This window comes from Blautia parvula (assembly GCF_020215665.1).
Classification (GTDB): Bacteria; Bacillota; Clostridia; order Lachnospirales; family Lachnospiraceae; genus Blautia; species Blautia celeris.
The window spans coordinates 6,069,216-6,126,886 of sequence record NZ_CP084061.1; the positions used below are offsets into that span (position 1 = coordinate 6,069,216).

Annotated in this window: 47 protein-coding genes and 1 pseudogene (2 of these 48 cut by a window edge); 42 read left to right on the plus strand and 6 right to left on the minus strand. The window is 45.0% G+C overall.

Going from position 1 to position 57,671, the window contains the following annotated elements:
• The 22 genes from LC508_RS27440 to LC508_RS27545 form a co-directional block, all read left to right on the plus strand.
• Positions 1-540, plus strand: the 3' portion of a protein-coding gene (locus LC508_RS27440) for a CaiB/BaiF CoA transferase family protein (RefSeq protein ID WP_103732337.1). The gene continues 666 nt to the left of window position 1, outside the view; only the last 540 of its 1,206 coding nucleotides appear in the window; the start codon falls outside the window, past its left edge; its stop codon occupies positions 538-540.
• Positions 541-557: 17 nt separating this feature from the next.
• Positions 558-1,028, plus strand: a complete 471-nt coding sequence (locus tag LC508_RS27445) for a biotin/lipoyl-containing protein (RefSeq protein WP_103732336.1) — start codon at positions 558-560, stop codon at positions 1,026-1,028.
• 11 nt (positions 1,029-1,039) lie between these two features.
• On the plus strand, positions 1,040-2,746 hold the full coding sequence (locus tag LC508_RS27450; RefSeq protein ID WP_103732335.1) for a class I adenylate-forming enzyme family protein: 1,707 nt from the start codon (positions 1,040-1,042) through the stop codon (positions 2,744-2,746).
• Complete coding sequence (locus tag LC508_RS27455; RefSeq protein WP_103732334.1) at positions 2,737-3,243, plus strand: 4Fe-4S dicluster domain-containing protein; 507 nt, start codon at positions 2,737-2,739, stop codon at positions 3,241-3,243. Before LC508_RS27450 ends, LC508_RS27455 begins: the two co-directional genes overlap by 10 nt.
• Before the next feature lie 10 nt (positions 3,244-3,253).
• Positions 3,254-5,332, plus strand: coding sequence for an aldehyde ferredoxin oxidoreductase N-terminal domain-containing protein (locus LC508_RS27460; protein WP_103732333.1), 2,079 nt, complete (start codon positions 3,254-3,256; stop codon positions 5,330-5,332).
• A complete protein-coding gene (locus LC508_RS27465; RefSeq protein WP_054353318.1) occupies positions 5,332-5,619 on the plus strand; it encodes a hypothetical protein in 288 nt (95 codons plus the stop codon). The genes LC508_RS27460 and LC508_RS27465 overlap by 1 nt, the downstream gene beginning before the upstream one ends.
• A 38-nt stretch (positions 5,620-5,657) precedes the next feature.
• The gene (locus LC508_RS27470; RefSeq protein WP_103732332.1) at positions 5,658-6,515 is read left to right on the plus strand and encodes an SDR family NAD(P)-dependent oxidoreductase; all 858 of its coding nucleotides are present in this window, start codon (positions 5,658-5,660) and stop codon (positions 6,513-6,515) included.
• 87 nt (positions 6,516-6,602) lie between these two features.
• Complete coding sequence (locus LC508_RS27475) at positions 6,603-7,808, plus strand: MFS transporter (RefSeq protein WP_146051721.1); 1,206 nt, start codon at positions 6,603-6,605, stop codon at positions 7,806-7,808.
• A gap of 236 nt (positions 7,809-8,044) precedes the next feature.
• Complete coding sequence (locus LC508_RS27480) at positions 8,045-9,004, plus strand: LysR family transcriptional regulator (protein ID WP_054353315.1); 960 nt, start codon at positions 8,045-8,047, stop codon at positions 9,002-9,004.
• The gene (locus LC508_RS27485) at positions 9,001-10,362 is read left to right on the plus strand and encodes an MmgE/PrpD family protein (protein WP_103732971.1); all 1,362 of its coding nucleotides are present in this window, start codon (positions 9,001-9,003) and stop codon (positions 10,360-10,362) included. Before LC508_RS27480 ends, LC508_RS27485 begins: the two co-directional genes overlap by 4 nt.
• 99 nt (positions 10,363-10,461) lie before the next feature.
• The gene (locus tag LC508_RS27490) at positions 10,462-11,253 is read left to right on the plus strand and encodes an N-acyl homoserine lactonase family protein (protein ID WP_225305276.1); all 792 of its coding nucleotides are present in this window, start codon (positions 10,462-10,464) and stop codon (positions 11,251-11,253) included.
• Positions 11,243-11,986 (plus strand): N-acyl homoserine lactonase family protein, encoded by a 744-nt coding sequence (locus LC508_RS27495; RefSeq protein WP_158587227.1) that lies wholly within the window; start codon positions 11,243-11,245, stop codon positions 11,984-11,986. Before LC508_RS27490 ends, LC508_RS27495 begins: the two co-directional genes overlap by 11 nt.
• Complete coding sequence (locus LC508_RS28830; protein WP_103732968.1) at positions 11,979-12,524, plus strand: DUF2284 domain-containing protein; 546 nt, start codon at positions 11,979-11,981, stop codon at positions 12,522-12,524. The genes LC508_RS27495 and LC508_RS28830 overlap by 8 nt, the downstream gene beginning before the upstream one ends.
• A 587-nt stretch (positions 12,525-13,111) precedes the next feature.
• Positions 13,112-14,227, plus strand: coding sequence for an RtcB family protein (locus LC508_RS27505; RefSeq protein WP_103733108.1), 1,116 nt, complete (start codon positions 13,112-13,114; stop codon positions 14,225-14,227).
• Between the two features lie 20 nt (positions 14,228-14,247).
• A complete protein-coding gene (locus LC508_RS27510; protein WP_103733109.1) occupies positions 14,248-14,433 on the plus strand; it encodes a hypothetical protein in 186 nt (61 codons plus the stop codon).
• 50 nt (positions 14,434-14,483) lie between these two features.
• Positions 14,484-15,545, plus strand: coding sequence for an AAA family ATPase (locus LC508_RS27515; protein WP_103733110.1), 1,062 nt, complete (start codon positions 14,484-14,486; stop codon positions 15,543-15,545).
• 21 nt (positions 15,546-15,566) lie between these two features.
• On the plus strand, positions 15,567-17,441 hold the full coding sequence (locus tag LC508_RS27520) for a vWA domain-containing protein (RefSeq protein ID WP_118593804.1): 1,875 nt from the start codon (positions 15,567-15,569) through the stop codon (positions 17,439-17,441).
• A gap of 47 nt (positions 17,442-17,488) precedes the next feature.
• Positions 17,489-17,962: a site-specific integrase gene (locus LC508_RS27525; RefSeq protein WP_118593803.1), complete on the plus strand. Its 474-nt coding sequence runs from the start codon at positions 17,489-17,491 to the stop codon at positions 17,960-17,962.
• 185 nt (positions 17,963-18,147) lie between these two features.
• Entirely contained in the window at positions 18,148-19,866 is a 1,719-nt protein-coding gene (locus LC508_RS27530; RefSeq protein WP_103733194.1) for a DUF4091 domain-containing protein, read from the plus strand.
• A 305-nt stretch (positions 19,867-20,171) separates the two neighbouring features.
• Complete coding sequence (locus LC508_RS27535; protein ID WP_225305277.1) at positions 20,172-20,384, plus strand: YjdF family protein; 213 nt, start codon at positions 20,172-20,174, stop codon at positions 20,382-20,384.
• Positions 20,385-20,553: 169 nt separating this feature from the next.
• Positions 20,554-20,745, plus strand: a complete 192-nt coding sequence (locus LC508_RS27540) for a hypothetical protein (protein ID WP_118593802.1) — start codon at positions 20,554-20,556, stop codon at positions 20,743-20,745.
• 103 nt (positions 20,746-20,848) lie between these two features.
• A complete protein-coding gene (locus LC508_RS27545) occupies positions 20,849-21,658 on the plus strand; it encodes a hypothetical protein (protein ID WP_118593801.1) in 810 nt (269 codons plus the stop codon).
• Positions 21,659-22,112: 454 nt separating this feature from the next.
• On the opposite strand, the pseudogene LC508_RS27550 reads toward LC508_RS27545, so the two are convergent.
• A pseudogene (locus tag LC508_RS27550) lies at positions 22,113-23,284 on the minus strand (IS256 family transposase).
• Positions 23,285-24,353: 1,069 nt separating this feature from the next.
• Between LC508_RS27550 and LC508_RS27555 the strand changes: the two are divergent.
• The 4 genes from LC508_RS27555 to LC508_RS27570 are packed head-to-tail and all read left to right on the plus strand — an operon-like array spanning position 24,354 to position 28,368.
• Positions 24,354-25,205 (plus strand): L-ribulose-5-phosphate 3-epimerase, encoded by an 852-nt coding sequence (locus LC508_RS27555; RefSeq protein ID WP_103732936.1) that lies wholly within the window; start codon positions 24,354-24,356, stop codon positions 25,203-25,205.
• A complete protein-coding gene (locus tag LC508_RS27560) occupies positions 25,202-26,254 on the plus strand; it encodes a hypothetical protein (RefSeq protein ID WP_054353298.1) in 1,053 nt (350 codons plus the stop codon). The genes LC508_RS27555 and LC508_RS27560 overlap by 4 nt, the downstream gene beginning before the upstream one ends.
• A gap of 26 nt (positions 26,255-26,280) precedes the next feature.
• A complete protein-coding gene (locus LC508_RS27565; RefSeq protein WP_103732935.1) occupies positions 26,281-27,741 on the plus strand; it encodes a xylulokinase in 1,461 nt (486 codons plus the stop codon).
• Between the two features lie 15 nt (positions 27,742-27,756).
• Complete coding sequence (locus LC508_RS27570; RefSeq protein WP_103732934.1) at positions 27,757-28,368, plus strand: YesL family protein; 612 nt, start codon at positions 27,757-27,759, stop codon at positions 28,366-28,368.
• A gap of 62 nt (positions 28,369-28,430) precedes the next feature.
• On the opposite strand, the gene LC508_RS27575 is transcribed toward LC508_RS27570, so the two are convergent.
• Complete coding sequence (locus LC508_RS27575; protein ID WP_118593800.1) at positions 28,431-29,222, minus strand: DeoR/GlpR family DNA-binding transcription regulator; 792 nt, start codon at positions 29,220-29,222, stop codon at positions 28,431-28,433.
• Between the two features lie 250 nt (positions 29,223-29,472).
• Here LC508_RS27575 and LC508_RS27580 point away from each other — a divergent pair, with 250 nt between their 5' ends.
• The 13 genes from LC508_RS27580 to LC508_RS27640 all read left to right on the plus strand — a co-directional run bounded on the left by LC508_RS27580 (position 29,473) and on the right by LC508_RS27640 (position 50,387).
• Positions 29,473-30,744, plus strand: coding sequence for an ABC transporter substrate-binding protein (locus tag LC508_RS27580; protein WP_103732383.1), 1,272 nt, complete (start codon positions 29,473-29,475; stop codon positions 30,742-30,744).
• 100 nt (positions 30,745-30,844) lie between these two features.
• A complete protein-coding gene (locus tag LC508_RS27585; RefSeq protein WP_054353325.1) occupies positions 30,845-31,747 on the plus strand; it encodes a carbohydrate ABC transporter permease in 903 nt (300 codons plus the stop codon).
• 12 nt (positions 31,748-31,759) lie between these two features.
• The gene (locus LC508_RS27590) at positions 31,760-32,596 is read left to right on the plus strand and encodes a carbohydrate ABC transporter permease (RefSeq protein ID WP_103732384.1); all 837 of its coding nucleotides are present in this window, start codon (positions 31,760-31,762) and stop codon (positions 32,594-32,596) included.
• A gap of 11 nt (positions 32,597-32,607) precedes the next feature.
• Positions 32,608-35,001 carry a glycoside hydrolase family 3 N-terminal domain-containing protein gene (locus LC508_RS27595; protein WP_103732385.1) on the plus strand — a complete coding sequence of 798 codons (2,394 nt, stop codon included), beginning with the start codon at positions 32,608-32,610 and terminating at the stop codon, positions 34,999-35,001.
• A 66-nt stretch (positions 35,002-35,067) separates the two neighbouring features.
• Positions 35,068-36,810, plus strand: coding sequence for a glycoside hydrolase family 3 protein (locus LC508_RS27600; protein WP_103732386.1), 1,743 nt, complete (start codon positions 35,068-35,070; stop codon positions 36,808-36,810).
• 49 nt (positions 36,811-36,859) lie between these two features.
• Positions 36,860-37,963, plus strand: coding sequence for an L-ascorbate 6-phosphate lactonase (gene ulaG / locus LC508_RS27605; protein ID WP_103732387.1), 1,104 nt, complete (start codon positions 36,860-36,862; stop codon positions 37,961-37,963).
• Position 37,964: 1 nt separating this feature from the next.
• Positions 37,965-38,798, plus strand: a complete 834-nt coding sequence (locus tag LC508_RS27610) for an HAD family hydrolase (protein WP_054353287.1) — start codon at positions 37,965-37,967, stop codon at positions 38,796-38,798.
• A 618-nt stretch (positions 38,799-39,416) separates the two neighbouring features.
• Complete coding sequence (locus tag LC508_RS27615; RefSeq protein WP_118593799.1) at positions 39,417-39,836, plus strand: YjdF family protein; 420 nt, start codon at positions 39,417-39,419, stop codon at positions 39,834-39,836.
• Between the two features lie 300 nt (positions 39,837-40,136).
• Positions 40,137-41,645, plus strand: a complete 1,509-nt coding sequence (locus LC508_RS27620) for a catalase (protein ID WP_033143771.1) — start codon at positions 40,137-40,139, stop codon at positions 41,643-41,645.
• Between the two features lie 226 nt (positions 41,646-41,871).
• Positions 41,872-45,318 (plus strand): pyruvate carboxylase, encoded by a 3,447-nt coding sequence (locus tag LC508_RS27625; protein WP_103731960.1) that lies wholly within the window; start codon positions 41,872-41,874, stop codon positions 45,316-45,318.
• Positions 45,319-45,569: 251 nt separating this feature from the next.
• Positions 45,570-48,104, plus strand: a complete 2,535-nt coding sequence (locus LC508_RS27630; protein WP_103731959.1) for a ribonucleoside-diphosphate reductase subunit alpha — start codon at positions 45,570-45,572, stop codon at positions 48,102-48,104.
• Positions 48,101-49,144 (plus strand): ribonucleotide-diphosphate reductase subunit beta, encoded by a 1,044-nt coding sequence (locus LC508_RS27635; protein WP_054353324.1) that lies wholly within the window; start codon positions 48,101-48,103, stop codon positions 49,142-49,144. The genes LC508_RS27630 and LC508_RS27635 overlap by 4 nt, the downstream gene beginning before the upstream one ends.
• Before the next feature lie 265 nt (positions 49,145-49,409).
• A complete protein-coding gene (locus LC508_RS27640) occupies positions 49,410-50,387 on the plus strand; it encodes an ROK family protein (protein ID WP_103731958.1) in 978 nt (325 codons plus the stop codon).
• A gap of 70 nt (positions 50,388-50,457) precedes the next feature.
• Here the strand turns inward: LC508_RS27640 and LC508_RS27645 are convergent, their stop codons facing one another.
• Positions 50,458-51,813, minus strand: a complete 1,356-nt coding sequence (locus tag LC508_RS27645; RefSeq protein WP_103731957.1) for an MATE family efflux transporter — start codon at positions 51,811-51,813, stop codon at positions 50,458-50,460.
• A complete protein-coding gene (locus tag LC508_RS27650; protein ID WP_103731956.1) occupies positions 51,814-52,239 on the minus strand; it encodes a MarR family winged helix-turn-helix transcriptional regulator in 426 nt (141 codons plus the stop codon). It lies immediately after the preceding gene.
• A 270-nt stretch (positions 52,240-52,509) separates the two neighbouring features.
• On the opposite strand from LC508_RS27650, the gene LC508_RS27655 reads away from it, so the two are divergent.
• Together LC508_RS27655 and LC508_RS27660 are read left to right on the plus strand one after the other, a co-directional pair.
• A complete protein-coding gene (locus tag LC508_RS27655) occupies positions 52,510-53,301 on the plus strand; it encodes a GNAT family N-acetyltransferase (RefSeq protein WP_054353285.1) in 792 nt (263 codons plus the stop codon).
• A 398-nt stretch (positions 53,302-53,699) separates the two neighbouring features.
• Positions 53,700-54,290, plus strand: a complete 591-nt coding sequence (locus LC508_RS27660) for a hypothetical protein (protein WP_103731955.1) — start codon at positions 53,700-53,702, stop codon at positions 54,288-54,290.
• 32 nt (positions 54,291-54,322) lie between these two features.
• Here the strand turns inward: LC508_RS27660 and LC508_RS27665 are convergent, their stop codons facing one another.
• Positions 54,323-55,162, minus strand: coding sequence for a LysR family transcriptional regulator (locus tag LC508_RS27665; protein WP_033144037.1), 840 nt, complete (start codon positions 55,160-55,162; stop codon positions 54,323-54,325).
• Positions 55,163-55,283: 121 nt separating this feature from the next.
• Here LC508_RS27665 and lysA point away from each other — a divergent pair, with 121 nt between their 5' ends.
• The gene (gene lysA, locus LC508_RS27670) at positions 55,284-56,534 is read left to right on the plus strand and encodes a diaminopimelate decarboxylase (RefSeq protein WP_054353282.1); all 1,251 of its coding nucleotides are present in this window, start codon (positions 55,284-55,286) and stop codon (positions 56,532-56,534) included.
• A gap of 230 nt (positions 56,535-56,764) precedes the next feature.
• Here lysA and LC508_RS27675 read toward each other — a convergent pair whose 3' ends face one another.
• Positions 56,765-57,671, minus strand: partial view of an IS110 family RNA-guided transposase gene (locus LC508_RS27675; RefSeq protein ID WP_054353837.1) — the 3' portion only. 299 nt of this gene lie beyond the right edge of the window; only the last 907 of its 1,206 coding nucleotides appear in the window; its start codon lies beyond the right edge, outside the window; its stop codon occupies positions 56,765-56,767.

Below are 57,671 nucleotides of genomic sequence, written 5' to 3' on the forward strand. Positions count from 1 at the left end.
AGACCTATTGGAAACCGCCATCCGTCTAACTCGATTGCAGAACCGGTAAGATGTAAGGACTCAGAATTTATTCTCCAGATGTTCGGCGATGAGATGCACAGACGTTTCTTTGCAGAGTTTGATATGCCGGATCTGACGAAAGATGAGCGCTTTAAGGATGGAGCATCCCGTGTGGCAAACAGAGATGTCTTGATTGATGAATATGTGAATCCGGCGCTAGCAAATTATACTATGGCAGAATGCCGTGAAAAGCTGACCCGTGCAAAATGCCCATTTGGTGAAATGAATACCATCGAGCAGCTGGTAGAGGACCCGCAGTTCAGACATCGTGAATGTATGATTCCGGTTACGGATTCAAAGAATGGTACATATCAGATTTATGGATCTCCGTTTAAGTTCAATAACTTTGACATGCCGAGGAAGACTTTTGCAGCACAAGCTGGTGAGCACAATGTAAGCGTACTCCGGGATGTGCTGGACATGAAGGATAATGAGATTAAAGACATTTTCGGCCGAATGGGTGTGAATGTGGATATTTAAGGAAGGAGGAGTTCTTAATGAACCAGGCGGTTGTACAGATTCCGCTGAATGGCCTGTTGGTATCAATAGCAGTCATTGTTTGCGTTATTATATATCTGAAATATAAATCATCCACACATGACAGGGGTGGAACTGCGCAGCAGGGACCCGTTCCTTTTTCCGAACCAAGACCATTTGCAGAGCCGATTCCGCCGGTACGGATGCCGGCAGCTCCAGTCGTGCCGGTGGCTGACAGAAAAATACGGCCGAGCCGTTATGTCTATGACCAGCAGTATTTCGAGCGTCATTATGCAATGCTTGAAGGCAGTGTGGATGAAGTACCGGCCAAGGTAGGCAGTGAGGTGAAAAAAGGTGATATTATACTGAAAATCAGGCATCAAGGGATAGAATGCGACCTGCGTGCATCGGCAGAAGGACGGGTCCGCGAAATAAATTGTAAGGCAGGAAGTTCTTTTCGGAGAGATGAACTTTTATATGTCATCCAGTAGGAGCGTATGTTATGATCGGAACAACGAAAGAACGTTTGATGGAACTAGACCGATTGTATCCGCATTGGGAAGAAGATACACTGTGGACCCGGTTTAAAAAAAATGCGATATATTTTCAAGACCATGTTTTTTTGATATACAAAGACCGTGAGTATACTTATGCTGAGTCGCTTCAGGAGGTTAACCGGCTTGCAAAGAGTTGTTATGCATGTGGTATGAGCGGGCAGCATGTTGCAATTTTGCTTTATAATTCTCCGGAGTTTGTATTTCTAACTTTTGCACTTGCTAAAATTGGTGCAGTAAAAGTGCCAATCAATATGAAACTGTCCATGGAAGAGAAGGCATATATCATACGGCAGTCTGATTGTCACTATGTAATTGGTCATGCCATTGATAAAATTCCTTTTAAATCGCTCTCTTCATTTGTGAAGTGTATAGTAATCTGTCATGGAGAAGAGCCGGATACACAGACGGAAAACAAAATAATTGAATGGTCACATTTCTTTGGTATGGGACAGGAGTTAGTTGATTCTCAATGTTTTGCAGTGTCAACTCCCGAATGCCTGTCTGATATTCTGTATACATCCGGAAGTACAACATTTCCTAAAGGGGTCATGTTAACGCATGATATACTGCTTCGCTCTTCTTTTGGAACATGCCGTACCAGGAGAATGGAGCTGGGGAGAAGGATATTCGTTCCGATTCCCTTATATCATATTTTTGCGTACAATGAGGGACTTTTGGCAGCCCTGTGGGTAGGTGGATGTATTGTTTTAGCCCATAAAAAGGCTGATGGTGAGTATATTTTAAATTTACTAGAGAGGAGCAGGGCTAACGATATTATCTGTGTACCAGTCATCATGATCCATCTTCTGGAGGCACTTGGTGAACAAAATGCAGAGTTTCCTTTTTTACATGCCGGATATTGGGCATCAACCTGTCCTGACTGGGTGTGGAATGCGGCCAAGGAAAAGCTGGGTATCAGCGATGTGACAACCGGTTATGGAATGACAGAGTGTGGTTCGACAACTACTATGTTTTCTCCAAATTGTACGACAGAAGAATTGATAGGATATCAAGGGTATAGGAAAGACTGCGGCTGTGCCGGAGATGGAGCGCCTGACGGGAAACTTTTGGAGATGCAGATTCGGGATGCAGAGACAGGAAATGAGATTTTGGTGGGACATACCGGCGAATTATATTGCCGTGGACTCACTGTGACAAAGGGATATTATAAAAACGATGAAGCGAATCAAAAGAGTTTTGATAAAGATGGTTGGTTTGCAACGGGAGATATCGGTAAAATGGATCTACGGGGGCGATTTACTTTTCAGGGAAGAAAAGATCACATGTATAAAATTAATGGTGAGAATGTGTCACCGCAGCATCTGAATTATGTGATCGGCAGTTGCCGGCAGGTGAAAGCGGTTGAAACTGTTGGGATTGAGAGTATGAGATATGGTGCGGTGGGCGTTGCCTTTATAGATTTGGAGAATGACACAAAAGAGTGCAGGAATGAAATTACTGACTATATTTTCAGACATCTGTCCAAGTTCCAGATACCAAAATACATTGTATGCGGAGACAGCAGTTCTTGGCCACGTACTTCTTGTGGAAAGATAGCACCTGGAGAATTGAAAAAAACAGCATTGATTTATGTGGAATGTTATGAAAAAAAGCATATGAAAAAAGGAGGAAAGGCTATTATATGGATATAAAGCAAGAAAAACCGTTGACGGAGAAGACGGAAAAGCCGCATCCTCTGAGCGCAATGCCAAAATCAAAGCATATTGTGGTAGATACAGAGGCATGCGGTGGATGCCTGACCTGTGAGTTTGCATGTTCTGCCCGGCATTTTGAGGGGGTATGCAATGCGGATTATTCCGCAATTCAGATTGGTGCGGATATGCTGGATTATCATTTTGATGCGGCTGTATGCCGGCAGTGCAGGTCTGCTTCTTGTGTGGCTGTATGTAAAAAAGGCGCTTTGAAATTTGATGAGCACACAGGGGCGAGATATGTGGATAAGGAATTATGCATAGGATGCGGACTTTGTGTAAAGGCCTGTCCGTTTTCAGATGAAAAAAATCCTTTGATCAGACGCGTGCGAATAGGAAAAAAGCAGGTGATTGTGAAATGTGATCTCTGTCATGGGTTTGAAGACGGTCCACTCTGTATCAAGATCTGTCCGAAACAGGCGGTTTCATTAAAATAGGAGGTTGGGTATGAGCAGGAAATTGGAATATGGATGGAACGGAAAGATGTTGCTGATCGATGTGGCGGCTCAAACCTCTGAAGTGCTGGATATATCAGAGTTGTGTGATGAATATATCGGATGCCGTGGGATTGCGGCTAAATTAGTTGAGGAATATGGACACCCGGGTGTAGGAGCTTATGATTATGACAATGATTTGATTTACATGGTCGGACCTTGCTGCGAGACTCCGGTGTTGGCCGGCAGCCGCGGATATTTCTTTGGTGTTGGACCGCAGTGCTACCCAGAACACTGGACACGCTCATCTATAGGCGGACGTGCAAATCTGGGTATGAAACAATGTGGGGTTGACGGTATTATCTTAAAACATAAATCAAAAGAACCTGTGGTGATTGAAGTTACGGATGACACGAAGGAACCGGTGCATTTTTATGATGGAACGCCTTACTGGGGAGCTCTTAGTGTGGATACCCAGAAGATGATGAAACAAAAATTTGGCCAGGAAACTGAGTCCTGTGTGATTGGGCCGGCAGGGGAGAACCTTGTGCGCTTTGCAGGTGTTTTCAGTGACCGCGATAACGCCGCAGCACAGGCAGGTTTTGGCGCGGTATTTGGAGACAAAAAGATTAAAGCAGTTGTATTTAACGGGCATCAGGGAACACGGGTACAAGATCTGGATACAATTCTGAAACTTAGGGAGGAATGCTTTGGATTGAAAGCTATTCCGAAGCAGAGGGATCCGCTTCCCGGCACGATGGGTATCGGTTCTGCTCCTACAGGAGCAAAAATAATAACGCAGGAGATTCTTGATAAAGGCGAGGCCTCTTATATTACCCAGAAGGGAAATGCCTGTGCTGGCTGTGGTATCCCATGCCATCTGGCCGGATATACCTTTGTACGCGGTTCAAAAGGCGCTTATCAGACGAACTGTGATACCACCAATAGTTCCAAATGTGTTGCGAAATTTGTCTATGGATGGGCTGCCCTTTGCCCCATGGAACTGGAATGGCTGGAAAAAGGGCTTGGAAGGAATTACCGTTGGCCCATGGATTTCCGTCGTGGTGCAGAATGTGCTTATATGATCAACAACTATGGTTTGAATTCCTGGGAAGTCGTGTCCTTGTTCATGTGGCTGACTGAACTGGAGTGTGCCGGTGTAGATATGGATAAATTGACAGGCGTGCATTGGGATGTGGACGATCCCACCTTGTTTCCTCGTATTATTGAAATGTATGTCTACAGACGCGGATTCGGCAATCAATTGGCAGAAGGAATGGCCAGATGCGGCGAAGAGATGGGCGGCATCTATCGCAAGTACAGCGATCATGCAGTACAGGGTATGTGTAACCATTCTCTCGGAACCGGCGGCTGGTTTGCGCTGAAATATCCATACTGGATATCCTGTGCACTGATGGCAGCAGTAGGGACAAGGGATCCCATGTCTGATCAGGGTCACAAATATCCGGATTTTTGCGGAAGAAGAGAACCATTTTTACGTCTGCCGGAGTTGGCGAAGGAGTATTATGGTGCAGATGGAACGATTGATCCGGACCCGGCATGGAAAGAGTCCATGGACGAGGAAACTTATCATGACATGGCTTATGCACAGAAAGAATATGTCTCCCGAACGATGGAGTTGTACGGAATTATCTTAGGATCCGGAGTATTTTGTGATACGGTCTATCCTCAGACGCTCGCTCCGAAGAGAGAAGACCGTGGATATAAAGGTGACTGGGAGATGATGGCGAAACTTCTTACTGCGGTCACTGGCGTGGAATACGATAATGAAAGTCTGTTTGCCCGTGCAGAGAAGATCTGGAACATGGAGCGCTGCTACAATGTTTTGGAAGTGGGAAGATGCAAGAAGGATGACATGCAGATCATCCATTGCCATGATGCAAGGGATGGAGATTGGACAACAGGGACCAAAATTGATCCGGTTCGTTTCGAAAAACTCCTTGACCGTTATTATAAGCTTGTAGGCTGGGATGAAAATGGAATCCCGACAAGAGAGAAATTATTAGAGTTAGGCCTTGATAAGTATAATGAGCGTATCAAGGAGATTCGGGCCAGAGGAGGGCATGCGTGATGAAAGAAAATATGGAGTTTTATGCCAGGTGCTCTTATTTCTGGCCAAAATTCCACGACGAGGGCGCAATCGTGTACAGCACGGTCGTGGAATGTGGATATAAGGAACCGTTAACCTGCAGAACCAGGGAAGAGGCAGATGCGATAATAAAAAAAATGAATGAAGATCGTCCTTGTCCTAAATGTCAAAAGATTCATAAATGGAAAGCTATGACGGAATTTGAAATTGGCCAGCAGGAAAATATGATTGCAAATATTATGAATAAAGATATTTCCAAACAGAGATAAAATTGTCAGATAGATAATATGTCAGGAGGAAAAGATATATGAGGACATGGTTGATCACAGGATGCTCCAGCGGAATGGGAGCAGGTATTGCAAAGGCTGTGCTCGCGAAGGGTGAGCAGGCGGTCATTACTGCGAGGAGCGCGGAAAAGATGAAAGAAATCTGTGATAAATATCCGGAGACTGCTTTGGGGATTGCATTGGATGTGTGTAGTCAGGAAAGCATTGATGCAGCATTTGATGCGGCGGTTGCCAAATTTGGTAAGATTGATGTTTTGGTCAATAATGCAGGCTATGGGTACCGTTCATCTGTGGAAGAGGGCGATAAGGAGGCTGTCTATGAGCTGTTTGAGACCAACACATTCGGACCTGTGGAATTGATAAAAAAAGTGCTTCCGGGAATGAGAGAAAGACGTAGTGGTGCGATAATTAACATCACTTCCATTGCAGCAGTACGTTCTGCAGTGGGCTCTGGCTATTATGCAGCAAGCAAGGCGGCTTTGGAGTATATCAGTGAGGGACTTTATAAAGAGGTAAGTCCACTTGGCATCAAGGTTATGATCGTGGAGCCGGGGGCTTTTAGGACCAGTTTTTATAAGGAGAACAACCTGAAGGGAAGTGAGCATAAGATCAGTGATTATGCAGAGACTGCATGGACAAGGGATCCGAAACTTGGATCACATAAGATTAACCAGCTTGGTGATCCGGATGCCATTGGTAACGTGTTAATAGAACTGCTTGACAGGGAGGATACTCCCCAGCGCTATGTGATGGGTTCTGATGCCTACAAAGCTGTAAGTGGTGCACTGAAAAATCGAATCATAGAGGTAGAGAAATATAAAGATTATAGTTTTCGTACTGATTTCAAGGAAGGAGAAGGCTCTACTCTAAATATCTAGTCTTTTACAGTAACTTCATAATATACAGGGTGCGGCAGCAGGATAACAAGCTTGCTGCCGTTTCTCAATATAATAGGGGAAAATTTTATGAAAAATGTATCTACAAGACGATATGTTTATCTGGTACTGAATTTTGTTATTTTGCTTCTATTGGGAATTGCCTACGCATGGTCAATATTTGTCGGTCCGTTGGAAAATGCTTATGGATGGACCAGAATGCAGACTTCACTGGCATTTACGATTCTCATGGTTGGTTTTTCCGGAGGAAGTCTCCTGGCAGGAATATTAGCGAAAAAAATCGGGTTTTCTAAAATATCCATGATTGCCTCCTTATTGGTTGGCGGAGGGCTTGTGGCAACTGCTTTTACCAGTAGTATTTCGGTGCTCTATGTGACCTATGGTGTGCTTGCAGGCCTTGGTATCGGTATGATCTATAACACTATTGTATCTGTAATTCCCCTATGGTTCCCGGATAAGAAAGGGATGGTCACGGGTCTTCTTCTGATGGGTTATGCGTTGTCCACTAGTATTTTAAGTCCCATATGCCAGTGGCTTCTGGTCTCTTTTGGACCAAAGACGACGTTCTTGACTTTTGGAATTTTGGATTTTGTAGTATTTCTACTTGGCAGCTTTTTTATGAAAGAACCGAATACAGCGGAACTTGTTGAACTGCCGGAGATACAGACGACAATTGCTGATCAGGAAATGAAAAATTATACTACCAGCGAAATGCTGCATTCTGTAAAATTTTATGTATATTTTCTGGGCGCGAATTTTTTGGTCATGTCTGCACTTGGATATTTGAATCATGTGGCTCCGGCTCTGCAAAGTGAGATGGGGATGTCAGCAGTGACGGCTGCTTATGTTGTAAGCGCTATGAGTTTATGTAACGGAGTTGCGAGACCTTTGGCCGGGCGGATGTTTGATAAGTTTAGTATCAGGTTTGTGCTTCGGGTTATTTGCCTTATTTATGCAGTATCCGCATCTCTGGCAGTGTTTGCGCTGAACAGTCATGCGACATGGCTTTTGGTTGTTGCGTCATGTTTGCTTCTATTTGGATATGGTTTTCAGGGGGCATCACTTCCGTGTGTGATTCGGAGATTTTATGGGAATGAATACTTCTCTATGAATTATTCTATTGTCAGTCTGGTAAGTCTGACAGCATCCTTTTGTCCAAGTTTCGTAGGAAAAATGCAGGTTCTGTCCGGTTCCTACTCTTTGGGGTTTGCAGTGATGGCTGTTTGCTGCGTAGCCTCGATTCCGCTGATGTTTATAGCGGGGATAGAAAAATAATATTATAAATAAGCCATACGCTTGGCTGGAGTGCATGGCTTATAGATAAGAAAAACGGGAGAACCTTTTCCCTTCTTATATATTGCCATACAAATTAGAATGTGTCTAGTGCGATAGATTTATAGAGATATTAAAAAACTAATTATTCATGTATACTTCTGTGGTAAAATGATTAAAAAAAGAAAACCTTAATAGTGGAATAAATTTTTTAAATCGTTATAGGAGAGAAGGGACATATGGATTATAATCAGATTCAGCGTTTTTTAATGATTGTAAAGCATTCAAATCTAAGTGGGGCAGCAAAGGAACTGTATATTTCACAACCGGCGCTCAGCTTGTCATTGGCTAATATGGAAAAAGAGTTAGGTATGCCGCTTTTCTATCGGGTGAAAAATCGTCTGGTCCTGACACCAGAGGGAGAGACTCTGCTGGAGAACTTTGAACATGTAAAAGATGCATTCGACCAATTGGAGGAGAAGAAAAAGAGTCTTCAGAAAGTGGAGGAACGCAGTATTCGTTTAGGATGCCTTGGTAATTCACTATTTTACGCAACAATGTTTATGGATAACTTTTTACAAGCGGATGGAATCACTATTGAAACAGTATGTGCTGACACAGAGACTACGGTAGAGATGCTGAAAAACGGACAGTTGGATTTTGTTATTACCTCACCGCCGTTGGAGGGCCGCGCGATTGGCAACATTAACTTGTATCGGGAAAATATTGTACTTGTAACTTCGCAGAACCATAGGTTATCTGAAAAGAGTGGTCTAATGCTGAAAGATTTGGAGCATGAAAAATTATTCGGTTTGTCCAGGCAGCATTATTTCAGGAAGTTGTGTGATCGTCTGTGTCGGGAAAAGGGTTATATGCTGGACTATCAGATGGAAATGAATATGCTGGACTATTATAGTGCAATAAAAAAACATCAGTATTTGGACGATTTTATTGCGTTTTGTGCAGAGGATAGTTTTGAATCATTGTATGGGGAAGGGTATGTCAGCCATCCAATCCTGGATTCAGACTTTACACATATGACGGTACTGTCCTTCATGGCAGAGAGAAAATTACACTTTCAATATGAGGATTTTGTTAATCATCTGATTCAGCAATATCCGCAGCAGAGAAAGTTGTATGAAAAAATTTATCGGTATATTGTAGCTGGTTATATCAATGAAAGTGGAAAAGAAGAATGAATATCTTAACTTTATTTGGTGAACGGATAGCAGAATTTGCGGTTACTGTCCCATCAAAAGGTCATAAGAGATTTTATATTGATGCGTTTCTGAATATCTATGGATGTTTATTGGGGGGAATAAAAAAGAATATCATAGATGTACTCGCGGGATTTTACAATCAGGATGCCGGAGGAACAGGAAGATATCATCCTATAGGGAGAAGAGAACGGATGTCCATTGCTTCCTGTGTGGCAGTGGATGCGTTGTCTATGGCAGATTTGGCATATGATGATATCCAGTATGGCACAACACTGCATCCCGCAGGTCCGGTGGCAGCGGCAATCTTGGGTTTGGCAAGAAGAATGCCGATAAGCGGCATACAGGCAATACAGGCGTTTCAAGTTGGAATGGAAGTTGAATGCAGGATGGCAGTCTGTATGCTGGGGGAGAAGGCAGGTGCTGAAAAGGGATGGTTTCCGACTGGCATCACGGGAGGAATTGGTGCGGCTTCAGCATGTGGCTATTTGTTTGGTTTTAATAAGGAACAGATGCAGACGGCGCAAGCCTTGGCAGCTGTACGCGCATGCGGAAATAGGGGGACCCACGGATCAAATGCGGCAATGTTAGTACATGCAATTGCTGCAGAATCTGGTTATACAGCTGCAGCATTGACAGCAAATGGATTTAACTGCAGCCCAAGTGCATTAACCGGGGAAAATGGTTTGATCCGGCAGCTTGCGCATACCCCAAATGTGGAAGAAGCGTTGGCAGGGCTGGGAGAAGTATATGTATGTGAGAGTACATCCTGCAAACCATATCAATATGGATTTATTGCCTTCGCGGTGATTGATTGTTGTGAGCAACTCAACAGGATTATTAGAGAGTGTGGGAGACAGCCTGCAAAGCTTACAGCATTTGTTTCCCCTGATGTATATTTGCTGGGAAGAGAGCCGGATCCGCAGGTTGTTGAGGCGGCAGCGGTTTCCCTGAAGTATCTTATACAAATGGCGGTTCTGACCCCTGAATATATTTATCGAGAACTGGGTACACATTTTTATCCGCGTGAATACGCAAACGGTGGACTTGAAGTAGAATTGGTTCAGGACTTACAGATGACAGATGAACAGGCAAGATTATATATAGAGTTTACGGATACAAGCACCTGTGAAGTTTTCTGCAGTGAGGCGCCCGGCTCACCGAAAAATCCAATGAGCACTCAGATGGTTAAAGAAAAATTCCTACGTCTTGCGATGTCCAGACTGGAAGAAAGAGATGCAGTACGGCTTATGACCCGGTTGGAAAATATTGATGAGGAGAATACGATTAAGTTTCTGATTCAGAAATGGTCCAGTGGGAAATTTGATCACCATATATAACTCTCTTTGATATTCAGATAAATATAACAAATTAGACAATGCAGCAGATACTTTTTATAATTTAATTAAAAGTATTTTAAATAGGAAAGAGGTAAGAATATGAAGAAATATACAATTTATCCACTTGCACTTTGTGAGCCCATGCCTGAGGCTGCTGCTGCTTTTTATTATAAGGATTACAAGGGTGCTCCAGTGATGTTTATTTATGGATGTTTTTGTCTGGAGGATAATGAGACAGGGGATTTGGTTATGGTAGATACCGGACTTGCATCACAGGAGGATATAACAAAATATAATTATCCGTTTCGTAGAATCGATGGAGCACCGAACTTGAAGAGCGTGATGGATGCAAAGGGGTTGGAACCACAGAAAGTAAAACATATCTTCTTTACACATTTACATCAGGATCATTGCTTTAACCTGGAGCTGTTTCCAAATGCAGTGATGTATGTACAAAAGATAGAGCTTCAGCATGCGGTAACACCGAATCCCATTGAAGCCAAATCGTATCAAAAATTTAAACTTCCCGGACTGCCTGCATGGGCAAAAGCATGGGGACAGATACAGACAATAGAAGGTGATAAAAAAGGTCTGGTCGATGGTATAGAGGTGATGTTTACGCCGGGACATACACCAGGAAGTATGTCCGTAATTGCCGATACTGAAACAGGAAAATACATTATGTGCGGAGATTTGTTTTATACAGTTGAACAATATGAAGAGGGAAGAATGAATGGAAACTTTACCAGCCTGGATGAATGGTATCACTCCAGAGATAAGGTGCTGAATTATGTAAAGGAGAACAATGCCCAAATTTTGATGGTCCATAATCCAGATACATATATGGTAGATGTTTACGGCAGCAGAAAAGGGGTACAATATGAATTATAAAATTTACCCGATTAATCAGGGGACCAGAATTATGGACATCCATGATGTAGTATATCGCCAGCCAGTAGGTGAAGACGTTTCTTTTGCATATGGTGCATTTTTACTGAAGGACGCCAAGGGAAAGTTGATTATGGTAGACAGTGGAGCTCCAAGTCTTTCAGAAGTCAGAGAAAAGGGATACCCCTTGCGAACCCCGGATGAAGATATTGATATGGTGGAGGAAGTGCGGAAACATGGTGTTGATCCGGCAGAAGTATCCATGATCATCTATACACATCTTCATTGGGATCATGCATGGAATACGAACAGTTTTCCAAATGCCACATTGATTGCACAGGCGGCGGAGATGGCAGCTGCTATCAACCCTATGAAAATTGGAAGAAAATCTTATGGGTTTATGGAGGAGAGCAATGGCCCAGAGTGGCTGCACTCGATTATGCGCTTTCAGGCTGTAAATGGAGATGTGGAAATACTTCCAGGTATTCGAGTCATAATGACACCCGGGCATACCATCGGAAGCCAGTCTGTACTGGTGGATACTGAAAAGGGTGTCTATATGCTGCCAGGTGATTGGATCATGTGTGACAGAAACCTGGATATGGAACTACCGGGAGGAAGCACGCCAGATGTTGCAGCTTGGTACCAGTCTTTGGAAAAGGTGAAAAAGCTGGAGTTTGCAGGAATTCTTCCTTGTCATGATCCAAAGACGTACACGGAAATGTATTATGGTTGATAAGAAAAGAAATGTAGAGGACTGGGTTCGGTTGGCAAAAGAGATTGGTTTTTCCCATGCGGGCCCACTGGATCCAAAAACATTAAAAACTGAAAATTGGGTTCGTGAGACTTGTTCGTCAGATAAATGCCATGCGTACGGACATAATTGGACCTGTCCGCCTGCATGCGGGACTCTGGAGGAATGCGGGGGGCAGATGGAACAATATGAGTATGGAATCCTGCTTCAGACAGTGGGCATTTTATCCCGGTCTATAGATTACAAGGCTTATATGAAAACGGAAGAGGAGCATAAGGTCTGCTTTCTGAAGTTTATAGAGAAAATCAAATCAGTTTATCCAGAGGCTCTTTGTCTTGGGGCAGGAGGATGTAGGATATGCGTGCACTGCGCCTATCCGGGGCCATGCCGTTTTCCGCGAAAGGCATGTTCCTCCATGGAAGCTTATGGATTATTTGTGACCCAAGTATGCCGTGATAACCATATGGACTACTATTATGGTCCACAGACAATTACATACACTGCATGTGTATTATTTTGAATGGTATGTTTTGGAACTCTTGTATGTTATAATACAGACAAGGGAAAAGAAATCAGAAAACACAGAAAATAATGTGTTGTATCAGGCAATATTATATATGCTGGGAGATGGAAGGTTGCCGAGTTATTACCTTTGTAGATTGATATTTTTTTACACCTAAATATTCATATGGATAAGCCCTGGCACATGCTGGGGCTTCTACTTTATTCAAAGCCTTATTTGAATTATTATATATTTGCCTAAAATTGTAAAATTTTTTATAGATACTATTGACAGAAACAATTCTGACAGATATATTATGTTTATGGCAAAGTACAGCCACTTAGAAACCAGTTGACTTGAAAATAAGAAAGGAGGACAACCATGACACAGAAAAACTTAACTACAACAATATCAACAGTAAACTACAGAGAGCGGATTGTCCTTGTGACGGATTCTGAAGCATAATTCAAAAAATCTAAAATATCATCTATCATTTGATATTTCTGGTTCTGTTTCAGTGTTTCATAAAGAAGATCATCCGGCATCTCTGTTTTGAGGTGCTTTTTGTATGCCTAAATACAAGGAGCATAAGAGAAAGGATTTTTATGAAAACAGTAAGCGGAGTCTATACTTCTGCAAAAATATTCACAGATACAATAGAAGACTATGCTCTGGCGCAGATACAGATGCTTTGTGACAATGAAGCGTTCAAAGAATGCCGGGTCAGGGTTATGCCGGATGTACATCCGGGAAAAGCAGGGACCATTGGTTTTACATCTACCATAGCAAAAAGGGTGCTCCCCAGTGTTGTTGGGATCGATATGGGATGCGGTATCACCATTGCCAGGCTGAAACAAAAAAAGGTGGAATTCCAAAGACTGGATAAGGTCATCCGGGAGAATGTCCCTGCAGGATTCCATATCAGGAAAAAGCTTCATAGATTCCACGAGATGCTCACACTCGGGGAATTGAGATGCAGGCATCATGTAAATGAAAAGAAAGCGGTCCATAGTCTGGGAACCCTGGGCGGCGGAAACCATTTCATAGAGCTTGACAAAGACGAAGAGGACGGTCTCTACGTTATCATCCATTCCGGCAGCCGGCACCTGGGGCAGGAGATCACAGAGCACTATCTGAGGACGGGACAGGAACAATTGAAAGAAAGAGGGCTGCAGGTTCCGTATGAGCTGACATGGCTGGAAGACACCCTTATGGAGGAATATATCGGTGATTTGTCAGTTGCAGTACAGTTTGCAGAGCTTAACCGGGCGGCGATCCTGGATGAACTGGTCAAAGGAATGAAATGGAAAGTGCTGGAAACATGGTCATCCGTTCATAACTATATTGACATATCCGGCGGGGAAAGGATCTTGAGAAAAGGTGCAGTATCCGCAAAGAGTGGAGAGAAAGTCGTGATCCCTGTCAATATGCGGGATGGGATCCTTTTGGGAACAGGACTGGGGAATGCAGACTGGAATGACTCCGCACCGCATGGTGCAGGGCGCATTATGAAGAGGGAAGATGTAAAGCAGCGTTTCACAGTCTCACAGTTTAAATCCGAAATGAAAGGTATTTACTGTACCTGCATAGATAAAGGGACGCTTGACGAAGCGCCATTTGCTTACAGGGGAATGGATGAGATCACGGAACGAGTCACAGACACGGTACGGATAGAGAAACTGATCCGGCCATTGTACTGCTATAAAGCAGGCAGTGAATGACAAGAGAAGAGGTGATAAGAATGGCAAAATACAGAGAAATGCCATGCAAATATTATATTGCTTTAGGACAGTGTAAAAAGGGCAGGGAGGCCTGCCATAAGACCTACTGTCAGCACTGCGGGAAATATGAACCGAGGGCAAGAGCCAGGTCTGTCAACAAAAAGAAACAATACAACGAAACACAGCGCAGTAAAATTTCTGCGTAACAGGGAGTCCTCTTCCATATGTGAATGACTCCTTTGGAAAGGACATATTTATGAATTTACCGATCACAGTCACGCAGAGTGACTTATCAGAGATATTATTAAATATAGCACCTGTAAGGCCTGTCTTTATCTGGGGCGCACCCGGCATCGGCAAGTCAGCTTTGGTACAACAATTTGCTGAAGAAGTAGGCCTTACATGTGTTTCATTACTGGGAAGCCAGCTTGCGCCGGAAGATATCATTGGTATCCCACAGATCCAGGAAGACGTGAGCACTTTTCTTCCTCCTAAAATGATCGCCAGAAAAGAACCTTATGTACTTTTTCTGGATGAACTAAACGCCTGCTCTCAGGAAGTGCAGAAAGCATTTTACAGCCTGATCCATGAAAAGAGGATCGGAGAATATCATCTTCCTGAAGGCAGCATTGTGATCGGAGCCGGAAACCGCACACAGGACTCTGCCATTGTGAAGACGGTGTCTTCTGCACTCATCAACAGAATGTTCCATGTACAGTTAAAAGCGGACCCCGCACAATGGCTGACCTGGGCGTATACAAACGGGATCCATCCCTGGGTAACGGATTACCTTGCTCAAAGACCGGATCATTTGTTTTCCGAACCTCCTAAAACGGAAGAACCGTATTCTACACCCCGTTCCTGGCACATGCTGAGTGATGCGTTAAAAGAATATGATGCAGGAAAAAAAGCAATACCGGAAAATATGCTCCGCATGATCACATATGGATGTATTTCAGCAAGTCACGCAGGAATGTTTCTCGCATTTACGAAACAGTTGGGAAATCAGCATCTTCTTATGGATATCATCAAAGGGGAAGCCAAATGGCCTTCCAAACCGGAGGAACGGGATGTATTATATTTCCTTGCACAGTCTTTTCGTGCAAAACTGCTTCATGAGCTTCCCGCCAATAAGCAGAATCTGGGAAAAGAAAAACAGTATTTTGCCCACAGGGCAAAGGCGCTCATAAAAGAACTCTCGTTGCTCAACCATGAGATCGCTCAGATGGTCGTATCCGCTGACGAAGGAAAAGTTCTTCCAGAATGGTTCATGATCGAGGTCATAAGAGACCTGCCAAGACTTATCGTGGATAAATAGCGGGAGCGGGGGTGATAATAAATGTCTGATCCAAAGAAGAAAAAGAAAAGATCACAAAAAGAAATAAATCTTGAAAATTTAGAAGCCGGTATCAGGATCATCAGAGATCATACCCTCTTTGGCACATTGAGTTACAGGATCCAATATATAAAAAGCCCCTTTTTAGGTAAAGGCTCTTATTGCTGCGTTGATTCACAAGAAAGGATTTATGTAAATGAAAAGGAGTATCTGCCGCCAAGAGGATGGGCATACGCCATCGCTCACTGTATCCTCCACCCGGCGTTCGGTCATTTTGATGCGGAGCACATGCCTGGATTTGATATGATCCAGCCTGACGGGACTAAGATCAGGAAAGTGGAATGCATCCCTGAGCTATGGAATATGGCCTGTGATATCTATGTGACAAAATTTTTATATGATATCAAATTCAGTTCGCCCATCCATGCCGACCCTCTTGCACATTTTCCCAGCGGGTTGAACGAAGAGATTAAAATATATCAGTATTTATTAGAAAATGATCCTGTTTCAAGGAAGAACATTTATAGTACGGCTTCCTTGGGAAAGATGGATATGGTCGGTCTGGAACGTCCTGTTACATATGACAAAAGTAAAAATGAATATAATGGATTTGCGGCGGCCTTTGCCTATGAGTTAGCACGGTCTGTATCAAAAGCAGTCAGCAGTGCCGGCGGTCATACGATCCTGGACCCGGGAGCATCTTCCCATGCCATGACTGCGGCAAAATGGTTTGTGGATCATTATCCCCTTCTGGGCGGGATTGCGGCACACTTTAAGATCATAGAAGATTACCGTTACTGCCAGAAAAATGAAATACAGATAGCCGCCATTGACGTATCCCTGGGGGAACTGTACGTGAATCCTACCATGCACTTTTCAACAGACGAATGGAAATTTATTCTGGCCCATGAGTATCTCCATGCCGGACTGCAGCATCATAGCCGCTGCCAGGGACGGAATCCCTACCTTTGGAATGTTGCCTGTGATTTTGTCATCAATGGATGGCTGCATGATATGCAGATCGGTTCCATGCCCGCGGATGGATTGTTATATGATGAATCCTTAAATGGACTATCTGCAGAGACTGTCTATGACATGATCGTAAGGGATATGAAAAAATATACAAAGCTGAACACCTTCAGAGGATACGGCAAAGGCGATATGATCGGAAGCAGCCGCGCTAAACCCAGTGATACATCCTCTATGGATCTGGATGAATTCTGCAGGAGTGCCCTCCAACAAGGTCTTACTTATCAGGAAGAACATAACCGCGGATTTATCCCGGCAGGTCTGATCGAAGAAATACGTGCATTATCCATGCCGTCAATCCCGTGGGATGTGGAACTGGCTAACTGGTTTCAGGTATATTTTGCGCCTCTGGAAAAGTACCGCACGTATGCAAGACCAAGCAGACGCCAGGCATCCACTCCTGCTATCCCGAGGCCGCGTTATCAGACGCATGATATTCCCACTGACAGCCGTACCTTCGGAGTGGTAGTTGATACTTCCGGTTCTATGTCCGCAAAACAGATCGGGATGGCATTGGGATCGATCGCGAGTTATTCGGCTGCTCATGATGTTCCCTTCGCAAGAGTAGTCTTCTGCGATGCCGCTGCCTATGATGCCGGTTATCTGTCACCAGAAGATATTGCCGGGCGGATCCAGGTGAAAGGCAGAGGCGGGACTATATTGCAGCCGGGTATCAGCTTATTGGAAAATGCTCCTGATTTTCCAAAAGATGGGCCGATACTCATCATTACAGATGGACAGATTGAAAACAAAGTCACAATCACACACGAACACGCATGGCTCCTGCCGAAAGGCGGGTATGGGCTGCCGTTTCGCAGTAAAGCGCCTGTATTTCGTTTTACGGAATAAAGAGGGAAGAATAGTTGGACAGTTAGGGTATTGTAAAGGTTTTGAATATGTTAAGGATAGTGGAGCAACGGTCAGGATCCGTTGCTCCTATTTTGAGACTTTTCTTCATAGTCTCGTTTAAAGATTTTTTGTTTACAACAAAGTTTAATACACCTGTTATTGAACAAACTTTTATTGATGCCATAGACCGGATCATTGATGAGATTAATTCCGTTCGTGATATTTTTGATGAATTTGAACGTATCACACCACATTGCTTTAGGCATACATTCGTCACAAGATGTATAGAAAGTGGCATGAAACCTAAAGTGTTGCAAAAAATTTGGGGACACGCTACTTTACAGATGACAATGGATTTATACGCTCATGTTTTACCACAAATGGAAATTGACAAAATTGAACTACTAGAAAATGAAATGAAAAAAATGGATGACATGGACATGCAAATCGCTAATGAGCGTTACGAAGCCAGAAGAAAACAAAAAGGCAAAGTCATAGAACTTTCAACGATAACGGGATAATGGTGTCAGATTGGTGTCAAATTCTGTTTTATTGGTGTCACAAAGGCATAAAACCCAATAGAATCAAGGGGGTGTAGACAATCAATTGTGGGAAATGATATTATTATTACGTGTACCAGATCACACCGTACGATTTGGACGGGACACCATTCTGATTATGCGAATGCCATTTTGAAAGGAGAAGTATGCCAGAGTTTGAATTTTATTTGACCGGCAGTCTGGAAAAAATATTTCCGGATACTGAGCCAAAGGCAATGGGCGAGGCACACAGAATCTCAATTCTGAGAGGAGAAGTGCCTGCGGTACAGATTGCCTACAGGAGAAAATGCGGTGGGGAGAACCTTCCATATAAATACCGTTTTCAATGTAAAGTGACAGGAATACCGGCTAGCGCGCGTTTCCGTGATGTGGAGTTGGTACCATCCGCCTTTCCCTGTTATGAGGTTACGGATGAGAATTATCTGACAACCCGGCCGGGGCTGTTTCCGGACCTGCTGAAACCCAAAAAAGAGAATATTATCACGCCAATGCCCGGGCAGTTTCGGGCATTGTGGATTGATTTTCCGGATACAAAAACGCTGGATGCCGGGGTATATCAGGCGGCGGTTGAGCTGACCATGCTGCCGGAAGTATACATGGGAGATGGTACACTTAAAAAGCCGGAACACATGGAATGTGAAAGAGCGGTGTTTCCTTTTGAGCTGGAAGTGGCGGAGGCGCAGTGGAGACCGCAGTCTCTCATACATACAGAGTGGTTTCATGCTGACTGCCTGGCAGATTTCTATCGGACGGAAGTATTCAGCGAAATGCACTGGAAAGTCATAGAAAAGCAGATTGCCCTTGCAGGGAGAGAGCTGGGGGTCAATATGATCTTGACGCCTGTGTTTACACCGCCCCTGGACACTGCGATTGGAGGAGAGCGCACAACGGTTCAATTGGTTGAGGCAGAATTGAAAGAGGACGGTTATCTTTTTGATTTTACAAAGCTGAAAAGGTGGTGTGATATCTGCAGACGGTCAGGGATTGAGAATCTTGAGATTGCCCATCTCTTCACCCAGTGGGGGGCAAAGGCGACGCCGAAGATATATGTCACAGAGAATGGCCTTAAGACACAGAAATTCGGGTGGCATGTACCGGCTGTGAGCAGAGAATACAGAAGATTTCTGGAAGCCTTTCTTCCGGCGCTTCAGGAGAATCTGGAAGCGTTTGGGTTTGACAGAGAGCATGTTTATTTTCATATCTCTGACGAACCGTCAAGGGAGAATCTGGACAGTTATATACAGGCTAAGGCAGCAGTGGAGGACCTGTTGAAAGGGTGGAAGGTGATGGATGCCCTGAGTGATTACGTGTTCTATGAAAAAGGGATCGTGGAAAATCCAATTCCCTCCAATGACCATATCCAGGCTTTTATAGATCACGGGGTGGAGCACCTCTGGGTATATTACTGCTGTGCGCAGAATAATAAAGTGCCAAACCGCTTTTTTGCCATGCCAAGTGCCAGAAACCGGATTATGGGTGTGCTGATGTATCTGTATAGGATAGAGGGTTTTTTGCACTGGGGATATAACTTTTATAATTCTATGTTTTCCATAGAGCATATCGATCCCTTTTTTGACACGCATGCAGGTTTTGCGTTTCCATCCGGAGACCCATTTCTGGTGTATCCCGGCGCGGACGGGGAACCATGGTCTTCCATCCGGGCAGAGGTACAGCGGGAGGGACTTGACGATATGCGTGCTTTGGAGGAACTGGAAAAAAGAGTTGGCAGGGAGAGGGTAGTGGAAATTATATATGAGGGTGTAGAAGGAAAGATCACGTTTGAGAACTATCCGCAGGATGCGGAGTATCTTTACAGACTGAGGAATAAAGTGGCAGCAGAGATGAAAAGGGCTGTGGGAAAATAAAGAGATGGGCTTCCGGGGAAATCGACCCGGGAGCCTTTTTACATATCACAAAACAGAAAGATGGCAGCTGGCAGGGTAGAACATTCTCCTCAAATGCGCTATAATATATATACAAAGATAAAAACACAACGTGCGGCAGGGCCATACAGACCCGGTAGGTAGTCCGGGCGCAGACCGGATGTGCAGATATTCCGGTCTGTAAGTAACCTTCCTCCTTAGGTCGTCCCTTCTTTGCAGGACATGTGCAGTGGTATTCGGATGGATAACCCTCACAGTCCATAAAAACATTTCAAGGAGGAACGATTATGGACAGGATCTCGATAACGGTGAAGGTGTTTTTTCAGGACCCTTTTTGGATTGGCCTGTGTGAGAGAACGGACAGAAGAGGATGTTCCGTGTGCAAGATCACATTCGGACCGGAGCCAAAAGAGTATGAGGTACAGGAATTTATCAGTCAGTACTGGTATCGTCTGAGTTTCAGTCCGGCTGTTGCTGAAACTGAAATGAGGTGTAAGTAGCTTGTTAGAAGAGGAGTATATTGTAAATCGTATAAAAGTTCTCTGTGAGAAGAAGGAGATGTCTATGTATGCTTTATCGAAAAAACGGATATAAGCCAGTCATCTTTATCTAACCTGATAGACAGGAGTAGTACACCTACTTTTTGTGTATTGTTGGAAAGGCAAGGAAATGAAGAAGGGCGTTATATTTTTATTTGTATTTATGCTTGCGGGCTGTTCGCCATATCATAACGAAAATAATTTGATAGAGGATGGGGCTGTACTGGAGGAGCAGACCGAATTAGCTGTCGGTAATTTCTTAAACCGTAATCGGGATGGTCTGGAGTTTGATGTTTTCTGCATGTTAGAGGATGACCATTGAAGTAATAGTGGACGGGCGGGAACTGGTTTGATTTGAAGGGAGGGTGATTCTGATATGGAATTACCTTATTGTTTGTCATTAAAAAAGAATAGGGGGATTGGAAATGGATGAATATAACAAAAATAAATTGCACCAAAATATTATAATAGCAATTATAGGAGGATTGTTATTAGCAATAGCATATTTTAATAAAGGTAAAGTAACCAATAGGGAGTTTTTTTACGAAGTATTGTTAAACATTTCATTTATTCTCTTAACATTAGTTGTTGTAAATGTTATATGGGGAGTGCTTGGCGGAGAGCCAACTGAAAAAATGATTAATACATTGGTGAATTTTAATCCACTGATTAAGCATAGTAAAGAAGCTGGGTTGACTGATTTTTATTCTACGACTGGAAAAGTGCCCCAGGAAGAACAAATTAATTTTCTTAAAAGTGCCAAACGAAATGTAGATATAATGGGCTATTGTTTAGGTTTGATTATATTGGCTCATAGCTATGAAAATACTTTGGAATATTTACTGAAAAAGGGAATAAATATACGTATTCTATTTATGGATGAAAATCATAAAAATTTAGAAGCTATTGTTGATACAAATATAAAAAATCATAGTTATGAAAGTATAAGAAGTGACATAAGGACCAATGAACAATTATATATTTCATTGCAAAAAAAGGCGGAGAAGAATAACTATAAAGGAAAATTACAATATGTAAAGGTTACTAAAGGGATGATATTGAGCCATATTGATAGAGTCGATAATAAAATGATGGTAACACCATATATGTATACATATAATTCACAAGATGATCCATTACTCAAAATTAATGGAAAAGACACACCATTATTTAAAATGTATGAGCATGAATTTACAGAATTGTGGAATGAAAATTGCAATAATATAAGGGGGTGAAATCCCATAGAGTTTCTGGTTTGATGATTTGAAGGATTGAACTGACCTGTGGATATATCACCTAGGAGTTTTTGGGACAGCATCGCCTTCAAAGATAATGTAAACACCCCGGGGTACATCTGTCAGGTGTTTGGACATCACCTTTTTGGTCAAAAGGAAATCATATTTCCGGAGACAGAAATCATCGCTTAAATTCCTTATAATGATGGTATGCATTAAAAATGTAAATTCATTGTAAGGAGGCCACGACTATGACAAAATATCGTGAAATCCTAAGGCTCACAGCACTAGGATTATCCCAGCGAAACATCATCCAAAGTATTGGTGTTTCTAAGAAAGCAATTGTTAAGGTTTAACATAGAGCACAGGAATTGAAGCTTGCCTGGCCATTGAATGAGTTGATAGTGTCAATTATTTTTTCGCAAATTAATTTTTACCGTCTGGTTGCCGGGATTTATCCGGCTACGATATCAGACCCTTCCTGGATATCCATTTCATACAGATGATCCATATTCATATAGCGTTTTACACCCCACTGGGTACCTGCTGCATGACGGAGTCTGGCACATACGAGCATTAAAGCACTCTGCCCATTCGGGAAGGCACAGATTGCTTTTGTTCGTCTCTTGATTTCACGGTTGAGACGCTCAATTGTATTATTGGTACGGATTCGACTCCAGTGCTGGCTGGGGAAATCCATATATGTAAGTGTTTCATCAATACCGTCTTCCAGTCTCTTGGCAGCGGAGGAAATCTTCCTTTCACGGAGTTTTTGGGCTGCCTGAGCTGCTTTTTCACGGGCAGCTGATTTACATTCCTGTGAATGAATTGCCTTTAACATCATGGCTACTTCCTTCATACATTTGCGTGGTGTTGCAGAGAAGATGTTGCGGTAGAAATGTACAGTACAACGCTGATATTTTGCATCAGGAAACACTTCGGGTATTGTTTCAAGCATACCAAAGCATTTATCACCTATGATGAGGCGTACACCATATAAACCACGCTATTTGAGCCAGATAAAGAAGGAATGCCAACTCTCTTTATCTTCCTTCATTCCCTCGACTGCGCCAATAATTTCACGTCAACCGTCCTGATTAACGCCCATTGCAACAAGGATGGAGACGTTTTGAACCTCACCGCCCCAGCTGCGTTTCAGGTATACACCATCCACATAAACATAGGGATATTCCCCTGTCAGAGGTCTTGTACGCCAAGTTTCAATGTGTTTATAGGCCTTTTTGTCAAGGTTACTGATGGTTCCGGGAGACACTTTGGTTCCCCACAGCGAACAGAAACACCGGCAAGGTACATCTCGATAAGGGCTTCTTCAACAGAGCATTCTCTGCGGCGATACCATTCGATAATAGCAGTTTCAAACTGAACACCTTTTAGTTTAGGAATTTTTAGGGTGACATCCCCAGCAGTGGTCTGGAAGTTACGGTTGTAATGGCCGGAATGATACCCCTTACGATTACCAGAACGCTCATTCTTCTCAGTATTTACTAATTCTTCTGCTTCATGATCAAGCAGGGCATTGAGAGCTTCCTCAACACTGGAGCGGACTAAATCTCGTAAATCGTGCTTTATTAAATCCTTGTTGAGTTGTATAATGTTATCAGACATGTTTTATAGCCTCCTTTGTGAGATTTTTGTGCGGTAACTTAATTCTACCAAACGGCTATAGAACATGTCTATTTTTATAAAATTGAATTTGCGAAATTAATTATACGTCATCAAAATGGAATCAGGTCCGTTGTATCTGTAGGCTGAGGTTCCATAGTAAGCTATGTAATATATTCTGAATCTACTCTGTGCTGAAGATTATAAGCCGGTTTTAACTGTCCGTTTCCCATGGCATCTTCTTTCATACGCATAAAGGTCACATCATGGTCCATTTTGGAATAGCTGTTTCGTTCCACGCAGAGGTGTATATTTTCATTCTAGATAGGTAATCTTCCAATGTTTCGATGCTTTTTGAAGTGCTTTTTCTGTTCCATGGACAAAGACTACATTTTCTCTTTTCTTCAAGACATAAAGTTTTCTATGCAGCTTTTACATATTTCATCTTTACCATATCCCTATACACAATCTTCATATCTATTGCCTCCATAGACTGACTTAGTAACCGCATAGAATTTCTACGGGGATGATTGTTTCGATATTTAGCGGTATTTTAATGGATATCCGCTCTGGTCTAGACTATAATCTTTCTGTAAGCTAATGTGTTTGGTCATACATTAGTCTTACACCAACTGCCGGAATCTTTCGAGGTCTGGCAGTTATTTTTTTACGGAAAAGGAGTTGCGTACTAATTGATTAGTGCGACGGCCCCGTGTTAGTCAGTCAATTTGAATTAGAGTTCTATTCTTGTTTTCGATAACTTATCTTCACAATAAATAACTTTAATTGTCTTTTCCATACTTTTTACTCCATAACATGATAGAAAGCGCTCTATAGCGATGAAAAAAGCGGCAGGATTCCCCGGTTTTTGCGAAACAGCGGAGGATAGATACTGCCGCTCTTTTTGTATTTCTTTTATTATATTAAAAAACAATTAAAAAGAAAGTATAATGTTAAATAAAGAAAGAAAAAATATGAAAAGAAAGAAAAATAGATTGAAAAAGATAAAAAGTTAATGTAAGATAAGAATAAAATAAAAATTGTTTTGTGTGATGGAGGGAGAAAAGCAGAGATGAAAGCATATGAACTAGGCCTGTATGAAAAGGCGATGCCTTCCGCTTTGACCTGGAAAGAAAAACTGACTGCGGCGAAAGAAGCGGGGTTTGACTATGTGGAAATGAGTATTGACGCGACGGAGGAAAAGATTTCGCGCGTCGATATGGGACGGGAGGAAAAATTTTCACTAATTCGGGATATGTACGACTGCAACATTCCAGTAAGGACGATGTGCGTGAGTGCGCTAACAAAGTATTCTCTAGGAAATCCGGATGATAAGGTGGCGTGTCGGGGTGTTGAGATTGCGGAAAAATCAATACAGATGGCTTCGGATATCGGCGTGCGGGTGGTGATGATTCCGGGATACGACGTCTATTATGAGCCATCGGATGAGAGCACTAAAAAAAGATATTTAGCTAACCTGAAAAAAGTTGTAGCTTTTGCGGAAAAGGTAGGAGTGCAGCTGGGGCTGGAAACCATGGAAAATGATTTTATGAACACGGTGGAGAAGGCGATGAAATATGTGGTGCTCTGTCGGTCGAATTATCTGAAAATTTATCCGGATATCGGAAATATCACTAATGCGGCCAAGCTGTATAAAATGGATGTACTGGAGGATCTGCAGCTGGGGGAGGGAAATATCATCTCGATGCATTTGAAGGAGACGTTTCCGGGTAAGTTCAGGGAAGTGCCCTACGGAGAGGGACAGGTGGATTTTGAGGCGGCAATCCGCAAGGCCTGGGAGATGGGTGTGCGCAGATATGTGGCGGAATTCTGGTATATGGGGCAGCAAAACTGGAGAGAGGAGCTGAAAAAAGCTTACGATAAAATGTCTACAATTTTAAATCAACAGGAGGGTATCTTATGAGAGTCGAAAAAAAGGTGATTTCCAATCTGACAAAGTGCTATTCGATTGCACCGCTGGAATATCATGGGAATCGTCATCTGCTGGTGGCGGCGGAGAAAGTGGACCGGTGTCTGCTGTTTGATGAGGATGGAAATCAGGAGGATGTGGTGTGGGAGGAGCCGGGCGGAGTCATGACCATGGTTCAGGTTCCGGGAACGGACGGACAGTTTCTGGCAACGCAGAAATTTTATTCCCCTAATGATTCTAGAGAGGCGAAAATTGTAATTGTAACGCCGAAGGAGAAAGGGGATTGGGAAGTACAGACCCTGGTTGAGCTTCCGTTTGTACACCGGTTTGATATTTTGACTAGAAACGGTGTGCGTTATTTGATTGCCTGCGTGCTGAAATCGGATCATGAATACAAGGATGACTGGAGGTTCCCAGGTAAAGTGTACTCAGCAGTGCTGCCAGAAAATCTAAGTGGGTTTGATGACAAACATCAGCTGCAGTTGGAGGTATTAATGGATGGAATGTTGAAAAACCATGGTTATTATCGGGTGGAAGAGAAGGATGTTATGACAAGCGTAATTTCCTGCGACGGAGGTGTATATCAGTTTTATCCGCCAAAAGAAGCGGGAGAGTCCTGGAATATCGAAAAACTGATTGACGATGCGGCCAGCGACGCGGTACTGGTGGATTTTGACGGAGACGGAGAAAAAGAATTGGCGGTGATTGCAGCGTTTCATGGAGATAAGGTTCGCTTTTATAAGAAAAAAGACGAAAAATTCCAGCTGGAATACGAATTTGGGGAGAGCCGGAAATTTCTTCACGCTATTTACGGCGGTATGCTGTGTGGCAGGCCGGCGCTGATTACGGGCCATCGGAAAGGGGAAAGAGATTTGATGGTATTTACCTATGATCAGCAGGAGAAAACCTACAAAATGGACTATATTGACCGGGACTGCGGCTCCGCTAATGTGTACCATTTTCAAAAGGACGGGTATGACAAGCTGATATCCACAAATAGAGAGATTAACGAAGTGGCTCTCTACACGATTTATGAAGATTGACGGAAGCAGGAGATGTTGGAGAAGAAATGAAGATACTTGTTTTGGACGTTGGAACATCGAGTATGAGGGGAATTTTATATAACTGCGGCGGGACAAAGCTTTTGGAGGAGGCAAGTCCCTATTGTGCGAAGTATCTGCCGGGGGGACAGGTGCAGCAGGATGTCGCTGAGTGGGAAAATGCCATGTGGCAAATTTTGAGAAGTGCTGCGGAGAGGGCAAAAGCCAATGGATGGACAATTGATGCGGTTTCCATGACGGCGCAGAGATCCTCTGTGATTGCGGCAGATGAAAAAATGCATCCGCTGCAACCGGCGATTATGTGGCAGGACAAGCGGACAACGGAGATTTGCAGCCGACTGGAACAGGAAAATGAGTGGGTCTTTTCCCGTTGCGGTTCCAGAATCAACCCGGTGTTTGCCGCTTCAAAAATGACGTGGATTCGGGAAAATCAGCCTGGGATTTATGAGCGGACACACAAATTTCTGGTGATCTCGGATTATCTTTTATACCTTTTGACGGGGGAGTGCAAAACGGATTATACTTATGGGAGCAGGACGCTGCTGATGGATCTTCGGAATAGGAGATGGGACGATCAGCTGCTGGAGCTGTTTGCGGTTGAGCGAGAAAAACTGTGTGAACTTACGGAGCCTGGGACGATTTTCGGAGTGCTGACGAAGGACGCCGCTGAGAGGACAGGACTGTTTCCAGGAACGCCTGTCATTTCAGCTGGAGGAGATCAGCAATGTGGAGCAATCGGACAGGGAGTGTTTTCTCAGGGGCGGACATCTATCACAGCGGGAACGGGGGGCTATATCATTACCGCGTCGGACGGGGTACCTTCGAATTTGGCTGCTGACATTACCTGTAATTGTTCTTCACTTCCGAATCAATATATTCTGGAAGCGGGAATGCTGACCTGCTGCTCCGCCTTTGACTGGTTTCGCAGGAATTTCTGTAAGGATTGGGATATTGAAAAAATAAGTGCGGCAGTGGAGGAAGTACCTCCGGGGGCGGAGGGCTTGATTTGCCTGCCGCTTTTTTCGGGGCGGGGCAATCCGGACTGGAACAACGCGGCGAGAGGGGTGTTTGGTAATGTTTCGCTGAATCACGAAAAGCGGCATTTTTTAAGGGCGCTTCTGGAAGGGGTCTGTTATGAATTCGCCAATGGACTTGGTGTGATACGGCGGTATGTAAAGGTGGCTGATGTTGCTTTAAACGGAGGGCTGTCCAACAGCCGGGTGTTTGACCAGATGCTGTGCGACGTGCTGGGTATTCCTGTTGTCAAAAGGGGCGGGGCGGACGCTACTGCTCTGGGGGCACTGATTGTAGCGGCGCACGCGTTAGATCCTTCCTGCGAGCCGGAACAAATTTTTAACGAAGTACACAAAAAATCGGTCATTGCGCGGTTTGAGCCGGATGATAAGAACGAAAAGATCTATCGGGAAGGTCTTTTGAGAATGAACGACTGGTATCAAAAGATATATTGATTATGGAGAAAAACTATGCTGGATTTGGAAGGAAAAACAATGAAAACGGTGGATAAGGCAGCGGATATCGTGATCATCAATTTGCTGTTTATTCTGACAAGTCTGCCGGTGGTGACCATCGGAGCCTCTGCGTCCGCGATGTGTTATGTCATGCAGAGACTTTCGAAAAATGAGGAGGGGTATACGGCAAAGGATTATTTCAAGGCGTTTTGGCAGAATTTAAAAAAAGGAACGCAGCTGTGGCTTCTGATGCTGCCGGTATTGGTTTTGATGGTGTGGAACATATGGGCGCTGATGGTGAATTATCGGCTGTTTCCAGGATGGATTGTGGGGCTTACCGGGATGGGAAGCTTGATTGTTTTGATGGTTATGCTATATATTTTTCCGCTGCAGGCCCATTTCGAGAACAGCATAGGAAATACGATTAAAAATGCAGTGACAGTCATGTTGCTGAATCTGCCGAGATCGCTCCTAATGCTGCTGGTATTTTTTGCGCCGGCCGCAGCGGTGGCCATATCGTATTCCTCCCTGGTGGCTGTCCTGTTCTGTGGCTTTTCGCTTCCGGCGTATATCAGTTGTTTCTTATATCGAAAGATGTTTGAGCGAATGTCTGAAAAAGAGGGGTAGACCAGACTCCGGGGGCTGTATTTGCCTGTCTGAGGCAGGGAGTGAATACAGTCCCCCAGTGTTTAGGAAAGTTCTGCTTTATAGGGGACGGTGATAACCCGGATCCCCATGTTTTCAATTGTAATGCGGTCTTTATCTCTGATATGGCTGTCAGTCACCAGTATGTCCACCTTATCAAGACCGCAGATGTGGAAGCTGTCTTCTCTTCCAATTTTATAACTGGCGGCTATGATGATGACGGAACCTGTGGTCTGTTCAATCATTGCCTGGTTGATGATGGATTCCTCCAAAAGAGGACTGGTGACTCCACCGGAAAAGCTAATCCCTCTGACGCCGATAATGCACTTGGAGGCATAATTGCGTCTGAGTATATCTACGGCGTAAGGACCGGAGAGGCTGCTGCGCCCCGGAAGGATTTGACCTCCAGTCATCAGCAGGATTGTGTTTGGATTGATATTTCTTGATAACAGGCGGGCGTTGTTGGATATGATAGTGACGGGAAGGTCATCTATGTACTCCACCACATAAGAAGCGGTGGTGGAGCTGTTGATTAGAACAACCTCGTCTTTTTTGATTAGGTCGGCTGCCGCTCTGGCCAGAGCCCTTTGGCGTGTGATGGAGAGATTAGAAGCTGCTGTTCCGTCTACAGCCGGGGGATCATAGATTTTTTTCGCGCCGCCGAAGGTGCGTTCGATTCTTCCCTCCAGAGCCAGTGCATCCAGATCTTTGCGGATGGTTACGCTGGTGACGTTTAATATTTTTGCCAGCTCATTGACGCTGATTGTTCGGTTGGTGTCAATAAGAGAAATAATCTGATCGCGTCGTTCGTTTATCGCAGTAATTGTATTTTTCATCGTTCTGATATCCTTTCCAAAATACTGTTTCTTTATTTTATTTTACCATAAAACAATTAAAAAACAAGTAAAAAATGAAAAACAAGAAAAATACACAAATAAACTGCGCATTGTTTGTGTAAAACTCTGAAAAAGAAAATAAAAATTGAAAAAAGAAAAAAAATATGGTATAAAAGAAACATAAAGCATTTGCAAATGATTATTAGAAAATTAAAAAAGAAACTAAAAGAGGCAAAAGGAGGGCTTTATTATGAAAAAGAAACTGGTATCTATTTTGATGGCATCGCTTATGGCATTTTCCCTTGCGGCATGCGGAGGAGGAGACGACAAAGACAAGGATTCTTCCGGTAAGACGACGCTGAGGCTGGCACTTTGGGATTATGATGTGGATAAGGATATGTATGATCCGATTATCGAGGCGTTTGAGAAAGAGAACCAGGATATTGAGATTGAGATTGTAAGCAGTCCGAATGCGGATTACGAGACAAAACTGACGACGATGCTGTCCGGCGGAGATGATATCGATGTATTTTTCGCGAAATCTAATACCGCACTTCCGGGGCTTCAGGCGAAAGGGTACTGCATGAATCTATCCAACCTGTTGGAAGAAAATAAGTTTGATACGTCCAGCTACGGAACAGTTTTGGAGCAGCAGATGACCTTTGACGACAATGTATATGCGCTTCCGTTCAGAACAAATGACTGGGTACTGTTCTACAACAAGAATTTGTTTGACAAGGCGGGAATCGCTTATCCTACAGACCAGATGACTTGGCAGGATGTAGGAAAACTGGCGAAAGAAGTGACGGAAAAATCGGCAGATGGAGTGTATGGCTACAGCTTCCAGCCGAAGGTAGGATTTATTTTTCCGATGCTGGCAGGAACGATGGACGGATTTGATATCACCACGTCAGATCTTTCCTGTACTACAACCGCGCTGGATTGGATTCTGGATATGCAGGAAAGTGGAGCAATGGAGGAATATTCCGAGTCGGTTTCCATGAACAAGGATCAGACATATTTTTATAACGGAGAGTGGGCAATGATGTGGAACGGTTCCTGGTTTGTACAGAGCCTGAATCTGCAGGAAAATCTGGGTTTCGAGTGGGGAATTGTGAAATCCCCGTATTGGGAAGGAACCGAGAAGAATGGTTTCGTTACCTCTACACCGCTTTGCATTAACGCTTCTACAAAGCATGCGGAGGAGGCTTATAAATTCCTTACTTTTTCCTGCGGTGAGGAGGGAGCTTCCCTGCTGGCAAAAAGCAACCTCGTTCCGGGTTATATGAACGATACCGTTTTGGATTCCTACAAAGAAAATGTCGGTCTGGACGAGAGTTCTCTGAATGCGCTGATGGATAATACCACTTATAGCTTTGGCGAGCCGAACAATGTGTTCAGCGAGATTATCAGCGCGGGACAGAAAGAGATGGAACTGGTGCTGACGGGCAACGAGACGCCGGAGGATTTCGTAAAGAACTTCACGGAACAGAGAAAAGAACTGATTGACAACGCAGAATAAAAGATGACCTTTTACAGTAAATGTTCTTTGCACGAATGAGTGCTTAGAACATTTACTGTATATGGCGCAGGTACTGTCAATCATGAAAACGGAGACGATTATGGAAAAAACAACATTGCAAAAAAGAAGCGCCGCGATTATCCGAAGAAACAGGAAAAAGGCTTATTTATTTTTGCTTCCAAACTTCCTAGGCTTTTTTGTGTTTACGCTGATACCGGTAATTACCGCGCTGGTTTACAGTCTGACGGACTATGATGGAAATAACAGGATGAATTTTGTGGGGCTGAAAAACTTTTTACAGCTGTTTTCGGACAGCAGCTTTGTATTTTCCCTGCAGAACACCTTGATTTATACGATCGTTACTGTGCCGCTGATTATTCTTTTGTCTCTGCTGGTATCCGTACTGATGAACAACGGGGTTAAGGGTGCGCCCATATATCGGGCGATTATGCTGTTCCCGCATATTGCTTCGATCGTGGCGGTTACTGTAGTATGGCAGTTTTTGTATAATGCCAAAAGCGGCCCGATCAATCAGATTTTGCAGACGTTTGGAGTTGATAATCCCCCCGCGTGGCTGTCGAATCAGAAAACCGCACTGATCGCGGTAATGATTATGATCGTTTGGAAGGGAATTGGATATTATATGATCATTTATCTGGCTGGACTGAGAGGAATTCCGGCGGATCAGTACGAGGCGGCTACTGTGGACGGAGCAAACGCCTGGGAAAAACTGCGCTATGTGACCATACCGAATCTGAGACCGGTTACGTTCTACGCGACGATTATGTGCATCATCAATTCTTTCCAGGTATTCACCCCAATCTATGTAATGACAAAAGGAGGACCGGGAAGAGCGACCAGTGTTCTGGTTCTGAAGATTTATGAGGACGCTTTTGTAAACTACAAGTTTGGCTATGCTTCGGCAGAGGCGATGATTCTGTTTCTTCTGATTTTGATTGTGACATTGATTCAGTTCTATCACAACAAGAAGATGGAAGCATAGTAAGGAGACATTATGAAGAAGACAAGTGGAAAGAAAATAATCTTTGTAGTCATAAAGTATGCTGTGGTACTGCTGATTACAATTTCAATGGTGGTACCGTTTATCTGGATGCTGTCGGCCTCTTTCAAGACGAATCTGGAAGTGTTTGAATTTCCGATTCGGTGGATTCCGGAGACGATCCACTTCGAAAATTACACAAATGTGTGGGACGTGGCCAACTATCCCCGGATGTTTTTAAACACCGTGAAGCTGACAGTCATCATCACCGTTCTTCAAATTCTCACATCGACGCTGGCGGCTTATGCGTTCAGTAAAATCTATTTTCCGGAGAGAAACGTGCTGTTTCTGACGTATCTGGCGACACTGATGGTTCCCTATCAGGTGGTGATGATTCCGCAGTTTTCCATCATCCGTCAGATGGGACTGACGAATACGCACCTGGCGCTGATCATGATTCAGGCGTTTACGCCGATGGGAGTATTTCTGATCAAGCAGTTTTTCGATGGAATACCGGATGAACTGATTGAGGCGGCCAGAATTGATGGACTCAGTGAGTTTGGTATTTACAGCAAAATGATGCTGCCGCTGTCAAAATCGGCCATCGTTTCGCTGGCGATTCTGACGATTACCGCAACCTGGAACGACTTTCTGGCTCCGTTGATTTACATCAGTGATAAGAATCTTTACACGATTCAACTGGGACTTCGAAATCTTTGTTCAGAGTATACGACCGAGTATGGACAAATCATGGCCGCATCCGTGATGTCAGTGATTCCAATCTTTATTCTGTACTGCTTCTGTCAAAGGTTTTTTGAGGAAGGCATGGTTTCTGGAGCGGTGAAAGGATAGGAGGATAGAGAATGTCTGTAAATTTAAGCAAGGATTGTGCCGAGGATATTCTTCGGGAAATGACCGTGGAGGAGAAAGCGGCACTGATAACCGGCGGACTGCCCTATGGCACTGCGGCAAACGAACGTCTGGGAATTCCCAATGCGCTTTTGAATGATTCCATGGCGGGAATCAATTTCCGGCAGCTGTTTGCCGATTACTGCGCGATGGAAACGGGGGAGAATATTCTTGTTAGTCTGCGTAGATGCGAGAAGATTCTTCAGCAGCTGAGGGAAACCCATGAGATACACCCCGAGGAGCTGGACGATACCGCCATGGTGGCGTACGAGGCCATCAAAAAGCATTTGAACGGGAATGTGGAACAGACCTACCAGGTGACCAGTTTTCCTGCCGGTAATCTGTTGGGCTCTACCTGGAATCCGCAGATGGTATTTCGCTGTGCGGAGGCACTGGCAAGGGAATTCGACGTGTTTGGAGTGGATGTGATACTTACACCCAATGTGAATATTCAAAGGGACCCATTGGGAGGACGCCTTTTTGAGAGTTATTCGGAGGATCCATACCTGACTGCGGAGCTGGGAGCAGCGTTTGTAAGGGGAATTCAGGAGACCGGGATTCTGGCGGATCCCAAGCACTTTGCGGTGAACAACCATGAGAAGGAGCGTAAGGGAATCAATGTGCATGTGCAGGAGCGGGCGCTGAGGGAAATCTATTTCCCAGGATTTGAAGCCTGTGTAAAGCAGGGCGGCGCGAAAACCTTTATGAGTGCTTATAATAAAATTAACGGAACCGCCTGCTCCGCAAACGGGGAGCTTCTGACGAAACTGCTCCGGGAAGAGTGGGGTTTTGATGGGATTGTAATCAGCGACTGGGGCGGTGTCTATGACTCGGTGGAAGCAATCAAGGCAGGGAATGATCTGGAGATGCCGCAGATTGACAACCGTAGCGAGGTGCTGAAGGCTCTGAAGGACTGCAGACTTTCTATGGAGGAACTGGATTTGACGGTTCTTCGTATCTTAAAGTGTTTGAAGGAGATGCCTTGTGTGAAAGGGCACAGGTATTATGAGATTGACACCCAGCATTCTCAGGAAGCTGCGTACCGGGCGATAGCAGAGGGAATTGTGCTTCTTAAGAATCAGGAACAGGTGCTGCCGTTGAAAATAGATGCGTCGGTAAATATGGTGGGAGAAGGCGTCCATACACTTCTGGAATGCGGAGGAGGTAGTGCAGAGGTACTTCGGAAACGTTCGGAAAGCCTGTATGAATGTATGCGGGCGAAGGCGGGTGTCTCTGCGATAGAAAACTGGGAGGAGATAGAGACGTCTGATGCAGACTATGTGGTTCTGGTGGGAAAATCACGAGGACAGGAAGGTGTTGACCGGGCAGCGATGCTTTTGGACCAAGAGGATCAGGAATTTGTGGTTCATACCTTGAAGAAGGCAAAAGAGGAAGGGAAAAAGACGATATTGATTTTGAATATTGCGGGGCCGGTGGATATGAGGGAGTATGAGGCGTACGCGGATGCGGTTCTGTGTGTGTTTATTCCCGGATGTCAGGGGAACCGGGCGCTGGCGGACGTGATTTACGGAGATGTAAACCCATCAGGGAAACTGGCGATCACATTCCCGAAAAAATATGAGGACTGCCCGACTTTTGGCAATTTTCCGGGCTATAATGCCTCGGTATGGTATGGGGAGGGGATTTATGTGGGATATCGTTATTACGATACTAAGCAGCTGGAGCCTGCGTATCCGTTTGGCTACGGACTATCCTATACCCGGTTTTCCATACATGACCTGAAGCTGGAAAAGAACATATTTGAGGAGGAAAACATCCGTTTTTCTGTAGATGTGACAAACGAGGGCGATAGGGATGGTAAAGAGGTAATTCAGGTCTATATACACCAGAACAGACCATTTTTACAGAAACCGCAGAAAGAATTGAAGGCTTTCAAAAAAATTGAGATACCGGCGAATGAGACGCGGACAGCTTTTTTTGAGTTGAGCCCGCGGCAGCTGGCAAGTTATGATGAAAAGTTGCAGGCGTTTGTGACGGAGCCGGGGATTTACACGATTCAGGTGGGGAATTCCAGCAGAAATATTCAAGTGGAGGCAGAAATTGCCTTCCGATGTGCGGATCCTTACGGTTATGGAGAGCAGACAAGGATAGCCACTATATGGTCGGATGAACGTTGCCGGGAAATTTACCGAAAGTATTTTGAAGATAAATGCAGTATAGATATGTACAATGATCTGCTGGGCTATACGCCGGATTATCCGGTAGGAAAAGCGCTCAGAGAGCGGATTCCTGCGGAAGCGTACGCGTCACCGAGGGAAAAGGATGAAAACATCTCCGCGTTTTTCGATGAGTTAGCGAGAATTGATTTGGGAAAATTGGATTTCTGATAGCAACGCCAGCGCGCAGAGAAAGAATAACTGTCTTTGCGGGCCAATCTGGGAAATGAGGTATGTATGGTAAATTTAAAAGAAGCGCCTTTTTTTCTCTCAGACACAGATATCGTTTGGGTGGAGGAAACCTTAAGCCATATGAGCGTGGAGGAGAAGATAGGACAGCTGTTTATCATGCTGGATCGGACGAAGGATCGCGAAGAAGCAAGGAAACTGATTCAGGAGTATCATATCGGCGGATGCAGATATGAAAACGAACCGGCAGAACAGATTTATGAACAGAATAAATTTTATCAGGAATGCGCTAAAATACCGCTTCTGATTGCGTGCAACTGTGACAGCGGCGGCAATGGAGCCTGCTCGGATGGTACCTATGTGGCCAGCGCGGCGGCCTGCGGAGCGGCGGGGGACGACGTCACTGCAGAACATGTAGGGTATGTAGGGGCAACGGAAGCGGCCGCGGTGGGATGCAACTGGAATTTCGGGCCGGTGTGTGATATCAAAAAGAATTGGAGAAATACGGTGGTGAATACCAGAGCATTCAGTTCGGATACCGACCGTGTCATAAAAAATGCCCGGGCATATGTTAGGGGGATGAGAAAAGCAGGCGTCGCTGTCACTGCGAAGCATTTTCCGGGAGACGGCGTAGATGAGCTTGATCAGCATCTGGTGATGGGAACCAATAATCTTTCCTGTGAGGAGTGGGATGAGAGCTTTGGTAGAGTTTATCGGACCATGATAGCGGACGGTGTGGAAGCCGTGATGGTGGGCCACATCGCCCTTCCTGCTTACGAGCGGAAATTTGTGCCGGAGATTTCGGATGTGAAAATTGTGCCGGCGACGTTGTCTGAAAATCTTTTGCAGAAGCTTTTGCGTGATCAGTTAGGCTTTAATGGTGTGATTGTCACTGATGCTACCCACATGGGAGGGTTTACCAGCTCTATGCCCCGGAAAAAACAGGTTCCGGGAGCGATTGCTGCGGGATGCGATATGTTTTTGTTTTTTAACGATGTGGGAGAAGATTTTTCCTACATGCTTCAGGGATATCGGGATGGAGTGATCACGCCTGGGCGTTTGGACGATGCGGTGACGCGGATCTTGGGGCTGAAAGCGCATCTGAAACTGCATGAGAAGGCACGTGCTGGAGAGCTGATCGGTGCGCGGGAACAACTGGCTGTGATAGGGTGTCAGGAACACAAAAGAATGGCGGAGAATGCAGCGGTAAAGAGTATTACATTGGTGAAAGATTCTCTGCACCAGCTTCCGGTCTCACCTAAAACACACCGGCGGGTTTATGTGATTGTGGTCAGCAATCCGCCTATTACAAGGGAAAACCGGGAGGATCCGGTAAAGGAGCAGATTCGGTGCATCATGACCGAATGCGGCTATGAGGTGACACTGCATGACAGTTATTATGATCTGACGGTTAAACATGGATTTTCGCGGGAAAACATGATGAAATCCGTGGTGATTGGGAGTGTGGAGAAATTTAAGCAAAAATATGACGCTGTGTTTATGTTTATCAACATTTCGGGATACGCACAGAAAAATATTGTGCGTCTGGAATGGGCTGTCAAGCATTCTACCGAGATTCCCTGGTATGTGCATGAGCTACCCACAGTGATTATTTCTTTGAACTATACCAATCATTTGATTGATGTTCCCATGGCGAAATGCTTTATCAACGCCTATGCGCCGACGGAGCAGGTACTGGAGCACCTGATGAGAAAGCTGGCGGGAAAGGAAGCGTTTGAGGGGCAGGCAGAAGCAAATGTATTCTGCGGACGCTGGGATACAAGAACCTAGAGCGAGCAGATTGTTACAATAAGTGTGTCAGAAGATAAGGAGGACAATTATGAGCAAGATCAGCGAAATGACAAGAGAATCCTGGATCAGCAACACGTTTCCGGAGTGGGGAACCTGGTTGGTGGAGGACATCGAAAACGAGAAGGTGGCCTCGGGAAATGTGGCAATGTGGTGGCTGGGATGTACCGGTATCTGGATGAAAACGCCAAGCGATACCAATCTTACAATAGACCTGTGGTGCGGCAACGGAAAACGGACGCACGGGAATGGCAAGATGGCGCCGGGGCATCAAATGGCAAATATGTGCGGGGCGCGAAAGATGCAGCCGAACCTGAGAAATGTTCCCTTTGTAATTGATCCTTTTGCGTTTAAGACGGTGGATGCGGTTCTGGCGACACATTATCATCAGGATCATATGTCCGCGGAGTGGGCAGCGCATGTGATTAATTCGGGAATGACGACTACAGATGAGTCGGGAAAAAAGATTCCGGTTCCTTTTATCGGCCCCAAAAAATCGGTGGCAACTTGGGTGAAATGGGGCGTACCCAAGGAGCGGTGCATTACAGTAAAACCGGGAGATGTGATTCGGATAAAAGACATTGAGATTGTGGTTCTGGACAGCTTTGATCGAACCTGTATCGTGACGACGGATTCTACCGAGGAAGACCGGGAGGAGCTGACCGGTAAATGTCCTACAGATATGGACGATAAAGCAGTAAATTATCTTTTGAAAACGCCGGGGGGCAATATTTATCACTCTGGAGACTCTCATTTTTCCATTTATTTCGCGAAACATGGAAAAGATTACGATATCGATGTGGCATTCGGATCCTTTGGGGAGAACCCAATCGGTATGCACGATAAAATGACCTCGATCGATGTCCTTCGGATGGCGGAGAATCTGCAGTGCAGGGTGGTGATTCCAATCCATTGGGATGTATGGACCAACTTCCAGGCAGACTGTGAGGAAATTAAGTTGCTTTATGATTTTAAGAAGGACCGTAACGAATATAGATTCCATCCGTTTTTCTGGCAGGTGGGAGGCAAATATACCTATCCGATGGATCAAGAGAAGATTTACTATCATCATAGGAGAGGATTTGAGGATTGTTTTGAGGCTCCGCAGAACATCCCGTTCCGTTCCTGCCTGTAAGATGATGGAAAAGAAACATGATATCCTGATATGTGTTGATTCTGACGGCTGCGCCATGGACACCATGAACATTAAGCATATGAAGTGCTTCGGACCATGTCTTGTGGAAGAATGGGGGCTTGAGCAGTGGAGAGAAGACATTCAAAAACGCTGGGATGAAATTAATCTGTATACGCGTAGCCGCGGCATCAACCGTTTTAAAGGGCTTGCGAAAATGCTTGAGGAAATAGACAGACAGTATACAAAAATCGAGGGCGTGCAGGCCCTGAAAGATTGGGCAGAGAACAGTCCGCGTTTATCAGAAGCAGCGCTGAAGCAGGAATGGGGAAAAAATGAAAGAGATGCTGTCTGTCTAAAAAAGGCGTATGAGTGGTCCAGAGAAGTCAATCGGAGAATTGACCTACTGGAGGAGGCGGAAAAGCTTCCATTTGCAGGCGTGAAGGAAGCTCTTACCGCTGCGGGAAAAAATGCGGATATTGTGGTAGTATCGTCTGCAAACCGATCAGCAGTTCTGGAAGAATGGGAGCGGTGCGGCCTTTTGGACTGTGTTAACCAGGTGATGGCACAGGACACTGGAAACAAGGCGCACTGTATCCAGATACTTTTGGAGCAGGGATACAGACCGGAGCGGATGCTGATGGCCGGAGACGCGCCGGGAGACTATGAGGCCGCGGTCAAAAATCATGTGTATTTTTATCCGATTTGTGTAGGGCATGAGGAAGAGTCCTGGAAAGAATTCACCGCGGAAGCGGTAAGTAGATTGGAACAGGGAACTTATGGCGGCAGTTATCAGAGCGGGCTGGTGGAACGTTTTTTTCAGAATTTGGAAGGCTGAAAATTATATGGATTTTTCATTGGTTGATTGTATAATAAAATCTAATACTAAATTCCTATTATCTTTTAAATGTTTTAAATGCCATTAAAGCCTTGTTCTATCGGTTTGTCTAGCATTTTCCATTACATACTGTAATGTATTTGGGGTCATTTCTTTCTTCGCCATATTCGTACAGAACGTATGTCTTATTGGCACTGTTCGGCTACCGTTCTTTGTTTTAGGAGTAGAAAATAATATCCGTGTTCATTATCTTTTAGCAGCTGGTGTTCCATACATATTGACTTGCTGTATGTTTTATCCTATTCCATTAATAATAACAAATTATGTTGATAAAAAAGAACTGTCAAACTCTTACACATCACAAAACAAAAAGAAGGCAACAGGCCGGGTGGCACATTCTCCTCATATGCGCTATAATATATATGCAAAGATAAAAACACAACGTGCGGCAGGGCCACACAGACCCGGTAGGTAGTCCGGGCGCAGACCGGATGTGCAGATATTCCGGTCTGTAAGTAACCTTCCTCCTTAGGTCGTCCCTTCTTTGCAGGACATGTGCAGTGGTATTCGGATGGATAACCCTCACAGTCCATAAAAACATTTCAAGGAGGAACGATTATGGACAGGATTTCGATAACAGTGAAGGTGTTTTTTCAGGACCCCTTTTGGATTGGCCTGTGTGAGAGAACGGACAGCAGAGGATGTTCTGTGTGTAAGATCACATTCGGACCGGAGCCAAAAGAGTATGAGGTACAGGAATTTATCAGTCAGAACTGGTATCGTCTGAGTTTCAGTCCGGCTGTTGCTGAAGCTGTGAGAAGAACAGAGCATAAAAATCCTAAAAGGATGCTGCGCCAGGTAAAAAAGCAGATGAACCGGACGGGCATCGGCACGAAATCCCAGCAGGCTCTGAAGCTCCAGCATGAGGAAAATAAGGAAATGCGCAGATCCCTTTCCAAAGAGAAAAGGGAAGAGGAGGAGCAGAGAAAATTTGCCTTAAGGCAGCAGAAAAGAAAGGAAAAGCACAGAGGAAGATAGCCTCTGGGTATTACAAAAAGACTCGGAATGTTCATTTGTTCCGGGTTTTTTTGTAAGTTCTTAAGAAAGTATAAAGTATGCATAAAAACAAAAATAATTTTAGAAGAATGATGTATATTGTGCTGAATGATGATATGATAAAAAAAAGATGATATGTGATATAGTCACAGAAAAATAAATTTATATATGTTATAAATATATAAATAACATGCAGTAACTGGCGGCAGAATAAGAATATTTTCATGGAGCACGAGTTACCTCATTTGTCACGGAGGTGTCTGAAAAAAAGGAGATTAAAGCATGGAAGAAAACAAATGGAAACTTACGAATGAAGCCGGTGCACCTGTGGCAGAAAATGAACATTCCCTGACAGCAGGTCCGAGAGGCCCGGTACTCATGCAGGATGTGTGGCTGATGGAAAAACTGGCGCATTTTGACCGTGAAGTGATACCGGAGCGCAGAATGCATGCCAAAGGATGGGGAGCCTACGGAAAACTTACGGTTACCCATGATATTTCCCAATATACAAAAGCGAAGGTCCTGCAGCCCGGTGCAGAGACAGAGCTTTTTATCCGTTTCTCCACGGTTGCCGGGGAGCGGGGGGCCGCGGATGCGGAGCGTGATATCCGCGGTGTGGCTGTAAAATTTTATACGGAAGAGGGAAACTGGGACCTGGTGGGAAATAACACGCCCACATTTTTCCTCCGCGATGTACATAATTTCCCGGATTTGAACCGGGCTGTAAAACGTGATCCAAGGACAGGCATGCGTTCCGCTCAGAACAACTGGGATTTCTGGACACTGCTTCCTGAGACCTTTCATCAGACCACCATTGTAATGTCAGACCGGGGAATACCGGCATCCTTCAGGAACATGCACTTCTATGGTGAACATACCTATTCATTTTATAATGAAAAGAATGAACGGTTCTGGTGTAAATTCCATTTCCACACACAGCAGGGAATCAAAAATCTGACGGATGAGGAGGCAGAGAAAATATGCGGCATGGATCGGGAGAGCCATGGACGTGACCTTTTTGAATCCATTGAGCGGGGCGATTATCCCAAGTGGACCATGTATGTGCAGATCATGACAGAAGAACAGGCGAGAAACCATTATGAGAATCCGTTTGATATTACGAAAATTTGGAGACACAGAGAATATCCGCTGATAGAGGTGGGGGTGCTGGAACTGAACAGAAACCCCGAAAATTATTTTGCGGAGGTTGAACAGGCAGCATTTACACCTGCCCATGTAGTGCCGGGCATTGGATTTTCACCGGATAAGTTTCTGCAGGGCCGCTTGTTTGTATACGGAGATGCCCACAGATACCGTCTGGGAGTCAATTACAATGAGATTCCGGTAAACAGGGCAAAATGCCAGGTCAGCGACTATCACCGGGACGGCGCTATGCGTGTGGATGGAAATTACGGGAGGGCGCCTTCCTATTCACCAAACAGCGCAGGCGTATGGTCGTCACAGCCGGAGGTCATGGAGCCGCCTCTTGATCTGTCAGGTGCTATGTATGCCTATGATCCCACGGATGATCCTACGGATGACTGCTTCCGGGCAGGCGGAGATCTGTGGCGTATCCTTGAGGAGGACAAGAAGGTCCTTCTGATAGAAAATACGGCGAGAAATATTGCGCCGGTGACTGATAATATCAAGTATCGCCATGCAGTACACTGCTTCTGGGCAGACCCGGAATACGGAGAACGCATCACAGAGGCTATGCATTTGGACTTTGACAGGGTAAAAGAACTTGCAAAAGGAGACCATAACAGCCTGATCCGAGCTACTTTAAAGTAAAAATAAAGGTTGCGGCAGCCAATCTTATACAGGAGGCAAACAGAGAAATCTGTCTGTGCCTCCTGTTTTTACGTGTATAAAAAGATTATTTTTTTCTTGCTTTTTCATTTTAAATAGAGTATAGTGGAAATAAATATTTTTGTCTTTCAGAAACAGACAAATGGCTTTAATAGAAAGACAAAACCGGAAACAAATCACGTTATGGTCAAAAAACAGGAGGAAAGGTATGGAAAAAGAAAGGTGCGGCAAAAACTTTAAGAAAGTGATGGCAGCTAACAGGGGAGAGATCGCCATCCGTATTTTCAGGGCGTGCTGCGATTTGGGGCGCAGTACCGTTGCGATTTATTCTAAGGAAGATGAGTACAACGTCTTTCGGACAAAAGCAGACGAGTCTTACATGATAGGAGAGAATAAGAGTCCTTTAGGTGCATATCTGGATATCGGCATGATCATAGATATTGCCAAAAAGCATAAGGTGGATGCCATCCATCCGGGCTATGGTTTCCTTTCAGAGAATGCGGACTTTGCCAGGGCCTGTGAGGAGAGCGGCATTGCCTTTATCGGCCCGCCGTCCCATGTGCTGGAACAGATGGGGGATAAGCTGAGCGCAAAGGAAATTGCAAAGCGATGCGGTGTTCCCACTGTTCCGGGGTCCACAGTGCCCATCCGTGATGCCCAAGAGGCGGTGGAGCTTGCAGTATCTTACGGTTTTCCGGTGATACTGAAGGCTTCTGCAGGAGGCGGCGGAAGAGGCATGCGGCGGTGTGCAGATGAACAGGAAGTGAGAGATACCTTCCCGCTGGTGCAGAGTGAAGCTTTAAAGGCTTTTGGATGCGGTGATATTTTCATAGAAAAATTTTTAGAGGAGCCAAAGCATATTGAAGTACAGATATTGGCAGACCAGTACGGCAATATTGTCCATCTTTTTGAGAGAGACTGCTCTCTGCAGCGGCGTTATCAGAAGGTGGTGGAATTTACGCCTGCATTTGCCATTTCACAGGATATACGGGAAAAAATCTGTGAAGACGCAGTGAAAATTGCAAAAGAAGTTGGGTATGTAAATGCGGGGACGGTAGAGTTTCTGGTGGACCGGAAGGGCGGATATTATTTTATCGAGATGAATCCCAGGATCCAGGTGGAACACACAGTCACAGAGATGGTCACAGACATTGATATTGTCCGTGCTCAGGTACTCATTGCTGAGGGAAAGACCTTGGCAGCTCCGGAGATCGGGATTGAAAAGCAGGAGGATGTAAAACGGCATGGATATGCCATCCAATGCCGGGTAACCACAGAGGACCCGCAGAACAATTTTGCCCCTGATACCGGAAAGGTGACCGCATATCGGACCGGAGGCGGATTCGGTGTACGTCTGGACGGCGGAAATACCTACGCAGGTGCAGAGATATCCCCCTACTATGACAGTCTTCTCGTAAAAGTTACCACACATGACAATACCTTTGAAGGTGCCTGCAACAAATCTCTCAGGGCTTTGAGCGAGACACGGGTGCGCGGTGTGAAGACCAATATCGGATTTATTGAAAATATCTTAATGCATCCCATGTTCCGCACAGGAAAATGCCATACAAAATTCATTGACGAGACACCGGAACTGTTCTCCATCAAGAGTTCCCAGGACCGGGCCACAAAAATGCTGAAATACATAGGCAACATTGTAGTCAATGACCCGACAGCCGGAAAATACCGCTATGAGCCGCCGCGTTTTCCAAAGGTAACGGGAACGAGGAAAGACGGTCTGAAACAGATCCTGGATGCTCGGGGACCCGAAGCGGTAAAGCAGTGGGTGCTGGATCAGAAAAAGCTGCTTATTACAGATACCACTATGCGGGACGCACACCAGTCCCTTCTTGCCACCAGAGTGAGAACACGCGATATGGTAAAAGGCGCGGAGGGGACTGCAGAGATACTGGCAGATGCTTTTTCATTGGAAATGTGGGGCGGTGCCACCTTTGATGTGGCCTACCGTTTTCTGAAGGAATCTCCGTGGGAACGCCTTGACCTGCTCAGGGAAAAAATACCCAATATTCCCTTCCAGATGCTGCTGCGCGGTGCAAATGCGGTGGGATATACCAACTATCCCGACAACCTGATCCGGGAATTTGTAAAAGAGGCAGCAAGAAGCGGAATAGATGTATTCCGAATCTTTGACTCCCTGAACTGGATCCCGGGAATGGAAATCGCTATGGATGAAGTGCTGAACCAGAATAAGATCGCAGAGGCAACACTGTGTTATACAGGGGATGTCTCTGACCCGAAAGAGGATAAATACACATTGGGATACTATACGGAGATGGCAAAAGAACTGGAGCGGCGGGGTGCCCATATTCTCTGTATCAAGGATATGTCAGGACTTCTGAAGCCTTATGCTGCACATAAGCTGGTGAAAGCACTGAAAGAGGAGACGGGTCTCCCCATCCATCTCCACACCCATGACACCAGCGGAAACCAGATCGCGGCGCTGCTCATGGCTGCGGAGGCCGGGGCGGACATTGTGGATACGGCTGTTTCCAGCATGTCATCCCTCACCAGCCAGCCTTCCATGAATTCCCTGGTGGCAGCTCTTTGGGGTCAGGAAAGAGACACCGGCCTGTCTCTGGAACGTCTGCAGGAGCTGACCGATTACTGGAGTGACGTGAGGGAGAGATACCGCTCCTTTGAAGGAGGAATCAAATATCCCGCAACAGATATTTACCGCTATGAAATACCCGGCGGCCAATACACCAATCTGAAACCACAGGTGGAGAGCCTTGGCCTGGGACACAGGTTTGAGGAAGTAAAAGAGATGTACCGCACGGTCAATGAGATGCTGGGAGGTCTTGTAAAAGTAACGCCGTCCTCAAAAATGGTAGGTGATATGGCAATTTTTATGGTCCAGAATGATCTGACACCGGAAAATATTGTGGAGCGCGGAGAAAACCTGACTTTCCCGGATTCTGCAGTGAGCTATTTCAAGGGAATGATGGGGCAGCCACGCTGGGGATTCCCAAAAGAACTGCAGAGAGTGGTTCTGAAGGGAGAGACACCCATCACATGCCGTCCGGGTGAACTGCTTTTGCCCATGGATTTCGATGCGGCAAGAGAGAGACTGAAACAATTTGTTCCGAAACCGGACTGGAGAATGGTCATAAGCTGGTGCTTTTATCCTAAGGTTGTAGAGGACTTTTTAAAGAGCCGCAGAGAATACGGTTATATCACCCGCCTGGGCAGCCATGTGTATTTTCACGGACTTGCCGAGGGGGAGACAAACCGTGTGGAGATAGAAGACGGAAAAACACTTGTCATAAAATATCTGGGCAAGAGCGAATTGAACCCGGACGGGACCAGAAATGTATTCTTTGAACTGAACGGCATTCGCAGGGAAGTTTCCGTGCAGGATAAGAGCGCCAAGGTGACTGTGGAATCCATACCAATGGCTGACCCCAATAATCTGAGCCATGTGGGTGCTTCCATACCCGGACTTGTGAGTAAGATACTTGTAAAACCGGGAGAAAAAGTCAAAAGAAACCAGGTTCTGGCAGTAGTTGAGGCAATGAAAATGGAGACAAATGTAATCGCACTCATGGATGGAGAGATGGATCAAATCCTTGTAAAAGAGGGGAAAGAGATCAAGGCAGGAGAACTGCTTATGACAGTTAAGACAGTAAAAGAATGATTCATAAAGGGATAAGCGCTGCTCTGGGGTACAGAGGAGCTCTTATCCCTTTGTTGTGCGGGCTGTAGAAGTAATAATATCCAGAATCAAACTGGAGTAAAAAGGTTGAGTATATACCTTCTCTGTGTTACAATATCAATAATTCGTCACTGTTCGGTCAGGTCTGTGCATTTGCCGCGCTGATTCATACCCTGACAGGATGAGAATAAAACACAGTGGACAGAATAGGGAAGAGGAGGCAGAAGAAAAATATGATCATCATAAAAAGAAATGGACAGGCAGAACCCTATGATATACAGAAAATAAAGAATGCGGTCCTGCTGGCATTTAAAAGTGTGGGGCAGGTATATAAAGAGGAAGAGATAGAAAAAGTCACGGAGCTGGTGGAGTATAAGATTAAAAAATACTGTCCCCTTCAGTCCAGCCGGCTGCAGGTGGAACAGATCCAGGACATCGTGGAGCGCTCTCTCACAGAGCTCAATTATTATGAGGTGCTGAAAAGCTTCATATTATATAGAAACGAGAGGGCCAAAAAGCGGGAAGCCAGAAGAAAGATCATGGAATATTTTGAACAGGCGGAGGAACTGGATACGGTTCTGAGGGAGATCCAGAGAGAATATACGGACCATGTTTATCATCTGGAGCATCTGCTTGCCAAATTTCTGACTTTTTACCGGGAAGGCATCCAGGTGGAGGAACGTTTGGATCTGCTGAAAAGAGCAGCAGTAGAGCTGACCACCCAGGAGGCACCTCTCTGGGAATTTGCTGCTGCACGGATTCTGCATCTGCAGTTTACCCGCCGTTTGGAGAGAGAACTGGAAAACTACCGGATACACAATTTTTACGAAAAGATCCATTGTCTCACCAAGATGGGCCTGTATGGCAGCTACATCCTGGAAAATTATTCAAAGGAAGAGATTCTCAGGTACGAAGCTTACATGCAGGAGGACAGAAACCACTTGTTCAACTATTCCGGTCTGGAGCTTCTGATAAACCGCTATGTGATAAGGAGCCGTCAGAATGTACCGCTGGAAACGGTGCAGGAGATGTTTCTCGGCATTGCCATGCATCTGGCCATGCCGGAAGAGAAGAACAGGGATATGTGGGTTTTACGGTTCTATGATATGCTCAGCACACTTAAGGTGACTATGGCAACGCCAACGCTTTCCAATGCGAGAAGGCCCTATCACCAGCTTTCTTCCTGCTTTATTGATACAGTGCCGGATAGTCTGGACGGGATTTACCGCAGCATTGACAATTTTGCAAAGGTCAGCAAATTCGGCGGCGGTATGGGACTGTATTTTGGAAAAGTGCGGGCAGCAGGCAGCGACATCCGCGGTTTTGAAGGGGCAGCAGGGGGTGTGATCCGGTGGATCAAGCTGGCAAATGATACCGCAGTCGCGGTGGACCAGCTTGGGGTACGGCAGGGAGCGGTGGCAGTGTATCTGGACGCGTGGCACAGAGACCTTCCGGAGTTTCTGAATCTGCGTACAAACAACGGGGATGACAGGATGAAAGCCCATGATGTATTTCCGGCGGTCTGCTATCCGGATTTGTTCTGGAAGACAGCAAAGGAAAACATAGAGGGAGACTGGTATCTCATGTGCCCTCACGAGATCCTTACGGTGAAAGGGTATGCCCTGGAGGACGCTTTCGGTCAGGAATGGGAAAGGAAATACATGGAGTGTGTGGCTGACAGCAGGATAAAAAAACGGGTGATTCCCATTAAGGAACTGATCCGTCTGATCATCCGAAGCGCGGCGGAGACAGGGACCCCGTTTACCTTCAACAGGGATACGGTCAATAAGGCAAATCCAAACAGCCACAAAGGTATGATTTACTGCAGTAACCTCTGCACAGAGATCGCCCAGAATATGAGCCCCATTGAACAGGTGGAGCAGCGGACGGAGGTCGTAGACGGGGAGACGGTGGTTGTAACGGTCACACGGCCGGGAGAATTTGTAGTGTGTAATCTGGCAAGCCTTTCCCTGGGAAGAATTGATGTAGATAACAGACAGGAGATAGAGGAGATCACAGCAAGTGCCATGAGGGCACTGGACAATGTTATTGACCTGAATTTCTTCCCGGTTCCCTACGCGAGGATCAATAATATGAAATACCGTCCGGTTGGCCTGGGCGTCAGCGGATATCACCATATGCTGGCTAAGAAGGGGATCCTCTGGGAATGTGAGGATCATTTGAAAATGGTCGACCGGATATTTGAGGATATCAATTTTGCGGCAGTGAAAGCAAGCTGTGAAAATGCCCGGGAAAAGGGCAGCTATGCTTATTTTCAGGGCAGTGAGTGGGAAAGCGGTGCATATTTTGAAAAGCGGGCCTATGTCTCAGAGCGCTGGCGTTATCTGGAAGATCAGGTAAAAAACGGAGGGATGCGCAACGGCTATCTTCTGGCGGTTGCCCCCACAAGCAGTACCAGCATGATCGCTGGAACGACAGCCGGTGTGGACCCTGTGATGAACCGGTATTTCTTGGAGGAGAAAAAGAACGGCCTTGTGCCCCGCGTGGCGCCGGAGCTGAATCCTGACACGTACTGGTATTACAAGAATGCTCATCACATCGGACAGGAATGGTCTGTCCGCGCCTGCGGGGTCCGGCAGCGCCATATAGACCAGGCACAGAGTATGAACCTGTATATCACCAATGACTATACCTTCCGCCAGGTGCTGAACCTGTATCTGCTTGCCTGGGAGAAGGGGGTCAAGACCATATATTATATCCGGTCCAGGAGTTTGGAAGTAGAAGAATGCGAGGTGTGTGCAAGCTGATGGAAATGAAGAAAAAACCCCTGTTCAATCCGCAGGGTGACTGGGAAATACAGAACCGCAGAATGGTAGGCGGCAATACAACGAATTTAAATGATTTCAATAACATGAAATATACCTGGGTCAGTGACTGGTACCGGCAGGCCATGAACAATTTCTGGATTCCGGAAGAAATCAATTTGAATGTGGATGTGAGAGACTATCCGGGACTGTCACAAAAAGAGAGGCGGGCCTATGACAAGATCCTCTCCTTCCTTGTCTTTCTGGACAGCATCCAGACAGCCAATCTGCCGGCTGTCAGTGAATATGTCACAGCCAATGAGGTGAATCTGTGTCTGTCCATCCAGGCTTTTCAGGAGGCTGTGCACAGCCAGAGCTACAGCTATATGCTGGATACGATCTGTGAACCTCAAAAACGCACGGAGGTTCTGTATCAGTGGAGGGATGATGCACATCTTCTGAAAAGAAATACTTTTATCGGCAGCCTGTACAACGATTTCCAGCAGAAAAAAGATATGTTTACTTTTATGAAGACCATTGTTGCCAATTACATCCTGGAAGGTATTTATTTCTACAGCGGCTTTATGTTTTTCTATAATCTGGGAAGAAACCACAAAATGCCGGGCACTGCGCAGGTGATCCGTTATATCAACCGTGACGAAAACACACATCTGTGGCTGTTCCGGAATATTCTTATGGAACTGAAAAAAGAGGAGCCGGAAATGTTCACGGCAGATAAAGTGGAAATATACCGGAAGATGATAAGAGAGGGCTGTGAAGAGGAAATGGCCTGGGGAGCGTATGTGATCGGAGAGGATATTGCCGGACTGAGCGGCGAGATGGTCAGGGATTATATAAAATATCTGGGAAACCTCCGTTGTTTCAGTCTGGGCTTTGAAGGGATTTATGATGGCCATGACACGGAGCCGGAGAGCATGCGCTGGGTGGGACAGTACAGCAATGCGAATCTGATCAAGACAGACTTCTTTGAAGCCAGAAGCACAGCTTATGCAAAGAGCAGTGCACTGGTGGATGATCTGTAGAAATATATCTGCCGCTGCCGGAAATTTTGGCGGCGGCTTTTTCGGTAATTGTTCATGTTCCGCTGTCCCGCGAGGTGTTTTCAGGGCAAAGGCATGAAAGTCCCGAGGTACCAGAGCGATTGGTTTATCTGCTGTGGGAGTATTGTTTTTGACCTGTATGTTATGTATAATCAGATGTATAGCAGGTGGTGCTGCGCAGACTGTGCTCTGCAGAAATACGGGCTGCGGCCGGAGGCAGCCGGGGAATTGCCGGAAAGGACATAGAATGAAAAAATATATAATTGGTATGGATCTGGGAGGAACGAATATCAAGACCTCTCTGTTCACAAAAGATTTTTCTGTGGTGGCCGAACAGAGGACACCGACCATGGTCAGTCTGGGCTCTGAGGGCGTTTTGCAGCGAATGGCAGATAATATCAGGGAGCTGCTCTTAAAAGCAGGGGCAGCGGCAGAGGAAGTGGAGGTCATGGGAATGGGGGTTCCCGGGCTTTTGGATATAGAAAAGGGAATCTCCCTGTTTTCACCTAATTTTCCCCAATGGGAAAATGTTCCCATTGCCGGATGGTTTAAAGAACGGTTGGGTATACCGGTATTTATTGACAATGATGTCCGCGTAAATCTGTACGGGGAATGTTATTTCGGTGCGGGGAAGGGGAAAAAGAATGTGGTACTTCTGACACTGGGGACAGGTTTAGGGGCAGGAGTCATGATAGACGGACATATTTTGTACGGTGCAACCGGCAGCATGGGTGAAATTGGCCATATGAATATGTATCGGGAGGGCAGACCCTGCCGCTGTAAAAGCTCGGGCTGTCTGGGGCGTTATGTGTCGGCTTTGGGGCTTCTGCGGACAGTAAAGGAAAAGATTGAGGCAAAAGAGAAGACAGTGCTTACAGACTGGGTGAAGGACCCGGAAGAGATCACGGCAGAAATGGTGTCCAGAGCCTTTGATGAAGGGGATCAGCTTGCAAGGGAGGCCATGGAGGAGACTGGTGAGATTCTGGGATTCGGCCTTGTAAATGTGATAAATTTATATAATCCCGAGTGTGTGATTATCGGAGGCGGTATGTCAGCGGCAGGAGAACGCCTGCTGTCAAAGGCGAGAGAAGTTGTGGATACCCATGCACTGGAGATTTCCAGAAAAGCGTGTACGATCGTTACAGCATCGCTTGGCGACGCATCAGGAATGCTGGGGGCAGCGAAAGCCGCTTCGATAAAAACAGAGAACAGAATGGTGGTTTAATAAAATCTCCGGTTTCGGCAGAGAAAATCTTTCTGCGGGAACCGGAGATTTGTTTGCGGCTTTTACAGAATCAGTCCACCAGTTTTTTCAGTTTCCATTTTCCGCTCTGTACGCGGATAAAGGAGAAGATGGTGCCGATTCCCCAGCCAATGGGAATAGACCACCAGATTGCGCTGGAACCGATGAAATGGGCCAGCAGGTATGCAATGGCAACTCTGGAAAACAGGTTGGACATGGAGCTTAACATAAAGGCGCCCATATCTCCGGCACCTCGTAAAAGGCCGTTGCCTACAAACATAAGTCCCATTAATACATAAAATACAGAGACGGTCTTCATATATCTCAGTCCGTATCCCATAGCGCTGCCCTCAGAACCGCTGTTCAGGAACAGACTGAGAAGCTGCGGTCCGAAGAGATAAATAATACCAGTGATGATAAGGGAAAATATCAGGACCATGAGCAGACAGGCTTTATAACCCTGAACAACCCGTTTGTCTTTTCCTGCTCCGATATTTTGTGCTGTATAACTTGACATGGCATTTGAAAAGTTCATGTTGGGCATCATGGCAAGCGTATCAATTTTTGTGGCTGCCGTATAGCCTGCTACAAATACCTTTCCGTAAGAGTTGACCAGTCCCTGCATGAACATCATGCTCAGGGACACAATGGACTGCTGCAGCATGGAGGGGACACCTACACGGGCAATTCTGCGGGCTGCGTTTGCCTCAAAGAAAGCAAACTTTTTATCCGCGGCAGCAGGTTCACTTTCCATATTCTTCATCCGTTTGATCAGAACAAAGAAGGAGACTACAGCACACAGGCCCTGCGCGATTAGGGTCGCCCAGGCAACACCAGCCACGCCCATATGGAAGCGGATCACGAACAGCAGATCAAGCCCAATGTTTGTAAGGGCTGACACCATTAGAAATTTAAGGGGAGTATTGCTGTCCCCAAGGGCATTGTAGATACCGTTCAAAGTATTGTAAAGAAAGAGGAAGACAGCTCCGCCAAAATAAATCCGCAGATAGGTGAGAGAATCCGCCATGATATCAGCGTCCGTCCCCAGAAGCTTCAGAAGCGGACCGGCTGCCAGCTCACCGGCTGCCATAATAGCCAGTCCGATCACACCCAATGCGATCAGAGCAGTGGAAATGGTTGTCTTCATTTCCCGGATCTGACCTGCCCCAAAGAGCTGGGAGATGACAACCGTACATCCCATGGAAAGTCCCGCGGCGATGGCTACAGCCAGAAAGACAACAGGGAAGGAGGAGCCTACAGCGGCCAGTGCATCCTCACCTACAAATTTTCCCACTACCATGGAATCTACCATATTATAAAGCTGCTGGAAAAAGTTTCCGATAACCATGGGCAGGGCAAAGAAAAAAAGCAGCTTGAGAGGCTTTCCCTCCGTCAGATTTTTTACCATTTATCTTCCTCCTTTTTTTCTGTATGCAACTGCATTGGCTGCAATTCGTTTGATGTGGTCCTGATGTATTTGCTGTTCCTCCTGGGAAAAGCCGGTATAACAGATTTCGTCCCAGGATCTGTAAATATCCCGGATATGTTCATAGATTTCCTCTCCCTTCTCCGTCAGGGATACAAATTTCTGGCGCCTGTCATTTTCATTGACTCTGCGGCATATAAACCCCTTTTCTTCCAGGGATGCCAGGTTTTTGGCGATTCTGCCCTTATCCAGATTCAGATATTCGGCCATTTCCTCCTGGCTGCAGCTCTTGTCCTTGAGGATACGGATCAGTCTGCCTTCCAGAGGAATCAGCCCGTATTTTTCCATTTCGGCTCTTACATATGACAATTCACAGCGCCTGATAATGCTGACAAAATGGTTATTCATAAAACGGCCTCCTTAAAATAGTTGTAAATTACAACTGTTGTGAGAAACAACTATTTATTATATGCAGGTGAGTCGAAAATGTCAACATGAAATTTATGAATGTGTTATACTGGTAGCTGTAAAAACTGTTGTTCACGCCAGTGAATCAGATGACCCGGCGGGAGTGTGTGTTCTGCCGTTCACGGTATTTATATATGGGTAGATAACTTTATGCGGCGGAGACGGATTTGACTGGAATAGGCAGAGATACTGCGTGGGAAAGAGAGATGTATGGAAAAAGCAGTGGAGATTTTGGATAAAAGTAAAATTGCGGATCTATTTGCAGGCTGGGAGGAGACTTTGATCTGGTCCTGTCTTCAGGACTGTATGGGAAGAGCTTATGCAGATACAGAGGAGGATCCGCAGTCTGCACAGATTGTAGTCGGGGATTTTTGTTTCTTTGCGGGAAATCCCTCTGCGCGGCTTGTGCGGAATAAACCGGATGACAGGGAATCTGAGTTTGTCATTATGGTACCGCCTTCTGCAGATTGGGAGGATATGATAGAGGATGTTTACCGGGGATGTTCCAAGAAAGTGATACGCTATGCGATCAGGAAAGAACCGGACGTATTTGATAAAAAGAAACTTGAGGAAATAGTAAAGAACTGTCCGGAAGGATTTTCGCTGCACAGAATAGACGGCGAAATCTACAGGCGTGCTATGGGTGAATCCTGGTCTGCGGACCTGTGTTCACAGTTTAGGGATTATGAGGATTACAGGAGGCGGGGGCTTGGGGTCGCCGCCATGGACCGGCATATTCTTGCGGCAGGTGCATCCTCCTATACCGTATATAAGCAGGGGATTGAGATAGAGGTGGATACCCGTCAGGATTACAGAAGGAAGGGACTGGCACTGTGCTGTGCCGCACAGTTGATTCTTGACTGTCTGGAGAGAGGCATGTATCCAAGCTGGGATGCCCAGAATCCTGCTTCGGCAGCGCTGGCGGAAAAACTGGGGTATCATTTTGATAAAGAGTATACAGCCTATGAGGTGTACGGGTTTACCGGGAACGATGAAACGTGATTTGTAACTGTCAGTCAGGCCTGCACATTTACTGCGCTCACTGCGTATTCGGTAATTTATAGTGAAAATATATAATGATGAATGGACATAAAATAGAGAAAATCGGAAGAGAGATGTAAAAATGTCCCCCAAAAATAAATTTTCAGCAGATAGATACAAATTTAAGAAAATGAAAAAGGGCAAATTTTCGCACTGTCTACAAAAAATGCAAATATGCAAAATGTCAATAGAAATTTGCACTCTTATATGATAAGCTATACAGCATAACAAGTAAAGCAGTCAGGTCTTACGGATACTTCGCAGTCTGTGGATGAAAGCCGGCTGTCCACAGCGGCAGACAGTAAGTAAGATCTGGATGCCGGTAAGACAGCGAATGCGCGTTGGAAAGGGGATATGATATGGGATTTACATCTGAAGATATCAATACACTGGAAAGGTTGTTTGACAATAAGCTGCAGCCATTATATGTGCAGGTAAATGAAAGATTTGAACAGGTAAATAAACGTCTGGACGAGAGTACAGAGAGAACGGAAGCGCGGTTTGAACAGATCGATAAGAGATTTGAACAGATCGATAAGAGATTTGAACAGATTGATAAGAGGTTTGAACAGATTGATAAGCGGTTCGAGCAGATAGATGAAAAGTTCAGACAGATTGATAAAAGATTTGAACAGGTAGAAGAATCCATAAGAGGAATAAAAGTACAGCTCAATAAGGTTGAAACACGGCTTGATAATCTTGAAAAAGATCTTGCCATTGTAAAGAGTGATCTGGAGCAGACCAAGTGTATCATAGAAAATGAAATTCAGCGCAACATTAAAATCGTTGCAGAGAATCATGTGGATCTGAGCCGCAAATTTACAGAGGCACTGAGTGTTTCACAGACGAATGAGCTGTACCATCTGAAAGTGAATCAACTGGAGACCAGACTGGTACTGCTGGAAAATAAGTTTGACAGTCTGGCACAGCAGCAGAAAAAAGTGGTATAGAGGCAACTGTTCAGATGACCGGACAGATGCGTTTAAAGTGCAAAGGGAAACTTCAGAGTCTCTTTCATGGTGAGATAATTATTTATTTTAGGTGAGTCAAAATCCAGCAGGGGCACAGCGCGGAGCCTGTTGGCTTCAATCTCCTTTTTTACAAGACTCAGGGGAAGAAAACTATACCCCAGTCCTGCCAGAACAAAGTCCAGAAGCTTTGTACTGTTGTCTATCTCAAAGGGAAACTGGTAATTGTCAGGAAAGAGTTGGCGGATAAAGAGTCCTACCTCCTGCAGGGCAAAATTGCAGAATAGGTAGTTCAGTTTTGGTAGCTCTTTCCTGGTGATACCCTTCTGGTATGTTGTGTCACTGCAGCGGCAGACAAGAACCAGCTCATCTTTTTTGAAACACTGGCAGTTAAATCCCTGCTTTTTCAGCGGGATATAAGTAAAGGCAAAATCCAGCAGATCATCCTGAAGTGCATGGAGAAGTTCCATGGAATGTGATATGGTGACCTTTGCATTTACTTTCCTGTGTTCCTGCATATAGTCAAGCAGAGGCGTCCGCAGATGGCATTCATAAATGGTGTTGGTGGTACCGATATGCAGACTCTCCTCGGAAAAGTCCTGGGTGTTCAGCGCAGCCACAGCCGATTTCTCCAGTGCGATTATACGGTTGGCGTAATCTGTAAATTTGATACCGGCCTCTGTCAGTTTCAGGCTCCTTGAGCTGCGGATAAATAATGGCTGTCCCAGTTCTTTTTCCAACTCGGCAATTCTGTTTGTGACAGTTGACTGGGCTACGAAAAGCGCTTCGGAAGCTTTTGTGAAATTACGTATTTTACTGAGCACTAAAAAAGTTTCAAGGGACGTTGTATTCATAAGAACTCCTATCAAAAAAACGAATCATATCTATGCAATTAATTTATTTTACAAATTATAAAGAATAGGATATAATTTGTCAAGAATTAAGCATGGAAAAGTGTAAAAAGGAGAAGCGATTATGGAGCACAACCTGAGAGAAGCAGGCTTCTTTGGAACTATGGAGCCAGAACAGATGACTGCCAAATACGGCAGTCCGGTTTATGTATATAATGAAGGTATTTTGCGTTCCCGGTGCAGGGAATTGAAACAAATGGTGACATATCCGCATTTTGTAATTGATTATTCTATAAAGGCAAATTTTAACCCGGCCCTTCTGCAGATTGTCAAGGAAGAAGGCCTTGAGGTGGATGTCATGTCACCGGGAGAAATATATCTGGCAAAAATGGCAGGTTATGAGCCGAACCAGATTTTTTATATCTGTAATAATGTGTCTGAGGAGGAGATGTGCTATGCCATAGAGGCAGGGGTGACTACCAGTGTGGATTCCCTGTCTCAGCTGGAGCAGTATGGCAGGCTGAATCCGGGTGGAAAGGTTGCCATTCGTCTGAATCCGGGACACGGTGCAGGACACCACCAGAAAGTTGTGACAGCAGGCAAGGAGACGAAATTCGGAATTGATGCGGAAATGCTGCATGAAGTGAAGGAGATACTTGCCCGCCATAACCTCGCTCTGATTGGTCTGAATCAGCATATTGGTTCTCTGTTTCTGGATAAAGAGCAGTATTTGAAGAGTGTAGATTCTATTCTGAACTGCGCAAAGGAGTTCCCTGATTTGGAATTTGTGGATTTTGGCGGGGGATTCGGTATCTCTTATCATAAAGAGGATAAGAAAAAGAGGCTGGATTTAAAGGATTTGGGAAAAGAGCTGGATGAGATCATGTACCGTTTTGCAGAAGAATATGGAAGAGAGATCATATTCAGAGCGGAACCCGGCCGTTATGTGACGGCAGAATCCTCTGTTCTTTTGGGGACTGTAACTGCAGTAAAAAACAATCATGAGAATAAATATATCGGTACAGATATTGGGTTTAATGTTCTTATGCGTCCTGTATTATATGATTCATATCATGAGATTGAGGTATATGGAAAAAGCGTGGAAATGTCTGGGAAGAAGGAGAGGGTTACTGTTGTAGGAAATATCTGTGAGAGTGGAGACATTCTGGCAAAGGATAGAATGCTTCCCTCTATGAGGGAAAAAGATGTTATCGGTGTATTGGATGCAGGCGCCTACGGTCATGTTATGAGTTCTAATTATAATGGAAGGCTTAGACCGGCAGAGGTTCTGGTAAAAGAGGACCGGGAGGTCTGTCTTATCAGAAAACGGGATACGTTTGAAGATTTGGCGGGAAATTATGTTTTGCTGCCATAAACGGTTTATAGAAAAAGGAGGATTTCTCTCTGAAGGGCAGAGTGGAATCCTCCTTTTCTTATGTGCGCCTGGCGGCGCACGTTTCCAACGAGTGAAAGTCTCGAATCCGCCCGGTAGCCTGCAAAGAAAAAGTCAATAGTTATTTTTAAAATAAGTTATATTAAAAAATTGGTATCACAATAAAGCCGCCAATTATTGCCGGCTGAAAAGGGAAAGATGAAAAACTACTATTAAGAAGTCAATGATGAGAGGTATTCATTGACTCGTCCGTAATAAATACGGAGAAATTTGTTTGCACCAGCGGTCATATAAACGTAATAATCTTTGCCTTGAGCACGTTTTTTCATCATAAATCCGTATACCGGATCATCTGGAGGTGCCAGTTTCATAAGTGAGTCCATAATTAGAAATAAGGTTTTTCTGAGTTGTGGAGCTCCTCGCTTTGATGTTCGAACACTTTGTTGCTCATAGTCACCAGATTGATTGGCACCTGGATCAACCCCGGCATAGGCAGTTAGAGCACCTTTATGAGAAAAACGGGATACATCACCGATTTCAGCTATCAGTTGCGGGCCGAGTGTAGTTCCTACCCCAGCCATATCAAGTACTATTGGGTATTCTGGAAGTTTAGCGGCAGTCTGGTTCATAAGGAGACGAAGTGATTCCACATTTTTTGAGGCTATATTTAGCTGATCAACTGCTTGCTGAATCAAAAGTTTCGTTACATTATCTTTTGACAGTGTTGCGATAAGATCGTGACTAAATTCATATATATCGTTAGGCTTTTGGGACTGAAAATTATATTTTTTCTTTTTACACCAAGATTGATACCGCTCAGAGAACGAAGAAATAGAATGTCTACGTACACAGTCAACGTGCCAGAAGATAGTGACAAAATCCACCCATTTTTGGCTTCCATCATTTCTTGCAGGGCTGTCAAAGAAGGTATTTATACCTGGAAATGTTTCATCAAGAAGAGCAATAAGATTATTCTTCATGGCTGTTTTCTGTTTCATGTAGAAATCAAACTGGCGGTTCATGTTTTTCAGTTGTCGGCGTAATTCATCCGTGTTGTTGTATGGTTTAAGTTCACACCAGTTATCAAGAGTGTAGCGTGCGATTTTTATTGCATCAGCT

Bases quoted from the DNA above. Each gene is read 5' to 3' on its own strand.
- LC508_RS27445 (WP_103732336.1), top strand. From the start codon at position 558: ATGAACCAGGCGGTTGTACAGATTCCGCTGAATGGCCTGTTGGTATCA.
- LC508_RS27450 (WP_103732335.1), top strand. From the start codon at position 1,040: ATGATCGGAACAACGAAAGAACGTTTGATGGAACTAGACCGATTGTAT.
- LC508_RS27455 (WP_103732334.1), top strand. From the start codon at position 2,737: ATGGATATAAAGCAAGAAAAACCGTTGACGGAGAAGACGGAAAAGCCG.
- LC508_RS27460 (WP_103732333.1), top strand. From the start codon at position 3,254: ATGAGCAGGAAATTGGAATATGGATGGAACGGAAAGATGTTGCTGATC.
- LC508_RS27465 (WP_054353318.1), top strand. From the start codon at position 5,332: ATGAAAGAAAATATGGAGTTTTATGCCAGGTGCTCTTATTTCTGGCCA.
- LC508_RS27470 (WP_103732332.1), top strand. From the start codon at position 5,658: ATGAGGACATGGTTGATCACAGGATGCTCCAGCGGAATGGGAGCAGGT.
- LC508_RS27475 (WP_146051721.1), top strand. From the start codon at position 6,603: ATGAAAAATGTATCTACAAGACGATATGTTTATCTGGTACTGAATTTT.
- LC508_RS27480 (WP_054353315.1), top strand. From the start codon at position 8,045: ATGGATTATAATCAGATTCAGCGTTTTTTAATGATTGTAAAGCATTCA.
- LC508_RS27485 (WP_103732971.1), top strand. From the start codon at position 9,001: ATGAATATCTTAACTTTATTTGGTGAACGGATAGCAGAATTTGCGGTT.
- LC508_RS27490 (WP_225305276.1), top strand. From the start codon at position 10,462: ATGAAGAAATATACAATTTATCCACTTGCACTTTGTGAGCCCATGCCT.
- LC508_RS27495 (WP_158587227.1), top strand. From the start codon at position 11,243: ATGAATTATAAAATTTACCCGATTAATCAGGGGACCAGAATTATGGAC.
- LC508_RS28830 (WP_103732968.1), top strand. From the start codon at position 11,979: ATGGTTGATAAGAAAAGAAATGTAGAGGACTGGGTTCGGTTGGCAAAA.
- LC508_RS27505 (WP_103733108.1), top strand. From the start codon at position 13,112: ATGAAAACAGTAAGCGGAGTCTATACTTCTGCAAAAATATTCACAGAT.
- LC508_RS27510 (WP_103733109.1), top strand. From the start codon at position 14,248: ATGGCAAAATACAGAGAAATGCCATGCAAATATTATATTGCTTTAGGA.
- LC508_RS27515 (WP_103733110.1), top strand. From the start codon at position 14,484: ATGAATTTACCGATCACAGTCACGCAGAGTGACTTATCAGAGATATTA.
- LC508_RS27520 (WP_118593804.1), top strand. From the start codon at position 15,567: ATGTCTGATCCAAAGAAGAAAAAGAAAAGATCACAAAAAGAAATAAAT.
- LC508_RS27525 (WP_118593803.1), top strand. From the start codon at position 17,489: ATGTTAAGGATAGTGGAGCAACGGTCAGGATCCGTTGCTCCTATTTTG.
- LC508_RS27530 (WP_103733194.1), top strand. From the start codon at position 18,148: ATGCCAGAGTTTGAATTTTATTTGACCGGCAGTCTGGAAAAAATATTT.
- LC508_RS27535 (WP_225305277.1), top strand. From the start codon at position 20,172: ATGGACAGGATCTCGATAACGGTGAAGGTGTTTTTTCAGGACCCTTTT.
- LC508_RS27540 (WP_118593802.1), top strand. From the start codon at position 20,554: ATGAAGAAGGGCGTTATATTTTTATTTGTATTTATGCTTGCGGGCTGT.
- LC508_RS27545 (WP_118593801.1), top strand. From the start codon at position 20,849: ATGGATGAATATAACAAAAATAAATTGCACCAAAATATTATAATAGCA.
- LC508_RS27555 (WP_103732936.1), top strand. From the start codon at position 24,354: ATGAAAGCATATGAACTAGGCCTGTATGAAAAGGCGATGCCTTCCGCT.
- LC508_RS27560 (WP_054353298.1), top strand. From the start codon at position 25,202: ATGAGAGTCGAAAAAAAGGTGATTTCCAATCTGACAAAGTGCTATTCG.
- LC508_RS27565 (WP_103732935.1), top strand. From the start codon at position 26,281: ATGAAGATACTTGTTTTGGACGTTGGAACATCGAGTATGAGGGGAATT.
- LC508_RS27570 (WP_103732934.1), top strand. From the start codon at position 27,757: ATGCTGGATTTGGAAGGAAAAACAATGAAAACGGTGGATAAGGCAGCG.
- LC508_RS27575 (WP_118593800.1), bottom strand. From the start codon at position 29,222: ATGAAAAATACAATTACTGCGATAAACGAACGACGCGATCAGATTATT.
- LC508_RS27580 (WP_103732383.1), top strand. From the start codon at position 29,473: ATGAAAAAGAAACTGGTATCTATTTTGATGGCATCGCTTATGGCATTT.
- LC508_RS27585 (WP_054353325.1), top strand. From the start codon at position 30,845: ATGGAAAAAACAACATTGCAAAAAAGAAGCGCCGCGATTATCCGAAGA.
- LC508_RS27590 (WP_103732384.1), top strand. From the start codon at position 31,760: ATGAAGAAGACAAGTGGAAAGAAAATAATCTTTGTAGTCATAAAGTAT.
- LC508_RS27595 (WP_103732385.1), top strand. From the start codon at position 32,608: ATGTCTGTAAATTTAAGCAAGGATTGTGCCGAGGATATTCTTCGGGAA.
- LC508_RS27600 (WP_103732386.1), top strand. From the start codon at position 35,068: ATGGTAAATTTAAAAGAAGCGCCTTTTTTTCTCTCAGACACAGATATC.
- ulaG (WP_103732387.1), top strand. From the start codon at position 36,860: ATGAGCAAGATCAGCGAAATGACAAGAGAATCCTGGATCAGCAACACG.
- LC508_RS27610 (WP_054353287.1), top strand. From the start codon at position 37,965: ATGATGGAAAAGAAACATGATATCCTGATATGTGTTGATTCTGACGGC.
- LC508_RS27615 (WP_118593799.1), top strand. From the start codon at position 39,417: ATGGACAGGATTTCGATAACAGTGAAGGTGTTTTTTCAGGACCCCTTT.
- LC508_RS27620 (WP_033143771.1), top strand. From the start codon at position 40,137: ATGGAAGAAAACAAATGGAAACTTACGAATGAAGCCGGTGCACCTGTG.
- LC508_RS27625 (WP_103731960.1), top strand. From the start codon at position 41,872: ATGGAAAAAGAAAGGTGCGGCAAAAACTTTAAGAAAGTGATGGCAGCT.
- LC508_RS27630 (WP_103731959.1), top strand. From the start codon at position 45,570: ATGATCATCATAAAAAGAAATGGACAGGCAGAACCCTATGATATACAG.
- LC508_RS27640 (WP_103731958.1), top strand. From the start codon at position 49,410: ATGAAAAAATATATAATTGGTATGGATCTGGGAGGAACGAATATCAAG.
- LC508_RS27645 (WP_103731957.1), bottom strand. From the start codon at position 51,813: ATGGTAAAAAATCTGACGGAGGGAAAGCCTCTCAAGCTGCTTTTTTTC.
- LC508_RS27650 (WP_103731956.1), bottom strand. From the start codon at position 52,239: ATGAATAACCATTTTGTCAGCATTATCAGGCGCTGTGAATTGTCATAT.
- LC508_RS27655 (WP_054353285.1), top strand. From the start codon at position 52,510: ATGGAAAAAGCAGTGGAGATTTTGGATAAAAGTAAAATTGCGGATCTA.
- LC508_RS27660 (WP_103731955.1), top strand. From the start codon at position 53,700: ATGGGATTTACATCTGAAGATATCAATACACTGGAAAGGTTGTTTGAC.
- LC508_RS27665 (WP_033144037.1), bottom strand. From the start codon at position 55,162: ATGAATACAACGTCCCTTGAAACTTTTTTAGTGCTCAGTAAAATACGT.
- lysA (WP_054353282.1), top strand. From the start codon at position 55,284: ATGGAGCACAACCTGAGAGAAGCAGGCTTCTTTGGAACTATGGAGCCA.